The 53423-nt window shown below is 55.4% G+C and carries 59 protein-coding genes and 1 pseudogene (1 of these 60 only partly in view); 33 read left to right on the top strand and 27 right to left on the bottom strand.

What is annotated here, in order from left to right; genetic code table 11:
* On the top strand, positions 1-527 hold a 527-nt coding region (locus tag COMA2_RS06555; RefSeq protein ID WP_217490649.1), incomplete at its 5' end, for a methane monooxygenase/ammonia monooxygenase subunit C.
* A 239-nt stretch (positions 528-766) separates the two neighbouring features.
* Positions 767-2581 carry an ATP-dependent zinc metalloprotease FtsH gene (gene ftsH, locus COMA2_RS06550; protein ID WP_090895726.1) on the top strand — a complete coding sequence of 605 codons (1815 nt, stop codon included), beginning with the start codon at positions 767-769 and terminating at the stop codon, positions 2579-2581.
* A gap of 97 nt (positions 2582-2678) precedes the next feature.
* Here the strand turns inward: ftsH and tadA are convergent, their stop codons facing one another.
* The 10 genes from tadA to COMA2_RS06500 all read right to left on the bottom strand — a co-directional run bounded on the left by tadA (position 2679) and on the right by COMA2_RS06500 (position 9528).
* Positions 2679-3179, bottom strand: coding sequence for a tRNA adenosine(34) deaminase TadA (tadA, locus tag COMA2_RS06545; protein ID WP_090895724.1), 501 nt, complete (start codon positions 3177-3179; stop codon positions 2679-2681).
* Between the two features lie 182 nt (positions 3180-3361).
* The gene (locus COMA2_RS06540; RefSeq protein WP_090895723.1) at positions 3362-4015 is read right to left on the bottom strand and encodes a coiled-coil domain-containing protein; all 654 of its coding nucleotides are present in this window, start codon (positions 4013-4015) and stop codon (positions 3362-3364) included.
* On the bottom strand, positions 4012-4620 hold the full coding sequence (locus COMA2_RS06535; protein WP_090895721.1) for a sigma-70 family RNA polymerase sigma factor: 609 nt from the start codon (positions 4618-4620) through the stop codon (positions 4012-4014). Before COMA2_RS06535 ends, COMA2_RS06540 begins: the two co-directional genes overlap by 4 nt.
* Before the next feature lie 337 nt (positions 4621-4957).
* On the bottom strand, positions 4958-6055 hold the full coding sequence (locus COMA2_RS06530) for a hypothetical protein (RefSeq protein WP_090895719.1): 1098 nt from the start codon (positions 6053-6055) through the stop codon (positions 4958-4960).
* A gap of 56 nt (positions 6056-6111) precedes the next feature.
* Positions 6112-6312: a hypothetical protein gene (locus tag COMA2_RS06525; protein WP_090895718.1), complete on the bottom strand. Its 201-nt coding sequence runs from the start codon at positions 6310-6312 to the stop codon at positions 6112-6114.
* Positions 6313-6344: 32 nt separating this feature from the next.
* A complete protein-coding gene (locus COMA2_RS06520; protein ID WP_090895716.1) occupies positions 6345-6659 on the bottom strand; it encodes a tetratricopeptide repeat protein in 315 nt (104 codons plus the stop codon).
* 76 nt (positions 6660-6735) lie between these two features.
* Positions 6736-7479 (bottom strand): hypothetical protein, encoded by a 744-nt coding sequence (locus tag COMA2_RS06515; RefSeq protein WP_090895714.1) that lies wholly within the window; start codon positions 7477-7479, stop codon positions 6736-6738.
* A 13-nt stretch (positions 7480-7492) separates the two neighbouring features.
* Positions 7493-8095 (bottom strand): acyloxyacyl hydrolase, encoded by a 603-nt coding sequence (locus tag COMA2_RS06510; protein WP_090895712.1) that lies wholly within the window; start codon positions 8093-8095, stop codon positions 7493-7495.
* 150 nt (positions 8096-8245) lie between these two features.
* Positions 8246-9010 carry a tetratricopeptide repeat protein gene (locus COMA2_RS06505; protein WP_090895711.1) on the bottom strand — a complete coding sequence of 255 codons (765 nt, stop codon included), beginning with the start codon at positions 9008-9010 and terminating at the stop codon, positions 8246-8248.
* A gap of 95 nt (positions 9011-9105) precedes the next feature.
* Positions 9106-9528, bottom strand: coding sequence for a hypothetical protein (locus COMA2_RS06500; RefSeq protein WP_090895709.1), 423 nt, complete (start codon positions 9526-9528; stop codon positions 9106-9108).
* Positions 9529-9839: 311 nt separating this feature from the next.
* Here COMA2_RS06500 and COMA2_RS06495 point away from each other — a divergent pair, with 311 nt between their 5' ends.
* Positions 9840-11687, top strand: coding sequence for a SagB/ThcOx family dehydrogenase (locus COMA2_RS06495; RefSeq protein ID WP_090895707.1), 1848 nt, complete (start codon positions 9840-9842; stop codon positions 11685-11687).
* Positions 11688-11801: 114 nt separating this feature from the next.
* Positions 11802-12656 (top strand): hypothetical protein, encoded by an 855-nt coding sequence (locus COMA2_RS06490; RefSeq protein WP_090895706.1) that lies wholly within the window; start codon positions 11802-11804, stop codon positions 12654-12656.
* A gap of 52 nt (positions 12657-12708) precedes the next feature.
* On the opposite strand, the gene COMA2_RS06485 is transcribed toward COMA2_RS06490, so the two are convergent.
* Together COMA2_RS06485 and COMA2_RS06480 are read right to left on the bottom strand one after the other, a co-directional pair.
* Positions 12709-13185, bottom strand: coding sequence for a VanZ family protein (locus tag COMA2_RS06485; RefSeq protein ID WP_090895704.1), 477 nt, complete (start codon positions 13183-13185; stop codon positions 12709-12711).
* Between the two features lie 219 nt (positions 13186-13404).
* Complete coding sequence (locus tag COMA2_RS06480; protein WP_090895702.1) at positions 13405-13767, bottom strand: response regulator; 363 nt, start codon at positions 13765-13767, stop codon at positions 13405-13407.
* Positions 13768-14132: 365 nt separating this feature from the next.
* On the opposite strand from COMA2_RS06480, the gene COMA2_RS06475 reads away from it, so the two are divergent.
* Positions 14133-14705 (top strand): YcbK family protein, encoded by a 573-nt coding sequence (locus tag COMA2_RS06475; protein ID WP_217490648.1) that lies wholly within the window; start codon positions 14133-14135, stop codon positions 14703-14705.
* Positions 14706-14898: 193 nt separating this feature from the next.
* Here the strand turns inward: COMA2_RS06475 and glgB are convergent, their stop codons facing one another.
* From glgB to COMA2_RS06435, 6 genes are all read right to left on the bottom strand, one after another.
* On the bottom strand, positions 14899-17106 hold the full coding sequence (gene glgB, locus COMA2_RS06470; RefSeq protein WP_245630903.1) for a 1,4-alpha-glucan branching protein GlgB: 2208 nt from the start codon (positions 17104-17106) through the stop codon (positions 14899-14901).
* A gap of 330 nt (positions 17107-17436) precedes the next feature.
* Positions 17437-18924, bottom strand: coding sequence for a DUF4403 family protein (locus COMA2_RS06465; protein WP_090895698.1), 1488 nt, complete (start codon positions 18922-18924; stop codon positions 17437-17439).
* Positions 18925-19091: 167 nt separating this feature from the next.
* Entirely contained in the window at positions 19092-19394 is a 303-nt protein-coding gene (locus tag COMA2_RS06460; protein WP_090895696.1) for a cupin domain-containing protein, read from the bottom strand.
* A gap of 105 nt (positions 19395-19499) precedes the next feature.
* On the bottom strand, positions 19500-20018 hold the full coding sequence (locus COMA2_RS20705) for a type II toxin-antitoxin system prevent-host-death family antitoxin (protein ID WP_245630901.1): 519 nt from the start codon (positions 20016-20018) through the stop codon (positions 19500-19502).
* Between the two features lie 464 nt (positions 20019-20482).
* The gene (locus COMA2_RS06440) at positions 20483-20902 is read right to left on the bottom strand and encodes a putative toxin-antitoxin system toxin component, PIN family (protein WP_090895692.1); all 420 of its coding nucleotides are present in this window, start codon (positions 20900-20902) and stop codon (positions 20483-20485) included.
* Positions 20899-21186 (bottom strand): type II toxin-antitoxin system Phd/YefM family antitoxin, encoded by a 288-nt coding sequence (locus COMA2_RS06435; RefSeq protein WP_090895689.1) that lies wholly within the window; start codon positions 21184-21186, stop codon positions 20899-20901. The genes COMA2_RS06440 and COMA2_RS06435 overlap by 4 nt, the downstream gene beginning before the upstream one ends.
* Before the next feature lie 81 nt (positions 21187-21267).
* Between COMA2_RS06435 and COMA2_RS06430 the strand changes: the two genes are divergently transcribed.
* On the top strand, positions 21268-21504 hold the full coding sequence (locus COMA2_RS06430; protein WP_090895687.1) for a hypothetical protein: 237 nt from the start codon (positions 21268-21270) through the stop codon (positions 21502-21504).
* On the opposite strand, the gene COMA2_RS06425 is transcribed toward COMA2_RS06430, so the two are convergent.
* From COMA2_RS06425 to tmk, 7 genes are all read right to left on the bottom strand, one after another.
* A complete protein-coding gene (locus COMA2_RS06425; protein ID WP_090895685.1) occupies positions 21480-21854 on the bottom strand; it encodes an HI0074 family nucleotidyltransferase substrate-binding subunit in 375 nt (124 codons plus the stop codon). The genes COMA2_RS06430 and COMA2_RS06425 overlap by 25 nt on opposite strands.
* Positions 21851-22159 (bottom strand): nucleotidyltransferase domain-containing protein, encoded by a 309-nt coding sequence (locus COMA2_RS21270; RefSeq protein ID WP_175304431.1) that lies wholly within the window; start codon positions 22157-22159, stop codon positions 21851-21853. The genes COMA2_RS06425 and COMA2_RS21270 overlap by 4 nt, the downstream gene beginning before the upstream one ends.
* A 92-nt stretch (positions 22160-22251) precedes the next feature.
* Positions 22252-23190, bottom strand: a complete 939-nt coding sequence (locus COMA2_RS06415; RefSeq protein ID WP_090895682.1) for a cation diffusion facilitator family transporter — start codon at positions 23188-23190, stop codon at positions 22252-22254.
* A gap of 75 nt (positions 23191-23265) precedes the next feature.
* The gene (locus tag COMA2_RS06410; protein ID WP_090895680.1) at positions 23266-24123 is read right to left on the bottom strand and encodes a hypothetical protein; all 858 of its coding nucleotides are present in this window, start codon (positions 24121-24123) and stop codon (positions 23266-23268) included.
* The gene (gene metG, locus COMA2_RS06405) at positions 24120-26090 is read right to left on the bottom strand and encodes a methionine--tRNA ligase (protein ID WP_090895678.1); all 1971 of its coding nucleotides are present in this window, start codon (positions 26088-26090) and stop codon (positions 24120-24122) included. The genes COMA2_RS06410 and metG overlap by 4 nt, the downstream gene beginning before the upstream one ends.
* Positions 26091-26126: 36 nt before the next feature.
* Positions 26127-27155: a DNA polymerase III subunit delta' gene (holB, locus tag COMA2_RS06400; RefSeq protein ID WP_090895677.1), complete on the bottom strand. Its 1029-nt coding sequence runs from the start codon at positions 27153-27155 to the stop codon at positions 26127-26129.
* A 3-nt stretch (positions 27156-27158) separates the two neighbouring features.
* Complete coding sequence (gene tmk / locus COMA2_RS06395; RefSeq protein ID WP_090895675.1) at positions 27159-27833, bottom strand: dTMP kinase; 675 nt, start codon at positions 27831-27833, stop codon at positions 27159-27161.
* Between the two features lie 202 nt (positions 27834-28035).
* Here tmk and COMA2_RS06390 point away from each other — a divergent pair, with 202 nt between their 5' ends.
* From COMA2_RS06390 to glgA, 20 genes and pseudogenes are all read left to right on the top strand, one after another.
* Positions 28036-28704: a DUF502 domain-containing protein gene (locus tag COMA2_RS06390; RefSeq protein WP_090895673.1), complete on the top strand. Its 669-nt coding sequence runs from the start codon at positions 28036-28038 to the stop codon at positions 28702-28704.
* An 88-nt stretch (positions 28705-28792) separates the two neighbouring features.
* Positions 28793-30202 (top strand): annotated as a pseudogene (gene glmU / locus COMA2_RS06385) (bifunctional UDP-N-acetylglucosamine diphosphorylase/glucosamine-1-phosphate N-acetyltransferase GlmU); the annotation flags it as partial.
* A 181-nt stretch (positions 30203-30383) separates the two neighbouring features.
* Positions 30384-32213 (top strand): glutamine--fructose-6-phosphate transaminase (isomerizing), encoded by a 1830-nt coding sequence (gene glmS, locus COMA2_RS06380; protein WP_090895671.1) that lies wholly within the window; start codon positions 30384-30386, stop codon positions 32211-32213.
* Positions 32214-32401: 188 nt separating this feature from the next.
* A complete protein-coding gene (gene gatC / locus COMA2_RS06375; RefSeq protein WP_090895670.1) occupies positions 32402-32695 on the top strand; it encodes an Asp-tRNA(Asn)/Glu-tRNA(Gln) amidotransferase subunit GatC in 294 nt (97 codons plus the stop codon).
* Positions 32696-32767: 72 nt separating this feature from the next.
* Positions 32768-33124: an aspartate 1-decarboxylase gene (panD, locus tag COMA2_RS06370; protein ID WP_090895668.1), complete on the top strand. Its 357-nt coding sequence runs from the start codon at positions 32768-32770 to the stop codon at positions 33122-33124.
* Positions 33125-33199: 75 nt separating this feature from the next.
* The gene (gatA, locus tag COMA2_RS06365) at positions 33200-34666 is read left to right on the top strand and encodes an Asp-tRNA(Asn)/Glu-tRNA(Gln) amidotransferase subunit GatA (RefSeq protein WP_090895667.1); all 1467 of its coding nucleotides are present in this window, start codon (positions 33200-33202) and stop codon (positions 34664-34666) included.
* A gap of 114 nt (positions 34667-34780) precedes the next feature.
* Positions 34781-35188, top strand: coding sequence for a DUF948 domain-containing protein (locus COMA2_RS06360; RefSeq protein WP_090895665.1), 408 nt, complete (start codon positions 34781-34783; stop codon positions 35186-35188).
* The gene (locus COMA2_RS06355) at positions 35178-35501 is read left to right on the top strand and encodes a YtxH domain-containing protein (RefSeq protein WP_175304430.1); all 324 of its coding nucleotides are present in this window, start codon (positions 35178-35180) and stop codon (positions 35499-35501) included. Before COMA2_RS06360 ends, COMA2_RS06355 begins: the two co-directional genes overlap by 11 nt.
* On the top strand, positions 35498-36934 hold the full coding sequence (gene gatB, locus COMA2_RS06350; protein ID WP_090895661.1) for an Asp-tRNA(Asn)/Glu-tRNA(Gln) amidotransferase subunit GatB: 1437 nt from the start codon (positions 35498-35500) through the stop codon (positions 36932-36934). The genes COMA2_RS06355 and gatB overlap by 4 nt, the downstream gene beginning before the upstream one ends.
* Before the next feature lie 60 nt (positions 36935-36994).
* The gene (locus COMA2_RS06345; protein ID WP_090895660.1) at positions 36995-37600 is read left to right on the top strand and encodes a hypothetical protein; all 606 of its coding nucleotides are present in this window, start codon (positions 36995-36997) and stop codon (positions 37598-37600) included.
* Between the two features lie 69 nt (positions 37601-37669).
* A complete protein-coding gene (locus tag COMA2_RS06340) occupies positions 37670-37888 on the top strand; it encodes a hypothetical protein (protein ID WP_090895658.1) in 219 nt (72 codons plus the stop codon).
* 4 nt (positions 37889-37892) lie between these two features.
* Positions 37893-38156 (top strand): type II toxin-antitoxin system RelE family toxin, encoded by a 264-nt coding sequence (locus COMA2_RS06335; protein WP_090895656.1) that lies wholly within the window; start codon positions 37893-37895, stop codon positions 38154-38156.
* 28 nt (positions 38157-38184) lie between these two features.
* A complete protein-coding gene (eno, locus tag COMA2_RS06330; RefSeq protein WP_090895655.1) occupies positions 38185-39471 on the top strand; it encodes a phosphopyruvate hydratase in 1287 nt (428 codons plus the stop codon).
* A 26-nt stretch (positions 39472-39497) separates the two neighbouring features.
* Positions 39498-39857, top strand: coding sequence for an FtsB family cell division protein (locus COMA2_RS06325; protein WP_090895653.1), 360 nt, complete (start codon positions 39498-39500; stop codon positions 39855-39857).
* On the top strand, positions 39854-40738 hold the full coding sequence (gene era / locus COMA2_RS06320; protein ID WP_090895651.1) for a GTPase Era: 885 nt from the start codon (positions 39854-39856) through the stop codon (positions 40736-40738). Before COMA2_RS06325 ends, era begins: the two co-directional genes overlap by 4 nt.
* 15 nt (positions 40739-40753) lie before the next feature.
* On the top strand, positions 40754-42205 hold the full coding sequence (gene mgtE / locus COMA2_RS06315; RefSeq protein WP_245630899.1) for a magnesium transporter: 1452 nt from the start codon (positions 40754-40756) through the stop codon (positions 42203-42205).
* 52 nt (positions 42206-42257) lie between these two features.
* The gene (recO, locus tag COMA2_RS06310; RefSeq protein ID WP_175304429.1) at positions 42258-43016 is read left to right on the top strand and encodes a DNA repair protein RecO; all 759 of its coding nucleotides are present in this window, start codon (positions 42258-42260) and stop codon (positions 43014-43016) included.
* Positions 43017-43041: 25 nt separating this feature from the next.
* Positions 43042-43398: a gamma-butyrobetaine hydroxylase-like domain-containing protein gene (locus COMA2_RS06305; RefSeq protein WP_090895648.1), complete on the top strand. Its 357-nt coding sequence runs from the start codon at positions 43042-43044 to the stop codon at positions 43396-43398.
* Positions 43399-43412: 14 nt separating this feature from the next.
* Complete coding sequence (locus COMA2_RS06300; protein WP_090895646.1) at positions 43413-43883, top strand: hypothetical protein; 471 nt, start codon at positions 43413-43415, stop codon at positions 43881-43883.
* Positions 43884-43940: 57 nt separating this feature from the next.
* Complete coding sequence (glgA, locus tag COMA2_RS06295) at positions 43941-45413, top strand: glycogen synthase GlgA (protein WP_175304428.1); 1473 nt, start codon at positions 43941-43943, stop codon at positions 45411-45413.
* Here the strand turns inward: glgA and COMA2_RS06290 are convergent.
* A complete protein-coding gene (locus tag COMA2_RS06290) occupies positions 45410-45910 on the bottom strand; it encodes a hypothetical protein (protein WP_090895643.1) in 501 nt (166 codons plus the stop codon). The two genes, glgA and COMA2_RS06290, sit on opposite strands and share 4 nt — an antisense overlap.
* A gap of 188 nt (positions 45911-46098) precedes the next feature.
* Complete coding sequence (locus COMA2_RS06285; protein WP_090895642.1) at positions 46099-46707, bottom strand: response regulator transcription factor; 609 nt, start codon at positions 46705-46707, stop codon at positions 46099-46101.
* Between the two features lie 342 nt (positions 46708-47049).
* Here COMA2_RS06285 and COMA2_RS06280 point away from each other — a divergent pair, with 342 nt between their 5' ends.
* From COMA2_RS06280 to COMA2_RS06250, 7 genes are all read left to right on the top strand, one after another.
* Positions 47050-47394 carry a PilZ domain-containing protein gene (locus tag COMA2_RS06280; protein WP_090895640.1) on the top strand — a complete coding sequence of 115 codons (345 nt, stop codon included), beginning with the start codon at positions 47050-47052 and terminating at the stop codon, positions 47392-47394.
* A gap of 508 nt (positions 47395-47902) precedes the next feature.
* Positions 47903-48682, top strand: coding sequence for a glucose-1-phosphate cytidylyltransferase (gene rfbF / locus COMA2_RS06275; RefSeq protein ID WP_281176433.1), 780 nt, complete (start codon positions 47903-47905; stop codon positions 48680-48682).
* Positions 48683-48893: 211 nt separating this feature from the next.
* Positions 48894-49952 (top strand): NAD-dependent epimerase/dehydratase family protein, encoded by a 1059-nt coding sequence (locus COMA2_RS06270; protein WP_090895639.1) that lies wholly within the window; start codon positions 48894-48896, stop codon positions 49950-49952.
* A 72-nt stretch (positions 49953-50024) separates the two neighbouring features.
* Positions 50025-51260 carry a class I SAM-dependent methyltransferase gene (locus COMA2_RS06265; RefSeq protein WP_090895637.1) on the top strand — a complete coding sequence of 412 codons (1236 nt, stop codon included), beginning with the start codon at positions 50025-50027 and terminating at the stop codon, positions 51258-51260.
* Positions 51257-51799, top strand: a complete 543-nt coding sequence (gene rfbC / locus COMA2_RS06260; protein WP_090895635.1) for a dTDP-4-dehydrorhamnose 3,5-epimerase — start codon at positions 51257-51259, stop codon at positions 51797-51799. The genes COMA2_RS06265 and rfbC overlap by 4 nt, the downstream gene beginning before the upstream one ends.
* Positions 51796-53142 carry a DUF4910 domain-containing protein gene (locus COMA2_RS06255; RefSeq protein WP_090895633.1) on the top strand — a complete coding sequence of 449 codons (1347 nt, stop codon included), beginning with the start codon at positions 51796-51798 and terminating at the stop codon, positions 53140-53142. The genes rfbC and COMA2_RS06255 overlap by 4 nt, the downstream gene beginning before the upstream one ends.
* On the top strand, positions 53139-53423 hold the beginning of the coding sequence (locus tag COMA2_RS06250) for a phytanoyl-CoA dioxygenase family protein (protein WP_090895632.1). The gene runs 648 nt beyond the window's last position; 285 of the gene's 933 nt are visible here — the first part of the coding sequence; the start codon lies at positions 53139-53141; the stop codon falls past the right edge of the window. The genes COMA2_RS06255 and COMA2_RS06250 overlap by 4 nt, the downstream gene beginning before the upstream one ends.

Below are 53423 nucleotides of genomic sequence, written 5' to 3'. Positions count from 1 at the left end.
TGAAGCGGTACTTTTACTGGATGGGGTGGTTGGTGTGCTACATCTGGGGCGTGTACTACGCGGGCAGCTACACGTTGGAGCAGGATGCGGCGTGGCACCAAGTGATCATCCGGGACACGAGCTTCACGGCGAGCCCCATTGTGGCGTTCTACGGGACGTTCCCGTTGTACATCACGTGCGGTGTGTCGAGCTATCTGTATGCGCAGACGCGGTTGCCGCTGTACAGCCAAGCGACGTCGTTCCCGTTGGTGGCGGCGGTGGTGGGGCCGATGTTCATTCTGCCGAACGTGGGGTTGAACGAGTGGGGCCATGCGTTCTGGTTTGTGGATGAGCTGTTTGCGGCGCCGTTGCACTGGGGCTTCGTGACGTTGGGCTGGTGCGGGTTGTTCGGGGCGGCGGGCGGGGTCGCGGCGCAGATCGTGAGCCGGATGTCGAATCTGGCGGACGTGATCTGGAACAATGCGCCGAAGACGATTCTGGATCCGTTCCCCAGTCAGTTGAACCCCAACGCCAAGGCCGGATACTGACACGATCTGGTACGGAGAGGAACAATTACAGAGAGTGCAGATCGAGGCGTAGGTCGGCGTAGGTCGGAAGGAGCGACGAACCCGGACGTGTAGGTCCGTCGCTCCGTTCGGCTGAACCGGCGGAGGATGTCAGGTGCAGAGAAAACTAATAGAGATACCCCACATGTCGTTACACTGAGGGTGAGAGCATCACAGCAACCAGGTAGTCGACGTGACCAACTATTCGTGAGAGGCTGCCCTTGAATACCAAGACCCAAAAACTGATGTTGTGGACGGTATTAGGCCTGTTCCTTCTCTTGCTGCTCAACCTATGGAACATGCCGACGCGCGCAGGAGTAGAGGAACAGGTGATTTTCAGCGACTTCATGGCGAAACTCGACAAGGGCGACGTCGCCAAGGTCATCATCAGGGGCCATCATATCAGCGGCGTTTTACAAGATAACACCCGACTTCGCACCTACTCGGCGGACTATCCTGATTTTGTCCAGGCGCTGCGGGAGAAAGCTGTTCAGATTGAGGTCAAACCCCCGGAGGAAAGCCCTTGGTATATCAATGTGCTCATGACGTGGGGGCCGTTCGTGCTCTTCCTCGGCCTGTGGGTGTTCTTCATGCGCCGGATGCAGCCGGGGAACCAGGCCCTGTCCCTCGTGAAGAGCAGGGCCCGCATGCTGACCGATGATCGGAAAAAGGTGACCTTTTCCGATGTGGCGGGAATCGATGAGGCGAAAGAAGAAGTGCAGGAAACGGTCGAATTTCTGAAGGACCCGCGAAAGTTCCAGAAACTCGGCGGGCGCATTCCCAAGGGGGTCTTGGTGGTGGGCCCGCCCGGCACCGGCAAGACCTTATTGGCCAAGGCGATCGCCGGCGAGGCGGGCGTGCCCTTCTTCAGCATCAGCGGGTCGGATTTTGTGGAAATGTTCGTGGGCGTCGGGGCCTCTCGCGTGCGGGATATGTTCGAGCAAGCGAAAAAGCAGGCTCCCTGCATCATTTTCATCGATGAGATCGACGCCGTCGGACGGTCACGGGGAGCGGGGCTCGGCGGCGGAAACGATGAACGCGAGCAAACGCTCAATCAGTTGCTGGTCGAAATGGACGGATTTGATACGACGGAGGGCGTCATCCTGGTCGCCGCGACCAATCGGCCGGATGTGCTCGACCCGGCGCTGCTGAGGCCGGGCCGATTCGACCGGCAAGTGGTGGTGAATCCGCCGGACCTCCGGGGCCGCGCGGAGATTCTGAAGGTCCATACGAAAAAAGTGCCGGTGGCCGCAAACGTGGACCTGGAGAAGATCGCGCGCGGGACGCCCGGGTTCTCGGGCGCCGACTTGGAAAACTTGGTCAACGAGGCCGCGCTCTGGGCCGCTCGACAGAACAAAACCGAAGTCGGGGTCGTGGATTTCGACATGGCGAAGGACAAGATCGTGATGGGCCCTGAGCGCAAAAGCATGGTGCTCACGGACGAGGAAAAACGGGTCACGGCCTATCACGAGGCGGGCCATGCCTTGATGGCCAAACTGCTGCCGGGCACCGATCCCGTGCACAAAGTGTCGATCGTTCCGCGAGGCCGCGCGCTGGGTGTGACCATGCAATTGCCGACCGACGACCGCCACAATTATTCCAAAGAGTTTGTGTACAACACGCTCGCGATTCTCATGGGCGGCAGAGTCGCGGAAGAACTGGTGTTCAACCAGATCACGACCGGCGCCGGCAACGATTTGGAGCGCGCGACGGCCCTGGCGCGCCAAATGGTCTGCGAATGGGGCATGAGTGAAACGCTGGGGCCGCTCGTGTTTGGGCGGAAAGAGGAATCGATGTTTCTCGGCCGCTCCTTGGGGACCACGCGCGAGGTCAGTCAGGACATGGCGCGGGAGATCGATCGAGAAATCACCCGCCTCGTCACGGAAAACTACGAGCGGGCCAAACGGGTCCTGACCGAACAGATGCCGAGTTTGCAGGCATTGGCCGAAGCGCTTCTGGAAAAAGAAGTGCTGGATGCATCGGAAATCGATGAGCTTCTAGTTGGACAGCCATCCTCTCCGATGGTGCCTGCCTGATTCGATCGTGATACGCGCCGGCTCCCATTCCAGGAATGCGAGCCGGCGTCATGCGAATCAACCCCATGCGCAAAGGTTCACTGTTTGCGTTTCGGTGCTAGGAGGTTCGTTTTTGGGGACTGTTCCGCTCCGAAAGAGTATCTCGCCTGGCCCGAAAAAACTCCTGCAAGAGTACGCAGCTCTCCTGTTCGAGCAATCCCCCCCTCACGTGTACTCGATGGTTGAGCCGGCGTTCGGTTGGAATATCGAAGATCGATCCGCACGCGCCGGCTTTGGGGTCCCACGCTCCGAAGACAAGCCGCGCAATGCGAGATTGCACGATCGCGCCGGCACACATGGCGCAAGGTTCCAGGGTGACGTACAGGATCGTGTCTGAAAGCCGCCACGTCCGTAATCGCTCCGCGGCTTTGCGGATCACGATCATTTCCGCATGCGCTGTCGGGTCCTGCGAAATCTCCCGATAGTTGTGACCAGCCGCGATCACTTCGTGGTTGCGCACGAGCACTGCGCCGATGGGGACTTCTCCTATGCGAGGGGCCTGAGCGGCCTGCTGGAGCGCCAGCTCCATGTAGTGGGAATCGCGTGGTTCTTGCTGCATCGGGGGAAATGTCGTGGAGTCCTTGATGCTCACAGCGCATGCTAGCATAGGAGCTGAAATGAGGGATAGGAGCGGAAAGGAGGCGAGCGCGGACCGGCTTCCTGAGCAGGTAAGAAGTTGCGTGCGCTGCGAAACCGCTTCGGCAAGGCGGGGAACGCCGCCGGCGACCTTTTCAGCTTCCGCTAGGGGATTCGCGGCGGTCGCCCGCTTCCCTCGGCCAACAGTGTTCTCAGTTCTTCCAGCTCGGCTTCTCGCTGAATCAACTGATCTTTGACCTCTCCCAGTTCAGCCATGCGGCGCTGCAGTTCCTCTCGGGTTTGAGCGAGTAGTTCCGCTCCTTCATCAAGCTGCTGTCGGAGAGCCGCCAGCTGAGAGCCGGTTTCCTCCGATTGAGATTGCAGCTGAGCCAACTTTTCCCTGTCTTCGGTCATGTGAGTGGAGGAGTTCCAACCGACACATACCAGGATGATCAGAACCACACAGACGACGATACCCAACACCCACCCGAATGATGTGGCCGGCGGGGATGACGGCGGAAAAAGATGGTTCATCCACTCACCCGGCTGAAGACTTGGTTGAGAGGATGATGGGGGCTCAGACTCAGCGGCAAGGGGCGATACACAGGACGACAGAATCTTGTCTTTCAAGGCTCGAGGCGGAGGCGTGATGCGGAGTCCGAACGGCAACGTCACCGCCACCGATTGATACTCTTTCAGCGTGCTGTGACAGGAGATGCATCCTGAAAGCAGATGGGTCTCCAGCGCCCGTCGCTCAATCCGCTCGAGCGCTCCGGCGGCGTAGAGGGGGACCGCGGCTTCTAGCTGGTCATGGGTCATACCGCTTCATCCTGTGCCCAAGATGAATGCAATGCGTCGCGTAGGTGTGACATGCCGAGCGCGATGCAGCTCTTCGCCTCCTCTACAGGCTGATTGAGCCGCGCCGCGATCTCTGCATCGGGCGTGCCTTCATAGTAAGCCCATTCAATCGCTTGCTGTTGTCGCTGCGGCAAGTTCGCCCACGCCTCTCTGATCAGATGCCGTAGTTCTTGGTCGGTCTGTGAATCAAAAAAAAGTCCGGTAGGCCGGTCGTCGATTTGGCTCGTCCTGGTGTCATCATTGGACGGGCCGATCTGGCGGAGCGTGCGAGGACCGCGTGTCCGCAATCGGTCGAGAGCCCGGCTGCGCGTCAGAGTGATGAGCCAGGCAATGGGGGTGCCTCGGCTGACATCATAGCGGACGACCTTTCTCCACACGTCGAGGTAGATTTCTTGGAGGATATCCGCTGCCTCTTCGCGGTTGCCGAGGATGCGCAAGGCCAGAGTGAATAGGACGGTGCTGGATTGATCGTAGAGCTGGCCCAGGGCATGGTGCTCGCCTTTGGTCACTCGGGCCACGAGTTTCGGATCAATCGTCGAGGCGGGGAGCTGAGAAGTTGTATTCATAGAACGTGGGTTGTCAAGACCGAGATGATGATCCGCTAACCGGTTCCCACTATAACATCCTCGATTTGCTCTACGAAGAAATCGCGCAAAAAGATGCGTGGGACGCTCGACGACAGAAAATGGAAATACTATTGCTTTCCGATTGTGGTTGAGACCTGGGAGGCATGAAGTGATGGGTGGGGCCGTGCGAATACATCAACCTCTCAGAGAGGACTGCCGTGGTGGGACGTTCGGAGCAGCGCGTGCAGGAAGAGGTCTCAGGTTCCCAGATAGAGAGGTTCTGCACGGACGACGAGCAGGATGCCGTTACGATTCAGATGACGCGTAAGCGCGCGCGTCAAATTCGTGGGGCGCCAAAATATTGAGCAAGGAGCGCTGCGGCCTCACCGGCCCCTGTGGCAGGACGAGCGGGCTCGGAGGGCGTTGATAGCGAACACACATGATGCAACGACTCCTTCCAACGGCCGTGGGTGAAATCATCGAGCGATAGTTCAACGCCCCGTCCGTACTGGTGCAGATAATCTACCAGAGACTGTTCGTCGGCGAAGTTGTACCGTCGGACATACATCAGGGGAGTGTGTGCGGCGACGGCTTCGACCACGGTCCCGTAGCCTGGTTTTGTCATGATGATATCGACTGAGGCCAGCAACGTCTTGAAAGAGAAAGGGAGTGATTTGACGGAGACGAATCGTGTGCTTCCCGATGGAACCGTGCCGTCGAAGAGGAATCGATAGCCGGTGAGTGATTCCAGCTTGTCGAAGGGGAGCGAATCCAGGGGAATTCCTCCGAATCCAACAAGCACGGTACGTTCTCCGTCGCCGAGCTTCAGCAGTCGGGCGAGTTGTTCGCGAACGGAAGTCCCCGGTTCGGCAATGGGGCCGATCTTGATCAGTCGCGAGAAGCCTTCCATCCGAGGCCCTGGTGTGATTTGCAGAGCAAGATCGGCCTGAGCGTAGGCCTGTCGAATCGACCGGAGAATGCTTTGGGCGTCGATGGATGGGGGAGCCGTATACTCGGAGAGCACGAGGTCCCAGGTAAAACTGACGAGCGCAACGGATGGAATTGCGGCCGCCTTGCCGGCTGCCAGAGCCACGTAGGGAGTATCGGCCAGCACCACGTCAGGCCCCGCAGACCTCATCGCCGCGACCTCTGTCTGAAGGCGTTCCTCCCAAGAACTTTGGAACCAGTGGTGCCGGCGCCACGTTGCTTCAACATCGATCGTCAATGGCCCCTTCTGAACACACCCAATGTCCTGCAGAACAGAACTGATGTCCCAGGGAGGAAGGAGTCGCTCCGTGAAGAACGCGGGAGTCACGGTTGTTCGGAGGAGCACGCGAAGGTCGGGAATGAGGCGGCTCAATGCGTTGAGCACCGGCACGACTTGCGCGGCGTGCCCCAATCCATGTCCTGAGATAGCAGCCCAGATTAGCGGCATAGGCAGGAGTGTATGGGAATCATCGCGAGTGAACGATGGAACGGGAGGAATCTCTTTCAGCTAGTGGAATGATCCGATTCCATCGGAGCGATGTTGTAGGTCAGCTCAAGATCAAACTCTTCAACCAATTCATTGAATGCGCTCGCTCCCATATCGGAGCGTACTTCTGCCATGACCAGGTCGATCGCGGGGGCGGCATGGTGGCCATATTGCGTGACGGCTGATTCAATTCGCTTTCTGGCATCGTCGAGGTTCACGGAGAAACTCCTTTATGGTAGAGGCGCAAGCATCACAGCGAGCGCAGCAACTCCTGCATCTCGGGCACGAGGTCCTTGCCGCCATTCGATCGGCCAGAAAGCACCGCGTCGATCCCTGCCGTCAGAACAGGTGTGGCCTCGGCATTCCTACCCAGTCGGATTAACGCACGGCCTAAGGCCAAGTGAGAGGCTACATGGGTCGGGTCCAATTGTGTGGCGACCGTCAGATGCTCGACCGCTTCTTCGCTGCTGCCGTTTTCCTGAAGAATCTTATTGCCGAGCCCATAGCGGCCGAGAAATCCCCTGGGATTCTTGGTCACCATCCGGCGAAACGCGTCAATATCCATTGGCTGACACTATAGCACTAGAACAGGAGGATCGGCTAGATGAGAACGTTGGGTGGAGAGGCCGATCCGGTTCTTGCTAGGGTGTCGTGACCGGAAGAAGAGAACGGGTGGGATGTGTGGTTGAGGGTCTTTTGGCTTTCACTGTCACCGTGCGAATGCCGGTGTCCAGGAGCGGGGCGCTGCTGGCCATATAGAGATTGGTGTCTCGAACGAGCTGTTGAGTCAGGTCTGCGAGGCAGGCTTCCGTCACGTGTCCCTTGAGCTCATCGATCATGACCGGTGTGGCGCCGAACAGTTTGTAATGGGCTGTGCCGGATGAGCGGCCCTCATAGCGTTTGACGTGGCCATCCCACCGTTCGAGCTCCAGGGCGACTGTTGCGGCATACCCATATTCCAGGTCGATGAAGGGCGAGAGGAGAAACATGGATCCTCCGATGACGATGCCTTTGAACGCCGAGAGCCAGGAGTGAGGCTCGATGGTTTCCTCGACGGTAATGCGCGCCGAGACAGCCTTGTCTCCGAGTGAGTCGGACTTTTCGCCCAGCGGGATCAATGCCGAAAACAGACTGGTTTCTTGGATGCTGCTTAAGATCCGCCGCTCGAGGTCGACGGAGGGATATTGCGAGGACCCGTTTCGTGAGAGGTGAAACAAGTTGGTCACGAAGGGGACCCGTTCATCATTGGGGAGTGAGTGCGTCATGGCCTCTTTGGGATCGGCAGAGGGTGATTTGACGTCGATCCATCTGGCGCATCCCGTCATGCCGCACAGCGCGAATCCGGCAAGACTCAGGACCGACCATCGAAATATGTTCATTGTCATGATCGCCGTCTCCTCAGAAAAAGAATGAAAATCCCGCAAAGGGGAGGCTCGCGTTCAGACCAAGATTTGGAAAGGCGGTGCCGGCATTGGAAATGTGATGGAAGCGATACCCGGCGTTGAAAGCGAGTTGTGGTGTGATGAACCATGACACACCTACGCCACCCGACAGGATAAAATTGAACTCGTTGGCTTGTTCCCGAATCCGGCCCCCCAGATCGGTCCAGAACGGTCCGCCGGTGAATTCCACATAGGGCCGCAGCCGACCCAAGGCGACGAATGTATATTTGATCCGCGGCGTGAACCCGATGCCGTGCGTCAGTAACGGTTCTCGGAACTCCAGGTAGACCATCTCCGCGCCGAGCGAGACTTGTCCGCGGTACCAGCCGTCGCCCACCGGATCGGTCAGCGTGATCATCCAGGAGGGCATCAGCGCCGGTCCGTGTTGTTGGGTCTTGTGCAGATGGGTCAGGCGATGCGAGAATATGTAGCCGGCGGTGAGTCCGACCTCTTGCGTGCCGACCGTGATGGTGGGCGAGACATCTCCGGCTTGGGCGAAGGACGCCGTCATCATCGTTCCGAATGCCAGGGCCGTGAACTGTCGAACGAGCGAAGTCATACGATCTCCAGGTCACTATCTTGTCGGCTTATGTGAGGTGAAACTTGATTGCCGGCGTCCGGGCGTGACGCTTCAAAGCTAGCAGAGGATTGAATTCTGTCCAGAAGTTCTTGCAGGTCGAGTTGATGGAATCGCGAGGGGCGGAAAGGGTTATCCGGATGGACCGAGCCCGGCAAGGTGGGAGGAGTCGGCTCGAAATTCAGGCAACGCATAGCGTGCATCGAGCGCCACCACACGCGTGAGGCATCGCCGAGCGGAGGCCGTATCCCGGCGGGTCTCGTACACCTTTGCGAGGAGACGGAGCACCGCGGCCTCAGCCGGTTCGTTCCCGAGTTTGATGTAATGCTCCGAGGCGTTGTTCAGGCAACGCTCGGCCCTCAGGAGATCGTCGTGATCGAGATAGCATTTGCCGAGCTGGCTATAGGTGACGGCGAGCCCTTCTTCGTTGCCGACCGTTCGGTGATGATCGAGCGCTTGCTTAAATGAGGCCACGGCTTGATCCCATTGGCCGTCACGGGCCTCTTGCAATGCGAGGTTGTTGAAGAGAATGCCGAGTCCTCGGTGGTCTTGTAATTGGCGTAAGAGATCCATCGCTTCAAGATAGTAGGGGCGCGCTTTTTCCGGATGGTCGGATGCGATAAGCAGGTTGCCGAGGTTGACCAAGGTATGGGCGACGGCGGTGAGATTGCGCTCGGTCCGTTGAATCTGGAGCACCTCCCGATAGCACTGTTCCGCGCGTGGAAAATCGTTCATGAGGGCGCAGGTGTTGCCAAGGTTCCCAAGAGAATCCGACAGCGCTTGCCGATCGCCGGCCATTCGGTCATCGGCCACCGCCGCTTCCCAGGCCGCGTGAGCCTGGACCAGATCGCCGCGATGAAGAAAGATGCGAGCGCGATGTTTATGGTTTTCAGCCATGGGATCGTGAAGCGTTATTCGTGAAGCGTGAAGCGCAGGATCGAAACCACCTCCGAAGCGCAATACGAATGACGCTTCACGAGATACGGCTCGAGTCAGTCTCCGCCCTTTGGCGTGTCTTTCTTATATTCGGCCTGAATTTCGTCCTCTTCCTCCAGACCCAATCCAGCCCGGAATGATCCGTACAGCTCCTCGATTTGTTCACCATCCAGTCCCGTTCTCGCTTCACGCTTCACGAGATAGGCTTCACACAACTTCACGCCCGTCTCGAAGTGCCGCGCGATCGTCTCCTCTGTGACTTGCTGCCAAGTGATATAGATGCAGAAGGCTTGGAAGGAATGAGCCTGGGGGTACTGCCGGGCCAGGGCAAGCAAGCCTTCGTAGGCTTCGCGCGCGGTCGAACCGGCATTGGAGGAAAACGTTTCCTCTAGCTCCACAGCCATATCCCAATCGATGCCGAGTTCGACCTCGGCTTGATGAAAAGCTTCTTGTGCAGCAAGGGCCGGATCAAAGCGCATAAGGGGACTCAATATCGGTCACGTATCTTGTCGTAGTCGGCATGGGTCAGATTCGGATCCACTGTATTCCATCTGGGGCTTCCAAGCCAAGTGACCCGATAGTGGTCGCCGACTCGCACCGACCACCATTCGCCGATGCGTTTTAGGTGTAAAGAAAAATGCCGGAAATCTGCTTTCAGGAGCGTGCGGATAGGGATTTTAGGAACACACCGTCTTTCTTTATTGCATCACCGAGAAGCATTGCAACAGTTGCCCGATGCACCGCATTTACTTTCCTTCTCCTCGCTCTGTAGACTGCTTAAATCACTGTTATGATCGATAAAGACTCATCTCATGCTTCAGCAGCTGAACCTGTCTCGGTTGATCCTATCGATCGAGTCATCCACTATCACATTAGGACCAAGCACCATTTCAATCGTTATGCCCGCTCGTTGGGGTATCTTGATTGGGCGAATCAACCTGATCCCTTCCGGCGGTTTGAGGGGGCCCGATTAATCTCCCTTCCCTTGCTTAGGCCTGACGAAGAGCCGCTTTCGCCGGCGTATGAAGCGATTTACGAACAGGGGACTGTGCCCAGTCAGTCTGTCAGCTTGAGCACCTTGTCCCGTTTCTTCGAATTTGCCTTGGCCTTGTCCGCTTGGAAAAAGGCGGGGGAATCGGAATGGGCGCTGCGAAGCAATCCGTCGTCCGGTAATTTACATCCTACGGAAGGCTATGTCGTTCTACCGAAAATCGACGGACTCGACTTGGCGCCGGGATTGTACCATTACGCGCCGAAGGAGCATGGGCTGGAATGGCGCGCTGAGTTCCCTGCGGATCCGGTTGGTCGGTTGTTGGCGCTGTTCCCTTCTGGTGCCTTCCTCCTCGGACTTACCTCCGTTCATTGGCGTGAGGCTTGGAAATACGGCGAGCGGGCGTTTCGATATTGCAATCATGATGTCGGCCATGCGATCGGAAGCGCGCGGATTGCCGCGGCCACGCTCGGTTGGAACATGACCCTGCTGGATGGTGTGGACCAAGACACGGTGGCGATGGCGCTCGGGACTGATCGCAAGGAAGACTTTGCAGAGGCTGAGCTGGAACATCCTGACTGTCTGGCGGTGATCTGGCCATCCGAAAACGTGAAGCCCGCGTCGCCCGCTCAGCCCGCGTCGTTCGTGAAGCGCGAGCATCCGGAGATGCCGTTGTTCCTCGATAGGGCGATTGTGAAGGAGTTGGCCGGTGCGACCTGGCACGGGAAGGCGAATCGATTGAGCCAAGAGCATGGGGTCCACTGGGACATTATCGACGAAGTGGCCGAGGCTTCGTGGAAAACACAGGCTGACAACCTGACGGTTTCGGTTCGCGCCGGTTCACCACCTTCATCCGATGCGCTTCACGCTCGCTCGCCTCGCGGCGAAGCCGAGGGTCTCGCTGAGCGGGCGACGCGGGCTTCACGAATGACGAACGACGCCGGCACATCGGCCGGCCAAATCATTCGCCAGCGCCGCAGCGCCATGTCGTTTGACGGCAAGACGTCGATATCCGCTTCGTCATTCTTTCGGATGATGCAGCAGGTCATGCCGTCGGCTGAATGTTCGCAGTTGGAACGGCCGATGCCGTGGGATGCCTGGCCCTATGATCCGGTCATTCATCTGTTGATATTCGTCCATCGTGTGGATGGGCTCGCGCCCGGGCTGTATTGTCTTGTGCGGGACAGCAGAAAGGTATCGTTCGTTCAACAAGCCATGAATCCCGAACTGACATGGTCCAGCGTACCAGATTGTCCCGAGGGGCTGCCTTTCTATCGGTTGCTCGAAGGCGATGCCAGAAAAATAGCCGCGCAGGTGAGTTGCCACCAGGACATTGCCGGCGACAGTGCGTTCTCGTTCGGGATGTTGGCCGAGTTTGAGGGGAGCTTGCGGGAACGGGGCGCCTGGTGGTATCCACGCATGTTTTGGGAGGCGGGCTTGCTCGGGCAGGTTTTGTATTTGGAAGCGGAAGCGGGAGGAGTGCGGGCGACGGGGATCGGCTGCTTCTTCGATGATCCGGTTCACGAGATCGTCGGCATTCAGAGTGAGGCGCTTCAATCTCTCTACCATTTTACGATCGGTGGGCCGGTGGAGGATCGACGCTTGCAGACCTTGCCGCCGTATGCGAACGTGAAGCGTATCTCGTGAAGCGCATCTCGTGCCGAAGTTTCCGGTTTCGAGTTTCATGTTGTAGGTCGGTCCAGAAATTCGAAATCCGGAACTCGCCACCTGAGACATTTTGAAACGTAGGACGAACTGAGAGTGTTCAAGATAAAACGGAAAGCAGACAAGCCGAAGCGGACGGTGCTTTATAACATCGTCGAGGATTATTCTGAGTTTGACGCCCCGGGGAATGTGACTGTCTGCGCGATGACGGAGGCCGAGGATCTCCCGGCCCACGCCAAGATTCTTTCGGAGAGCTATGACGTGCCGCTTGAGACGATGACGATCTTACTGACTGAAGGCGGAACGTACGTGTATCCCGAGGTCGGTGGCGTGCTCACGCGAGGCTTGTTTGCCTGCTGGATCGACCCGTCCGCCCGAGCGCCGAAACAAACATGGACCTTGGATCTCATGCAATTTGCCGAGGTTGAGCAAATGGTTCGAACCAGAGCGCGGTCGCTCTTGGATGCCGCGCTGGAGGTCTTTCGCAAAACGTTGCCCACCGAGCTGAAAGCCAAGCTTGAAGAGAAGAATTTGGGGTTGGACTATCGAACGTTGGATCGCGCCGTCGCCAAGGGCGGCGACATCAAGTATATCGATTTCCGCAAGGACTGGTCGCCGCATTTCAAACGGCTTTGCATCATGCCGGATGGCCGGCTTGTCGAGACCGGGGGAGTGCAAGATTTTGCCGGACTTCACGGTATCACCGAGGCTCAGGCCAAAATGCTGATCGAACAGGGTGGGACGCTCGAAGTGAACGGCGAGCTGTTGGCCTGCCAGATCGTGAACGGTCAGCCGGCGGTTGCGCGGTTCAGCGCGAAGAACTATGCGAAGGCAAAGGAATTGGTCTCTTCGAAGGGGCTGCATCTGATGGATGCGTTGAGTGAAGTGGGGTATGCCGATTCCGCCATGATGCGAGGGCTAGCGCGGAAAACACTCAGCACGCGACCGTGATCAAAGGGTTGCTCGGGTCCAGCGGGAGGTTCAGCCTGTAAAGCGTGGGCATCTATCGAATCGTTTTTGACCCTTCACCTTCCATAGCCACGTTGCTGGTCATCGTCCTGTAGCTGTCGGCACGCTGTTTCTCAGCAAGGTACCCACCGAGACCGGCGCCGAGCACATTGCATATCACGTCCGTTATCGAAGCGATGCGGTTGTGGCAGAAGACTTGGAAGAATTCAATCGACAGCGAGATGCCGCCTGCGATGGCGGTGATCGTGGCAATGGTCCGGAGAGCGCGTGAATCCTTATTCAGTCGGTAGTGAAGCAGATAGCCGAGCATCATAAACCAGAGCGTGTTACCGACGATGTCCTTCAGCATGTTCCGCGAAAGAGCAAAATCTTGAAAAGGGATCCAACGAATGTGGTCCCAGTGCGGATGTCCGACAAAATTGCTCAATGGGAGCAGGGGAGCGATAGAGAGGACGGCCAGTAAGAACCACAGCACTCGGCTCTTCGGCTTCAATTCCGTGCAACGCCTCATCGTACGATCATCTCAAAAGCGCAATGATTGTCTCGATGCATCCGATGTCGTCAGTATACATGATGCGTCACGGTCTTGACCGTGGACGAAGAGCAAGCATAATGCATTGGCATTGTTACGGTTGTACGTTCGGCGCTTGTCTGTCTGTGTCGTGCGAGGGAGTTCGGCTGTGAGGCAATCGGATGGAAGAGCGAGGGTGGAAGGAGTCTTCTTCGTGATTTAGGCTGCGAGTTCTTCTTTCACCGCATCAAGCAACCTGTTGATGTCGAATGGCTTCTCAAAGGCTCGCCGTGCGCCGAAGAGTTTCGCAACATCGAGGAAGTTGTGGTCGCCTTGCGCTCCCGTGATCGCGATCACTTTGGCATCGACATATTCGCGGGTGAGTTGAAGCGTGGCTTCAAGGCCGTCCGTTTCCGGCATCAACAAGTCCATGATCACGAGATCGATCGGCTCCTTCTGATAGAGCATAAGCCCTTTGCGTCCATCCTCGGCTTCAAGCACGCGGTGCCCTGCCTTGACCAGGACTTCTTTCAGCAGTCCTCGGATGGATTGTTCGTCGTCAATGACTAGGATAGTGGCCATACATACTCTACGTACTCGACTGAGTATTTTTGATCTTACTCGGCACCCAGGATACAGTCTAGAAAGAAATTGATTTTTAGCATAGGTGCAAGAGGTGAAACGAAAATGAGTCCGATTGGCCTCATCCTGTAAACCATCACCGCAAGGCATCCTGATGGATGACCACAGCACCTCATTTTCGATATTGGATGAAAATTCATACAGTAATTAATGTTAATATGAATGTAATTGCATACGATTATCGGGCGTGATGAGGTTATTTAAGGCCTCTGGGGACAAATTATTTGACCCCAATTTGGATTTTTGTTACAAGCCAAACGTTCTTTGAATGATTTACCGTCCATATCTTTGTAGGAGCTCTTTCAGTGAACACTACAGATCAGTCCAAATGGATCTGGACCAGGCGAGCGTTTCTTCAGATTTCCTTGGTGGGCACTCTCTTACTGAGTGACCGGTTAGTCGGCCCGCAGCCGGTACAGGCTCGTGAGCTTCCAGAAGGCAGGCTGACGTTGGTGAACGTGTGGACCAATGAGCGGTTGGATGTCACCTACCGAGACGAAGATGGGAACTATGATCTCCCGGCGCTCGATGATGTGAATTACCTCTTGCGCTGCCATTACACGGGTGAGGTCGGCGCTATTGATGTGCGTGTACTGGAGCATGTGAATTTGGTGCAAGCGAAACTCGGTAGTCGGCAAGAGATTCATGTGATTTCAGGGTTTCGGTCTCCCGAGTACAACGCCATGTTGGTTCGGACGGATCGACATGTCGCCAAGAACAGCTTACACATGCAGGGACAAGCGATTGATCTTTTGATCCCCGGTGTTCCCACCACGAAGCTTCGCCAAGCCGCGCTTGAACTGCAGTACGGAGGGATCGGCTCCTACAAACGTTCGAGCTACGTGCATTTGGATTCAGGCCCCTTCCGGCATTGGTAGCTCTCTCCTCAATCACCAAACGAACACCCTCCTTACTTGACAGGATCCGGAAAAGCCCGCCGGCGGCGAGCCACATCCCTCGGAGGCTCAACCTACGGCCTGGGCAAACGCCCGTTCGTACAGGCGATGGATAGGCTTGGTGAATATCTTCGATTTTCCTCTCCACTGGCGCGGCCTACCGCTCGTCGGCAGGCTATCGCTTCAATAAGAGGATGGACAGGGGTGGGAGAGTGATCGTCAGTGAGTACGGGAAGCTATGGCTCGGGGTTTCGGTCGTGTGAACACCGCCGCCGTTACCCATATTGCTGCCGCCGTACGCGATCCCGTCCGTGTTGATCAGCTCCCGATACCAACCGGCTTCGGGGACACCGATGCGGTAATGGTGGCGAGGCACCGGCGTGAAATTGCACAGGCAGATGATGGCCGCTTGCGTGCTTTTCGCCTTTCGAAGGAACGCGATGACGGAGTTGTCGGCGTCGCTGAAATCAATCCACTGAAATCCGCTCCAGTCAAAGTCGGCTTCGTGCAGCGCCGGTTCCTCGCGATAGACTCGGTTCAGGTCGCGGATCAAACGTTGCAGTCCACGATGCGGTTCATCCTCGCAGAGATGCCAATCCAAGCTGGAGTCATGGTTCCATTCGCGCCACTGGCCGAACTCTCCGCCCATGAACAGCATTTTCTTGCCGGGGTGGCTGTACATATAGCCGTAGAGCAGCCGGAGGTTTGCAAACCGCTGCCAGACATCGCCGGGCATTTTGTCGAGCAACGTCCGTTTGCCGTGCACCACTTCGTCATGGGAGAGGGCGAGGACAAAATTCTCACTGAAGGCGTAGAGCAGACCGAACGTCAGTTGGTTCTGATGGAACCGGCGGTAGATCGGGTCGTGCTGGAAAAAGGTCAGCATATCGTGCATCCACCCCATGTTCCACTTGAACGTAAAGCCAAGCCCTCCCGTATAGGTCGGCCGAGAGACACCGGGCCATGAGGTGGATTCTTCCGCGATCGTGACGGCTCCGGGGAATTCTCGATGGACGAGGACGTTGAGTTCTTTCAGGAGCGAGACGGCTCCAAGATTCTCCTTGCCCCCAAATTCATTGGGAATCCATTCACCGGACTGTCTGCCGTAGTCGAGGTAGAGCATGGACGCCACGGCGTCGACGCGCAATCCGTCGATGTGGTACTTGTCCAACCAGAAGAGGGCGCTGTTCAGGAGAAAGGTGCGCACCTCGACTCGATCGTAATTGAAAATGCGGCTGTGCCAATCGGGGTGATAGCCGAGGCGCGGATCGGCATGGTCATAGAGGTGTGTGCCGTCGAATTGGGCCAATCCATGGGGATCGTCAGGAAAGTGCGCCGGCGCCCAGTCCATGATCACGCCGAGGCCGGCTTGATGCGCGGCATCGACAAACGCCATGAACCTTGTGGGATTTCCGTATCGGCTGGTGGCGGCAAAGTAGCCGGTGGCTTGATATCCCCATGACCCATCGAACGGATGTTCCGTTACCGGCATGAGTTCCAGGTGTGTGTAGCCCAGATCCCTTGCGTAGGGGATCAATTTCGCGGCGAGTTCTTCATAGGTCAGCCAGCGATTGTTTTCCTCCGGTACCCGCATCCATGACCCGAGATGGACTTCATAGATGGAGAGGGGAGCCGTCAGCGGATCCCATTCGGATCGGGACGCCATCCATGTGCCGTCATGCCAGGCATAGGTGGACAAGTCACGCACGACTGAGGCAGTCCGCGGCCGGAGCTCGCTCGCGACGGCGTAGGGATCGGCTTTCCTCAACAGATCGCCGCATGCTCGTGAGCGGATCTCAAATTTATAGAGAGTGCCATCCGGTAGATCGGGCATGAAAAGTTCCCAGAGCCCGGTTGGTCCTCGACTCGCCATGGGATGACAGAGCCCATTCCATCCATTGAAATCGCCGACGATGCTCACGCGGGCAGCATTGGGAGCCCACACTACAAAGTGAACTCCACAGACGCCCTCAACAGTGCGGAGGTGGGCGCCGAAACTGTTATAGGCCTTGTACAGGGTTCCTTCTGTAAAGAGATGTAGTTCAAAATCCGTCAACAGCGGAGGAAAGGCATAGGGATCATGAATGTCGGCGACGGTGCCGTTATGGTATGTGACGCGAAGCTTGTAGGATGGCGCGAGTGTTGTATTATCTGGAAGCAGCGCCTCATACAGTCCCTCTTCACGAATGCGAGTCATAGGTCTGGGGATGGAGTCGGATACGACCGCCACGTCGTTGATCTGAGGAAGCCAGGCTCGGATCGCAAAGCCGGGGCGACCGTCGATCGCCGTGGGATGTGGGCCTAGGACCGTGTGAGGGGCCCAGTGAGTGCCGGCAATGAGACGATCAAGATCATCTTGCTGAATGGGCAGATCCATAGACATGGAACTATCCTAATGGCTGCTGCCGTGATTAGGAAGGGGAAAATGCTCTCCGTGATGGCGTCGAATGAAACAGCCGAAGAGAACTCTGTGCGTTGTCGCAGCCGGCCCAGGATAATGTGTGGGCTCGTACGATGATCCGCTTAACTCAGCTCGGAGGACTTACAGGTCATCGCTGACGCTCTTCTTATCTTCGGCATGTGCTGCGCCTCATGGCGACTGAACGGTTCCACAAGGCGATTGTGGTTTGTTCGGCGCGGCGAGTGCTAACGTCGTGATCGTGGATTAAGAAAGGCCGGCTACCGGATTGCCTTTTGGCGGTGATAACGGGAATCACGGCCTGCCGTCGACCTTCAGATTGAGCGATCCGTCGCTCATCATTCGAACGTACAGCGCATTCACGTCGGCGAACACCCCGATACCTTGCACCGACTCTACCTTTCCCTGTAGGGAGAGCGTCTGACTGACAGTTCGATTCAGCGCCGTTCGAAGCAGGTCTCGCATGCGATCGCTTGCCGGAGAGACGCCGAGCACGGCCTCGCTCATGACGAGTTCTCTGAGCGAAGAGCGGGCAAGCCAATCGGGGCCGCTTTTCTCCAGGAGCTGTTCGGAGTCGTGGTCCAAGCGGAGGCCGCCGATCTGGATGGATTGTGTCAACGTGTTCATTTCAGGTTTCCCCACGAAATACAGGTGGCCGATCGCATCTCCCCCAAACCCAATCCGCAGAACCACTTGATTGCCGCCACGGCCCAAAATTGCCGCATCAGTGATGACAATGAAGTCTCCCTTCACGGCGACCCGCTTTCCCTTCAACCGCGACGCAAGTGATTGGGACAGCGAGGGATAGTCCAGCGGCAAGTCAGCGACGACGTGGAATCCGGGAGAAGCCGGTTGTATATCGAGTTGGGGAAGCGCGGTGGCGGCCGCAGGTGGCTCGGAACCGAAGACGATCACAGGTGTGGCAATGATGTGCAGAGTGTCGTGAAGACTCTGTCTCGCGATCGAGAACTCATCGTGTTTGATCTTTTCGATGTTGAAGTGGAGCCACGAGTTCGGCTCCAATCGGATGGGGGTACGCAACCCGTTCCATACTTCTTCCACTTGAGGGCGAACCGTGTTCGCATTAAGACGCGCAACCGCGTGATGGAGGCCTCCTCGTACGGTGTCCGTCAATCTGTTCCTGAGGTCTTGGGGAAGGTCGGTCGTGGTGATGCGAGAGGTACACGTATCAACGGTGTTGACTGCGACATCAGCGACGGACGCGGACAGACCGTAGTTCGGAGTCATGCCGATTGCAACACCACCATGCAACGTCGTTTTTCGCAGCCGCTCCTGGCCGGCGCCGCAGTCGGCTGGTGCCTTGACGGCGGGAGTGGGCGCATGCGCGCCGAGGTGAGAACGAAGTTCAGCGGTGAGGGGGAGATGAGTCCCCGGAAGGTCGATTCCCTTCCACCAATCGCGGAGCGCGACACCTTGGTCCTGGCTCATGGGCTGGTAGGAGTCGGAACGTTCGGTCGTAAAATCATCCCGCTCTATATAATACTTGTGTTCAAGGCCTTTCGAGTGCTTGATGGGATTGCCTGATTGATCGAACGCTTTGGGAATGACGCTCTCATCGTTGACGGTAGCCAGAAACGGCGCGAGGTTCATCTGGACAGGAAAGCTGATGGCGGACTCTATGGCGGGCGCGAGGGGGGGCTGGGTCGGCGGCAGCAGCGTCGGTGCCGGTGGGCGAATGACATACTGCTTGGCGAAACAACCCGTCAAGGACAGCAATAAGGACACGACGACGAGAGAGTTGCGTATGGATTTGGGAAACATCTGTTTTCCCCCTTTAGAGAGTCACAGGTAGTGAGTTCAGGTAGTGAAGAAGCGAGCGTAGGATACCAGAAATGTATGATTGTTTGTCAGGCCGAAATTAGAGGTGCGCCGGTCAAGATTCGCAGCAGAATCAACCCGGCAAGAGATACTTCGTAACCCTTTCTCCCCTAATCATACCCATACAACCAACGGGTCGTGAAAGAGGAGACATTCTTGACGGAATGGCGGACTCCTTGAGGAATAAACACTTCGTCGCCCGGCTCCGCGATGATCTCTTCTCCGTCGATGATGAGCCTGAGCCTCCCATCCATCACGGTCACCAGCTCGTTCGTCATATGGACGAAATCATTCCACTCTCTGCCGGGTGGATCGGTAAACATATCGCAGGCGTAGCCGCGCCGGCGCCAGTCGTGGGCGACCAGATCACGGTCGAGGGGAACCGCAAATTTCTGGCGGGTGAGGTAGGACATGAAGTCAAGTACGGTGTTTGATCTCTTTTCGGCCGCCTCGTGCACTCATCAATCGAGCATTGATCATTATACCGAGGTGAGTGCGGAAAGACTGTTTTCGCTGGCTCACCGATACACTTCTTTCCGATCGCCGGTCTTCACGACAAGCACGATCAGTTCTTTATCTTGAATCGTGTAAATGACCCGGTAGCTGCCGTCTCGGATAGGGTAAAGATTGCTTTCTCCCGCGAGTTTCGTAAGGCCCTGGGGACACGGATTACATTGGAGGGTTTTTAGGCGCGTGATGATTCGCTTTTGAGTCGCTTGGGCGGACGCTTTGAGCTGACGCTCGGCAGGGGGAGCCAGAAGGATCGAGTAGGCCATGGAAACCCAGAAACCGAAATCCTTAAGAATCACGTCGAGCGGCCTTGCTCCTTTCTTTTTCGTTTCGGCGAGTGCTGCCCAGGCATCGGTGAGATCGATCCGATCCTCTAACTCTTCCAAGAGGCGCAAGTCGTCAATCGGTACCACGGCGGCAATTTCTTTCCCGCGCCACCGCACGACGACCCGTTCCTTTCCATACCCCGCGCGATTGATCGTATCTGCAAAACCTTGTCGTGCCTTACTCGCGGCAAGATGTGCCATTGGTTTCTCCTTCGAAATGTCGCACATGTATTCCTGACGAGTGCGCCGCTTCCGTGTGCGTTTTTTGTTTCAACATGATTCACACTGATGATTCTTTGGATGCTAGTAGTTGCGCGACCTTCAGGTGTAAGGACGGTAAGTCTCGAAGCCAAGTAGTGACCGAAGCATTGCGGTATGAACTGCTTCGGCGAAAACGCCGTCACGCCACGGATGTTGTGTAGTAGCTGAAAAACGCAGTGCTACGTTGAGCGGGAAAGAGATTGTGCAGGCCGTGAGGCGGGATCGTGCGAGAACTGAGTTGCAAAGACCATGAATGCTTAACGACGGTGCGCGAAGGTTGTGTTTCGGGGTGATGGCCGGTCAGCTTTCGAAGGTCGCAGTGGATGTCGTCCGGATCGCGGCATTCGGTTTCCAGTGGAATGGTCATATGCTTAACGCCGAAGTTCATTTCTCTATGCCGGCTTCTATCTTGTCTTTTGTCCATCACGGTAGCGATCGAGAAATTCCCGAGGCGAAAGCACGGCTATCCCTTGACGTTTGCCAAATGGAAAATGTTTGGCATTTCCTGTAATCAGGCAGTCGGCCTTTCCAGCGAGAGCAGTTTCTAGAAAGGGTTCATCGGTGGGATCAGGAAGTCTGGTTGGCAATGGATGCCCTGCGACGCTCAATCCCTCTGCTTTTATCTGGTCGAGCAATGCCTGAACGTGCCCGGGATGAAATCTGAACCTTGGTCTGGCAAGAACCTCGTCATACTCTGTGAGTATTCTGGCATCGTAGCACACACGTAAAGTACCCGTGGCGATCATTCTGATAATTTCACCGGGTGGTCCAAACGGAGACAGTAGCCCTGCAATAAGCACATTCGTGTCGACCACTACGTTCACCGGCGGTGAGTCTTTCGAGTTGCTCTGATCTCGGCGGCGATTTCTCTCAAAGGAATTTTGTCCGTCCCGAATTGGATGGACTGCCGTTGCATCTTCTCCACAGCAGCTACGGCTCTCGCGCGTCTGACGGCTGTCAGTGACTCTTCAAGGGTATCTTCCGAGACGGCGGAGAGAATAGCGATCGGCTTGCCGTTTGATGTGAGAATGACCTCTCGTTCACGAGCGAGCTTGGTCCATACTTGCCCAGAACGACCGCGCAAGTCCCGTACGGTGATGAATTTCATGGTTGGCTCCTATATGTGAGTGACAATAGGGTACCGCATTGAAAGCCGACCGTCAAACGATTGGTCCTGGATCTTTTCACGATGATCTTTCTTGAAGATCAGATCGGCGATGGACTATTTGGGATGATACGTCGTTCCATGGATGCGTTAGCAAGCCAAAGCTGCGTGGCGGCCTTGACTGAATGGTCAATGCTGATGCGCGAAGGTCTATGTTTCGTGGTGATGGCCGGTCATGTATTTGATGCCGAAGTCTATGGCAATCCGGTTTTGAATCAACTACGGCAACTCAATCCCTATGTCTGTGCGCCTCGTAGGTAGGTGTTCAATGCCAGCAGCAGCGGCAGATGCGCAGGAAGTCGGCGATACACATCTTTGGCGAGCGTTTCGTCATAGGTGTGGGCGGTGCGGTTCCGATCTTCAAGCATGGCCAGCCATCCGGCTTCGTCGTTGATCCAGCTGTTCTTGTAAGCCAGCTTGAGGCAGCCTTTTGGAGATTGGCAGTCGAGTCCTTCCGTCCGTGCTCGTTCTTGAATCACTTTCCAGGCCAACTCGAAGCAAAACTCAAACCGTTGAATGGCGGCGTCTCGTGTGAGATCGGTTGCGGGAGCGTTGAGGGCTTCGCTGAACCGTGTAATGGCTGTGGCGAAGCTGTCGAGTCTTGTGGTCATAAGCGAATTCCATGACGAAGAATTTCTTGCTGGAATCGCTTGCCGACGGTGTGCAGATCAACGAGGTCGATTTCGTGCAGTGTTGCCATATCCTCTATTCCGATACGGAGTTCAGCGAGTCGTTCAGGGGGAAATTTCGCACATCCGGAAACGGCGATATCAATGTCGGCATGGGAGTGAGCCATACCTTTCGGCCACGAACCGAACCAAATGACCTCAATGTCAGAGCCCAGCACGCATCGAGCAAGTGTGGCGACCTCTCGAGCGATTTGTCGGGGTCGGGCGAGAAACTCTTCAGAAATCATAGGCTCAGTGTATCGGTTCTGGTGATGATGTCAACTGGGTTCACCGGCGCGTCGAATGAAACGGGATGTGACGTTTAGAAGAAGTGGGACGGTCAATGATGATGCGCGAAGGTCTGTGGTTCGTGGTGGTGTCCGGTCAGCTTCCGAAGATCACAGTGGATGTCGTCGGGATCGCAGCATTCGGTTTCCAATTGAATGGTCATGTGTTTGATGCCGAAGTCCGTCGTGATCCGGTTCTGGATCAACTGCAGTAACTCCAAAGGGATTCGATGAGGATCGATCATCACGTGGCTGGTCAACATGATCAGCCGAGGTTCGACGGCCCAGATGTGAAGATCGTGCACGTTCGTGACGCCGGGGACGGCCTCCATAGTCGCGGCCACCTGAGACGCGCTGATGCCGGGGGGGGTTGATTCCAGCAGCACCTCCATCGATTCTTTAAAGATCGGCCAAGCTCCTCGGAGAATGACTCCGACGATCAGGAGACTCACGAGCGGATCGAGGACGGTCCATCCTGTCAGGAGAATGGCGCCGCCGCTCACAATCACGCCGAGCGAGACCCAGGCGTCTCCTAACATGTGCCAGAATGCGCTCCGAATGTTCAGGTCGTCTTTCGCCCCATGCTGGAGCAACAGGGCGATGCCGAGATTGGCCAGGAAGCTGACGGCCGCGACGGCCATCACCCATCCCCCATCGACGGGAACCGGTTGCAGGAGTCGCTTCACGCCGACCAGGGCGATGCCGAATGCGGTCAGCAGAAGGATGAAACTATTGAGAAATGCCGCGATGATGCCGGCTCGATGGTAGCCGAAGGTCCGGCTCTCGGAGGCTGGACGCGCGGTAAGGAGATGGGCATAGAGGGCCAGGAAAAGCGACCCTTGATCGACCAGGTTGTGGCCTGCGTCGCTCATGAGTCCGATGCTGTTGAGGAGCCAGCCGCCGACGAACTCAGCCGAGATGATCACGGCATTGATGGCCAATGACAGGCGGAGCCGTGATCGAAGATGCGCGTATGAGGCGAGCGTCGTCATGAATGACAGTTTCGCACGGGAAAGACGACGCGGCAAGTCTTGCCCCAGGTTTGTATGAAGGAGTTGGTCGCTGAACTAGCGGACGGGTTTCGGCGGGAGGCGCTCGCTTAGCACTGGATAGGTGGCCTGATCCATTCCTGAATTGCCGGTCGAAAGATCAGTCGCAATGACCCGCAGCCTGATTCCGTCGGGGACCTCCTTCGACGGCGGCACAAAGAACGGCGCTTCAAACGTGCGGCTTCCTTCGTCGTAAAACAATTGCAGCTGCTCAATGATTCGGTCTCCGATCAAGACCTCTCCATAAATACGGATCTTCCGCGAATCCCAATCTCCATGGGGGCGGACCAAGGAGCCTGACAGGGTTCGAATGGAGGCGCGGAGTTTGACGTCGTCCTTCGCGATGAGCGCCTCGCGTGGCGTGGGTCGTTCGATTTGCACCAGGTAGCCGGAGAGGTGCAGAACGATGCCGTCGTGCGTCAGGTCCTGCCCAGGAATGAGGAGAAGAGTCTTGCTGGTCTTCTGTAAGGCAGCGGGATAAGCGAGTGGCCCTTCCGCGGAGATTTCCACTAACGTCGGTTTCTGCAGTTCCAACGTCGTGGTGAAGGTTGCGGAAGGGCGAGAACTGTAGATCGGCTCTTCCATCAGGTGGGGAGTGCGCATGATCTGATTCTGGTCGCCGGCCTCGCCTTGCTGCAGGCCGGTCGCCAGAATGTGGCCGCTCGCGACATCGGTAATCGTCACGCGCGCTCCCCCGACTTCGCGACCCAACACCATCGCTCCATGGGCGACGACGCGGACCAGCACCGTCGTCGGTTGCGGTCCGTTGAGGGGCGACTCAGGACGTGTCTGGCCTTGAGCCGGAGGCGTTTCGCAAGGGAGCAGGATAAGCAAGAAAATCAGTGCAAACGGGAGAAGGGGAAACCGCCGCGTCATTTCACCTTGGTGCCGGGATCGACTTCTTCCTGAACGGTGATCAGCCCTCGCACGTCGGCATCGCCAGCCGCGAGGACCATGCCCTGCGATTCAATACCCATCAGCTTGGCCGGCTTCAAGTTGGCCACGATCACGATGGTTTTGCCGACCAGCGCGTCCGGCTCGTACTTCTTCCCGATGCCGGCCACGATTTGGCGCTGTTCCGCGCCAAGGGAGACTTGGAGCTTGATCAGCTTTTCCGATTTCGGCACGCGCTCGGCGGAGAGCACCTTCGCCGCTTTGAGCTGGATCTTCATGAATTCGTCGATGGTGATCTGCGGAGAGGCCGGAGGCGCCGGCGTGCTCGTGGGTGTCGGTGCCGCGGGGGGTGGTTGTGAAGGGACGGATGATTCGGTCACGGGTCTTGCTCCTGGTTTTGATTCGATGCGCGGGAACAGCGACGGTCCTTTATGGATGAGAGTGCCGGGCTTGAGGCCGCCCCATTCGATCTTGTTTCTCAGCAAAGAACTTGTGAATGCAGCCGGGATGCCAAGCTGAGCGCGGATCAACTCCGCACTCGTTGGGATCACAGAATACGTGGCCAGGCTCAGGCAGCGAAGCGTCTCCGCCATCGTGTAGAGGACCGTTCTCAATTGTTCCGCGTCGCTTTCATGCTTGGCCAATGTCCAAGGCGCAGTCTTGTCGACATACCGGTTGGCAAGTTGGACGACATGCCAAATGGCCTCCAAGGCTCGATTGAACTCTAATTGCTCCAGATGGTCCGACAGCGCTTCGTTCAAGAGTGTCACGGCGGCTTGCTGCAGTGTTCGCTCAGCCGTTCCGATCGCTCCGGGAGCCGGCACCGTCCCTCCTTGCGTCCGCTCGATGAGGGTGAGCGTGCGGCTCAACAGATTGCCGAGGCCATTGGCTAGATCGCTGTTGACCCGCGTCACCATGGCCGACCGGGAAAAATCACCATCTTGCCCAAACGGCACCTCGCGCAGCAAGAAATAGCGAAACGCATCCGCGCCGAAATGTTCGACCATCTGGTTCGGGTCGACGACGTTGCCGCGGCTCTTCGACATCTTTTCGCCGTCGACGGTCCACCAGCCATGGGCGAAGATGGTCTCGGGCAATGGAAGGTTCAATGCCATGAGCATCGTGGACCAGTAGACGGCATGTGTCGTCAAGATATCCTTCCCGACGAGGTGGACAGTGGCCGGCCAGAATCGATGGCCGGCCGGTTTTTCGCGAGGGAGATATTCCAACGCGGACATGTAATTGACCAGGGCATCGAACCAGACATAGGTGACATAGTTGTCATCGAACGGCAGTTCGATTCCCCACGACAGCCGTGACTTGGGCCGCGAGATCGAGAGGTCGCCGAGCTTCTGGGTTTGTAAAAATCCGAGGACTTCATTGCGTCGCGACTCCGGGCGAATGAAACCCGGATGCGTCTTGATGTGCTCGATCAAGCGGTCCTGATATTGCCCCATCTTGAAGAAGTAGTTGTGCTCGCTGAGCTGTTCGACGGGGCGCTTGCAGTCCGGACAGAGCCCGGACTCCACATCTTTCTCGGTCCAGAACCGTTCATCGAACGTGCAATACCATCCCGTGTATGAATCCTTGTAAATCAGCTGCTTGTCGTAGAGCTGTTGAAGATATCGCCGGACGATGGATGCGTGCTCGGGATCCGTCGTTCTGATGAAGGCGTTATTCGAGATGTTCAGTTTGTTCCAGAGTTGCTCGAATTGCGGCGCGAGTTTGTCGCAGTGGGCTTGCGGGGCGATGCCGGCCTTGGCGGCCGCCTGTTGCACTTTCTGGCCATGTTCATCGAGACCGGTGAGGAAAAACACCTCGCGTCCGCGCAGCCGCCAATAGCGCGCCAGCACGTCCGCCGCGACGGTGGTATAGGCATGACCGATATGCGGGACGTCGTTGACGTAGTAAATCGGAGTGGTGATGTAAAACGTGGTATCCGTTGCCATAACGAAGGCAAGATATCAGGTTGGCGCGGCTTTTGGCTAGGTCGCGGCTCCGGCGGGGACAAGCCCGAGCGCTTCGCGCAGGCGAAGCAGAATGGTTTCCAGCGCCATCTGCACGTTGAGGTGCCGCGTGGCTTGCTGCTCGGTTCGCTCGATGTCGTTCAACAGAGTCAGCAGAGCATCGATGTCCGCCCGCTGGGCGTAGCGTCGCAGGTCGTCGAGTTGGCCGAAGTGAAGGATTTGATCCGGATCTCCCTCCACGATGACGATGATCAGATCACGAATCCATCGCGTCAGCCATGCCAGCGTTTCTTCTCCACGGTCCGTCTTCGCCAAGCTTTCCGCTGCCGAGAGGATCGTCGCGCTTGACGTCAAACCTTCCGGCTTCACCAATGCCAAGCATTCCTGTTGTCGCGCGCGAACGTCCGCCACATTCACCGTGAGGGCTTCTCCGATGCGGCCATCGGCGAAGACCGCCAGGAAGCGGGCATCGGCAGGAGGAAGTTCCCGCTTGAGGATCAATGCCGCCTCAACTTGCGTGCGGGCAGGCGTGGTGAAACGGAGCGCTTGGCAGCGTGATCGAATGGTGATGGGAAGCGCATGGAGCCGGCTGGTCACGAGGATAAAGAGACTATCACCGGGAGGCTCCTCTAAGGTCTTGAGGAGCGCGTTGGCTGCGCCGATCGTCAAGCGGTCCGCGTCGTCGATCAGGCAAATCTTTCGTTCCCCGATGAGTGGGCGATAGACGAACTGTTGTTCGATCTCCCGTACTTGCTCGATTTTGATTTGCGGCGTCGAGGCTTTCGGATCCGGCTCGATGACGAAGTAATCCGGGTGCGTTCGAGCGGCTATTTGCAGGCAAGATCGGCACCGGCCGCAGCTGTCCTGCGCCTCTGTCTGAGAGGGTTGCTCGCAGTCGAGGGCTTGGGCCAGCCTCACGGCGGTCATCAACTTGCCGATGTTGGTTTCGCCGTGGAACAGATACGCATGGGCCAAGCGTCCATTGCCCAAGGCCGCCTGAAGGAGGGAGATGGGTTGCTCGTGGCCTGTGATATCGGCGAAAGGCATGGATTATCGGCGTCTCGATGTCCGTGTGCGATAAGTCTTGAGCCAGTTCATGACCAGTTTTTCCACGGTTTGCGCCACAGACTCCAGAGATTGAGTGGAATCGATGACCATGATGCGTCGCGGTTCTCGTCGTGCCAACGCCTGAAATCCCGCGCGGATTTTCCTGTGAAATCGTTCGGCTTCTCGATCGAGTCGATTTTGAGGGGCGGCGTGGCCGCGGCGGCGACCAAGTCCGACGGCGACGGGGACGTCGAAGAGCAACGTGAGCTGGGGAGCCAACTTTCCGGTCGCCCAGTCGTTCATCGTGCGTAACACTCGGAGATCCAATCCCCGTCCATATCCTTGATAGGCCATCGTCGAGTCTGAAAATCGATCGCAGACGACGGTCTTGCCTTGCGCGAGCGCGGGTTTGATGACGTGATCGACATGCTGGCGTCTCGCAGCCAGAATGAGGCAGGCTTCCGTTTCGGGGGCGATGGTTTCCGCCGACTGGTCGAGCAGGATGCTTCGCAGACGTTCAGCGAGAAGCGTCCCTCCCGGTTCTCTGGTGCGCAACACGTCCAGGCCTTGCGTGGTCAGCCGCTCACACAGCCTTCGAGCATGTGTCGTTTTTCCGCTTCCTTCACCGCCTTCCAGCGTGATGAAGATGCCCGTCGATTTTTTGGATGTTCTACTCATCGGCGATTTTCATCAGCAGTCGCAATCGGGGAGCGATCCTATGTCAGGTCGAAGCGAATAGCAAGAGCGGTACCTTTTATGAATTGTTCCAGTCAAGTCACATAACCTGTTGAAATTTACAATAAAATACTTGCGGGGTTTGTCCGGAACTCTGTAAGATGAACCACTGAATATTCTCCCTGTGATTGGGTGCCGGTGATTCATGCTCAAGACCGCGCTAAGACGGTATTTTCTGACGGGACTCTTGCTGGTCACTCCTATCTGGGGCACCATTCTTGTCCTGAAGACCCTGTTTGTCGCGGTGGACGGCATCTTAGGCGATGCCGTCGCGGAATTGGTGCCGGATCACTACATCCCTGGCCTCGGGATCGTAACACTGATCCTGCTCATCTTTTTAGTCGGATTGTTCGCGGCGAACTTCATCGGGCGTCAGATCGTGGGTCACTGGGAGGATTGGCTCAACCGGCTTCCTCTTGTCCGGGGGATATATTCCACATTGAAATCGATGATGGATATTCTGTCGTTTTCGGAGCGAGGGTCCTATCGGCGTGTGGTCTTGATTCAATTCCCGAAGAACGGCCATTATTGTTTTGCATTCGTGACCGGCATGACGAAAGGCGAAACCACGGCATTGGGCCAGGAGGCGTTGATTCATGTCTACGTGCCCACCTCGCCCAACCCGACGTCGGGCTATTTTCTCTTAGTGCCGGAACGGGAAGTGATCTCTGTTGATATCAGTATTGAAGAAGCGATGAAACTGATCGTATCGGGCGGTCTCTATACGCCGTCCGGCGCCATGGCATCAGCGCTGAAGGGGGAGTCGAAGTGGAACCAGGTCAAACAGCCGGATGCCGGTGTGCCGATCGGATAGATAGGGTGTCTGATACGCAATGGCGACCTTCTCATTTTCGGAGTCCTCGATGAAACAATCAGTCGATCCATGCATGACGGTCTCGCGCATTCCCGGCTTAGGCGTGATCGTGATGGCGGCCGGGTTGGGCAAACGGATGAAGTCCGACCAAGTCAAAGTGCTGCATCATGTCGCGGGGAAACCGATGGTTCTCTACGCCGTTGATGTGGCGCTCCGACTCGCGGGCCATCGCATCGCGGTTGTGGTCGGGCATCAATCCGACAGGGTTCGGCACGTGATCGACTCAGGTATCGCGGGTCGGCCGGGGTCAAAGTCTGTGAACATCGTCGAGCAAGCCGAGCAACTCGGAACCGGCCATGCCGTGATGCAAAGCCGCCCCGCATTTTATGGGGGTGATGAGGCGCATCCGACGAATTATCTTATCTTGAACGGCGACACTCCGTTGTTGAAGGAAGAGACGGCGCGCGAACTGTTGAGAATCCATCAGTCCGAGGGCGCCACTGTGACGATTTTGACGGCGACGCTCGATGATCCCAGCGGCTATGGCCGGGTCATCCGCCGGCAGTCCGCTTCGTCCGACGTGCTGAAGATCGTCGAAGATCGTGATGCCACTCCGGTAGAACGGGCCACGAAAGAAATCAACGTGGGCACGTATGTCGTGTCCGGAGCCTTTCTCTTTGACGCCCTCGATAAGCTGGAGCCTCGCAACGCTCAGCATGAATACTATCTGACGGATATTGTTCAGATGGCGGTCGCCCAAGGGCGGCTGGTTGCGGCAGTGACTCTTCAAGATCCCGAAGAGGGGCTGGGAGTCAATACCAGGCAACAGCTGGCGGCCGCGGAACAGGTTGTCCGTCAGCAGATTCGCGAGCGCTGGCTTGAAGCCGGAGTCACGATGCGGGATCCTGGTTCTGTGTGGATTGACGCCGGAGTCACCATTGGACGAGATACAGTGCTTTATCCACACGTAAGTCTCGAAGGCACAACCAGTATCGGTGAAGGGACGACAATCCGCTCCGGGACCCGCATCACCGATTGCGTGATCGGTAATCATGTCGAGATTTTGGACTCCTGTGTGCTCGCTGCGTCGGAAGTGGATGATGACGCGCATCTGGGACCGTTCGTCCATCTTCGCCCGGGCGTGGTGATCAGGCGGAAAGCGAAAGTCGGAAATTTCGTCGAGATGAAGAAAACCGAATTGGGCGAAGGATCCAAGGCCAATCACCTCAGTTATTTGGGTGATGCCACGATTGCCGAAGGGGTCAACATCGGTGCCGGCACTATCACCTGTAACTACGACGGCGTGCGCAAACATCAAACCGTGATCGGCAAGAACGTATTTCTCGGGAGTGACACGCAGCTGATTGCGCCGGTCACCATAGGAGAGGGATCGGTGGTGGCGGCGGGGACGACCGTGACGCAGAATGTGCCGGCCGATTCGTTGGCGATCGCCCGGGTGTTGCAGGTCAATCGAGTCGGCTGGGCAGCGAAACGTCGGATGTTGCTGAGCGCCGGTACGCCGGGCGAAGATTCAACGAAGGTCATCAGCAAGTCGAAGAAACAGAAGACCGGAACAACTTCGAGTACGATGAAGCGGGGGCGCGCAAAGTCATCGAGAGGATGATCGCGGCGGATTGTTCGTTCGTCCGTCAGTCAACTCAGGCCTGGGAGCAACGGCTATGTGTGGGATCGTCGGATATGTCGGCAATCAAGATGCGGTTCCGATCCTCATCGGGGGATTGGCCAAGCTGGAGTATCGAGGCTACGACTCATCGGGTGTGGCCATCATGCAGGGGGAGAAAATCGTCGTCAAACGGAGCGTGGGAAAGCTGGTCAATCTCCAAAATTCGCTCAAAACGAACGAGCTCAAGGGGACGGTCGGAATCGGCCATACTCGATGGGCGACCCATGGGAAACCCTCGGAACAGAATGCCCATCCGCACCGGTCGAAAGGCTGTGTGTTGGTGCACAACGGGATTATCGAAAATTACCAAGAGCTGAAGCAACAGTTGCAAAAAGACGGCTACAAATTCGCATCGGAAACCGATACGGAAGTGGTCGCCCATTTGATCGACAAGTACCTTCAGAAGGAAAATAAGCTGGCCGACGCGGTGCGGCTCGCGACGAAGGACGTACGGGGCAGTTATGCGCTGGCGGTCATCTCGGAACGGGAACCCGGAACCTTGATTGCCGCTCGGGCGGGCTGTCCGCTCGTCGTCGGTCGGACGAAACACGCCTCGTATGTCGCCTCCGATGTGATGGCGATGCTGGCGCATACGCGAGATGTGACCTATCTCGAAGAGGGGGACGTGGCGGTGGTCACTCAGCACCAGGTGGATCTCACCGACGTCGACGGCCATGCCGTCGTGCGCAAATCGTCGACGATTACCTGGGATGCATCGGCGGCGGAGAAAAGCGGCTATCCCCACTTCATGCTGAAAGAAATTCACGAACAGCCGCAGACTATTCTTGATACCATGCGCGGACGGTATTCCTATGAAACCGGGGAAGCGGATCTGCCCGATATCGGTTTGACGGCGAAGGAATTCGCCGCGGTTGAGCGGATCTGGATCGTCGCCTGCGGCACGTCCTGGCATGCGGGGCAAGTCGGAAAGTATCTATTTGAAGAAATGGTTCGCACTCCGGTTCAGGTGGATATTGCCAGCGAGTTTCGCTATCGCGATCCGCTCGTCGGCAAGAACGACTTGTTCATTACGATTTCTCAATCCGGCGAGACGGCCGATACGCTGGCTGCCGCGCGAGAGGCGAAGCGGAAAGGCGCGCGCGTGGTCTCGATCGTCAATGTGGTCGGGAGTACCCTGGCGCGCGAGTCGGACGGGGTCCTGTACACGCACTGCGGGCCGGAGATCGGTGTCGCCTCGACAAAAGCCTTTACGGCGCAACTCACCGCGCTGTATCTCCTGGCCTTGCATTTGGCGCGAGTTCGTAATGTGATGAAGGTGGTAGATGGGAAAGCCTGGCTTGACCGATTGGTGCAGTTGCCGGTGTTGGTCGAGCGTGTGCTGCAGCGAGAAGCCGAAATCGTGGCGATCGCCAAGCGGTATTACAAGAAGCGGAACTTTTTGTTTTTGGGGCGAGGCATCAACTATCCGATCGCGCTGGAGGGCTCGCTGAAGCTCAAGGAAATTTCTTATATCCATGCCGAAGGCTATGCGGCGGGCGAGATGAAGCATGGCCCGATCGCGCTGATCGATAAAGACATGCCGGTGGTGGTCTTGGCGCCGCGGGACCGATTGTACGACAAGACGGTGAGCAATCTTATGGAAGTGAAGGCCCGACACGCGCCGGTGATTGCCTTCGTGGCCGAAGGAGAGCGGGAGCTCGGCAAGATCGCGGATGCGGTGTTTACCGTTCCTGATACCCATCCGCTGATTTCGCCGATTTTGTTTACCATCCCGCTTCAACTCCTCGCCTATCATATTGCGGTATTGCGCGGGGCGGATGTGGATCAGCCGAGGAATCTCGCCAAGAGCGTGACGGTGGAATAGGCCGTGAATGAGGTGCGCAGGTACGTCCCTATGCTCGCTCAACGCGCGGCCTCAGGGATGAAGGCGGCGTCTTGGCGCCGCCAGGGCGGCGAGGGTAAGAACAGTTGAAAGCCCTCGTTGAATGTGCGCAGTAAGGGACCCACCTGCGCACCTCATTGGGAAGGGAAGAAAAAGAAGGAAGAACGAAAGTGGAAATTACGCAGCAGGATGTGGAAAAGGCGGCGCGGTTGGCGAGATTGGCGGTGACGGCCGCTGAAACGGAGACGTTTGCCAAGCAGTTGACCCAGATTCTCGCGCATGTCGATACGCTGAACCGGTACGACACGACGGGAGTCGAACCGACCGCCACGGTTATGGGGCACGTGAATGTGTTTCGTGAGGATTTTGCGCGTCCATCACTGTCTTCAGAGAAGGCGTTGGCCAATGCGCCGGAGCGTGAAGCGGACGGGTTTGTTGTCCCTAAAATTCTAGAGGAGCGTTGATCATCAGGGAGCCGACTCGCGCGTTGACAACAACGAAGCTACGCAGCGATTGACGATTTAACGGGGAAATACATGTTTCGACAAATGCTACGTTCGAAAATTCATCGTGCCACCGTGACAGGGGCCCATCTCGAGTATGAAGGCAGTCTGACGATCGATGAAGACTTGATGGAGGCGGCCGGGATCCTTCCCTACGAGGCGATTGTCTGTTCGAACTTGAATAACGGCGAGCGGTTCATGACGTACGCGATCAACGGTACGCGAGGGAAAGGAGAGATCATTTTAAATGGGCCCACCGCGCGAAAGGCGGCGGTCGGAGATCAGATCATCATCTTTTGTTATGAGTATTACGGCGAAGAAGAGATCAAAAAACACACCCCCAAGATCGTCCGGGTGAATGAAAAAAATCGAATTGTGGCGGTGAGCTGATACGCCACGGACAGGCTGACCGATGAGGCGTCGTGTCGGTTCGTGCGCAGATCACCAGTCGGGAACGAGAGGTCCATGTCTCTTCATAAACTCACCCTCTGCGAACTTCAGAAACAATTCCGGGCAGGGGAAGTAACGGCCACGGAAATCGTGCGCGCCTACTTCTTGCGCATCGGCCATGTCGAGCCAAAAGTGAAGGCCTTCGTCACGCAGGCGAAAGAATCGGCGTTCATGGAGGCGGAGGTCTTGGATCAAAAGCTCAAGGGATGGCGGAAGACCAAGCCGCTCACCGGAATGCCGCTTGCCGTCAAGGATAATATCTGTACGGACGGCGTCTCTACGACCTGTAGCTCTCGGATGTTGCAGAACTTCGTCCCGCCGTACGATGCGACGGTGATCGCCAAGTTGCGCGCGCAGGAGTACCTCTTGTTGGGCAAGACGAATTTAGATGAATTCGCGATGGGGTCATCAACGGAAAATTCCGCGTTCGGTCCCAGCCGAAACCCTTGGAACCTGCACTGCGTGCCGGGAGGATCAAGCGGAGGGTCTGCGGCGGCGGTGGCGGCAGAGGAATGTGTGGCGGCGCTTGGCTCAGACACCGGCGGGTCCATCAGGCAGCCGGCCGCCTTCTGTGGCGTGGTGGGGCTGAAGCCGACGTATGGAAGGGTCTCGCGGTATGGGTTGGTCGCGTTTGCTTCCTCGTTGGACCAAATCGGGCCGGTCGCGAGAAGTGTATCCGATGCGGCGTTTCTTCTGCAGGCTATCGCAGGTCATGATCCGATGGACTCCACGTCGGTCGATCGTCCTGTTCCGGATTACATGAAAGCGCTGCAAAAGCGGGATCTCAAAACGCTGAAGATCGGCGTGCCGGTTGAGTTTTTTACCGAAGGGCTCGATCCGGAGGTCGAACAGTCGGTGAGGGCGGCGATCGGGGAACTGAAGCATCTTGGAGCCGAGATCAAGGAAATTCATCTGCCGAGGACCGACGCGGCTGTGGCTGTGTACTATGTGATCGCCACGGCGGAAGCCAGCTCGAATCTTGCTCGGTTCGACGGGGTGAAGTTCGGTTTTCGCGCCAAGGACACCAAGGATCTTCTCGATCTCTATATGAAAACGCGACAGGAAGGGTTTGGCCCGGAGGTGAAGCGTCGAATCATGCTGGGGACCTACGTGCTCAGCGCCGGGTACTATGATGCGTACTATGAGAAAGCCCAAGCGGTACGAACGTTGATCTGCCAGGATTTCGACGCCGCGTTCAAAGAGGTGGATTTGATCGTGACCCCGGCGACGCCGACTCCGGCCTTCAAGCTCGGTGAAAAGAGCGAAGATCCGCTGCAGATGTACCTCTCCGATATTTTCACGATCTCGGTCAATCTAGCCGGCTTGCCGGCGATTGCTCTGCCCTGCGGCTTCAGCAAAGAGGGACTTCCGATCGGACTGCAACTGATCGGGCGAGTGTTCGAAGAAGAGACGATACTTCGAGCGGCTCATGCCTATGAGCAATCGACACACTGGCATCTGAAGAAGCCGAATATACGGTGAATTGATGAAGGCAGCGGTAAGCAACATGCCGAACGATCTTTTACGACGCTTCACGTTTCACGCTCGCCTCGTTGAGTCGGCGAAGCGGGCTTCACCCTTCACGGAGATTGCCCTATGACCATCGTAGAAATAGCCGCCCTTCTTGTAGCCGTGGCATTCGCCGTGCTGGTTGGGTATCTCGTACCGTTATTGATGCAGGTCCGCAAAACGGTGGCCGAGTCCGAACAACTCCTCTCGAAGATGAACGCCGAGGTGCCGGCTCTCGTGGCGGAACTGCGGGCCATGAGCCAGAACTTGAACGATGTGACGAATCAGGTGCGCGAGGGCACGGAGCATGCGGCCGTCTTGCTGCATGCAATGGGTGAAGTCGGCGAATCGGTGCAGCATGTCCATAATATCGTTCGTGGGTCAAGCGGGACGCTGTTGAACAATGTGGCGAGCATGGTCGCAGGTTTCAAGGCAGCCACTCACGTCGTGCGGGAGCGCATGAAACATGAAGGAGGGACGCACAATGGCGGATGATCGAGGAACATCAGCGGCGGTCTTGTTGGCGTTTCTGAGCGGGGCAGCGATGGGTGCGGTCGCGGCGCTGTTGTTGGCGCCACAATCGGGGAGCGAATCGCGTGATCGACTCCGGGGGTATGCCCGTCGCGCGGAGCACGATCTGCGAGATCTTGCCGGGCGCGCCGGTGAGGTATTTGAAGAAGTCGTTGATCAGGGCAAGGAGTTTGTCGAGACGAAGCAGTCGGTCCTGCGGGAGGCATTCGATGCCGGACGAGAAGCCATGAGGCGCGAACGCGGTCGCATGCCCGATGAAGGAGCCGATCGAGGATGATCTTCGAGACGGTCATCGGAGTGGAGGTCCACGCCCAACTGCGGACCAACTCCAAGATGTTCTGCGGGTGCGGCACGACCTTCGGTCTGTCCGCCAACAGTCAGACCTGTCCGGTCTGTCTCGGTCTGCCGGGCAGCTTGCCCGTCATCAACCGAGCGGCGGTCGAAATGGCGGTCCGCGCCGGTTTGGCCCTGAACTGTACGATCGCGGCGAACAATCGATTCGCGAGAAAGAACTATTTTTACCCGGATCTGCCCAAGGGATATCAGATTTCCCAATATGAATCCCCGATTTGCGAGCATGGGTGGATTGAGGTTCGTGAGAGCGGCGGAGGGACAAAACGCGTCCGTATTCGTCGCGCGCATTTGGAAGAAGATGCCGGGAAAAACATCCATGAGACCGGCACCAAGGGGAGCCGGGTCGATCTGAACCGCGCCGGCACACCGCTGCTGGAAATCGTGACGGAACCGGACATGCATTCGGCCGACGAGGTGGTGGCCTATCTCAAAGGACTGCGGGAAATCTTGATGTACCTTGGCGTCTGTGACGGCAACATGGAGGAGGGAAGCTTTCGGTGTGAGCCGAACTTATCGCTGCGCCCCTCGGGACAGAAGGAGTTTGGGACGAAAGTCGAGCTGAAGAACATCAACTCCTTCAAGTATGTGAAGGATGCGGTCGAGTATGAGATCAAACGGCAGACCAACGTGTTGAAGGAGGGGGGCAAGATTCGCCAGGAAACGAGGCTCTGGAATATCGAACGCGGCGAAACGGCGGTCATGCGTTCCAAAGAGGAAGCGCATGACTATCGGTATTTCCCCGACCCTGATCTGGTGCCGTTGAAGTTGGACGAGGCCTGGATCGAAGGATTCCGTGCCGGCCAGCCGGAACTGCCGGCCGTGCGGACGAAGCGATTCGTGTCGGACTATGGATTGCCTGAGTATGACGCCACCATCCTGACGGCGTCAAAAGGCATGGCGGATTATTTTGAAGTGTCCGTCAAGCAGTTCAACCAGCCGAAGACGGTGAGCAACTGGGTGATGGGGGAGTTGATGAGAGAGTTGAACAACTCCGGGACGGATATTTCAGCGTCGCCTGTCACGCCTGAACGGCTCGTCGGTCTTTTGCAAATGGTGGACAAAGGGACTATCAGCTTGAAAGTCGCCCGTGAAATCTTTCCGGAACTCTATACCAGCGGGAAGGCCCCCGAACAGATTGTGCAAGAAAAAGGGTTGACGCAGGTCTCCGACGAAGGGGCGCTGGAGCAGATCATTACCGAGGTATTGAGCAGCAATCCAGCCCAGGTTGCGCAGTTTAAGGAAGGCAAACAACAAGTATTGGGTTTTCTCGTCGGACAGGTCATGAAGGCGAGCGGCGGAAAGGCGAATCCGGGGAAGGTGAATGAGTTGCTGAGAAAAAAATTGGGGGGAGGATAGGAAACGACCAGGTAGATTCCTGTGCTTGCGCAATGCGTACGCTCAAGGAAGGATTGAAGTATGAGAGTTATTGTTCCGTTCACTACTCTTTTTCTTATTGCAGCATCAATCACTGGGTGTGCGCGATCTGTAACTCGAACTCCTATCGAAGATCTGGCCAAAAGAATAGAGTTTGAACGTTTTTCTATTCTTCCACCGCAAGGAGAAAAGTGGTACATCGTGTCTCCGTCAGGGCCATATAATTTGGCATTTCAAAAACAGCTCGATGTCACGATGGTTCCTAAACCATCGGTAGCGGCCACGGTTTTTTCTACAAGGATTGATGGTGTAGCTCAAGCGGAAAAGCAGAGCTTCCTTGAAGCTCTCATGCACCGTACTGAGCAGGATGCTAAGACCGGGCGGCTTCGTTTAATCGAATTCAAATCTTCATCCGACGAAACTTTAGGGTTCAGTTGCAAGAAGTATGATGTATCAAGCGAAGATAGAGGTAATCCCAATTGCCCATCCTGCGTTTATATCCTACAAGTGCACGGGCTTGCCTGTCTCCACCCCAGTTCGCCGGTTCTGGTGAAACTCGAGTACAGCCCAAGGGTGCCACAGGGAGATTCTATTCTTTCTGTTGAGAAAGAGGGAGAGGCCTTTTTGAGGAGTCTTATTTTTAAGTAATACGCAGGTGCTGGTTAAAAACTTCTGTGAGGAAAGCATGAGCGCGGTTAGAGCAATCAAGGGTGGCACATGGCGGCGACTGTAGCCAAGATGACAAAACATGAGTTACAGAAAATCATCGAGTCGACTGTCGAAAGGAAATTGCTGCAGCTCTTAGGCGATCCAGATCAAGGTCTTGTACTGAAGAAGACTGTCAAGGATCGGTTACTTCGTCAACGAAAGGCCGTGGCGGGAGGCGAACGAGGGGAATCATTGACCGCGATTGTAAAACGGCTAGGACTCAACTGAGCGCATGTACCGTGTTCGCCTTCTAGACGCCGCCTCAAAGGGCCTTGCAAAAGTGGACAAGCCTGTCGCGCGACGAATCGTTGATCGAATGGAATGGCTGGCAGAGAATCTTACAGATACAAATCTTGAAGCGCTCACAGGAGAGTTTGAAGGATTGTTCAAATTGCGTGTCGGCGACTATCGCGTAGTCTATGAGCTTATCCACGAGGAAAAGTTGATCATGATTCATGCGATCAGTCATCGAAGAGACATTTATCGCAAAGGCTAACTGAGATCGTTCAACAACAGGAGAAACAATGAGCGCGATTAGAGAAATCAGAGGTCGGCAGATCATCGATTCACGGGGCAATCCGACGATTGAGGCTGAAGTGACGCTTGAAAGCGGCGCGAAGGGGCGGGCGGCCGTTCCCTCTGGGGCATCGACGGGGGAAAAGGAAGCGATCGAACTGCGAGACGGCGACAAAAAACGGTGGATGGGAAAGGGCGTCTCAAAGGCGGCCTCGAATATCAGCAAGGTCATTGCCCCGGAATTGCTCGGTAAGGAGGCCTTCGATCAGGCCGGTATCGATCGGGCCATGATTGCGTTGGATGGGACGAAGACGAAAAGTAAGCTAGGGGCCAACGCGATCTTGGGCGTGTCGCTGGCCGTGGCCAAGGCATCGGCGAATGAAACAGGGCAGCCGCTCTATCGGTATCTCGGCGGGGCGAATGCTCGTGTGCTTCCCGTGCCGCTCATGAACATCATCAACGGCGGAGCCCATGCCGACAATCGGTTGGACCTCCAAGAGTTCATGATCATGCCGGTCGGTGCCGGCCGATTCAGCGAAGCCCTCCGCATGGCCACCGAGGTTTTTCATTCGTTGAAGGCCCTCTTGAAGAAGAAGGGGCTCAACACGGCCGTGGGGGATGAAGGCGGGTTCGCCCCGGATCTGCAATCGAACGAAGAGGCGCTGAGCCTGATCTCGCAATCGATAGAAGACGCCGGCTATAAGGTTGGTCGGGATATCGCCTTGGCGCTGGACTGCGCCGCGAGCGAGTTCTACGAGAAGGGTCGGTATGTTCTCGAAGCGGAGAAGAACCCGGAACGTTCGTCGGACGACATGATCAGCTATTACGCCAAACTGCTGGATCGTTATCCGATTCTCTCGATCGAAGACGGGTTGAGCGAGCTGGATTGGAAGGGATGGAAGATCCTCACGGAGAAATTGGGCAAACGAGTGCAGCTCGTCGGGGATGACATCTTCGTGACCAATGTCGAAATCTTTTCGAAAGGCATCAAGGAAGGAATCGGGAATTCGATTCTGATCAAGCTCAATCAGATCGGGACCCTGACGGAGACCTTGGATGCGATCGAACTGGCGAAGCGATCGGGCTATACGGCGATCATCTCACATCGGTCCGGCGAGACTGAAGACACCACGATTGCGGACGTGGCGGTCGCGACGAACAGTGGACTGATCAAGACAGGATCCTTGTCCCGAACGGATCGTGTAGCGAAATATAACCAACTGCTCCGAATCGAAGAGGAGCTGGGAGCCGTGGCGCTTTATCGTGGGCGAGAGGCCGTGCAGGCCAGAGCCTAATTGGTCAGGGGTCGGCGGATACATCGATGATTATTAAACAGAATCGTGGACGGCAGTGGCTGGAATGGCGACAGCGCGTCCTTATTCTCCTGCAAGTGATCGGCGCCGGCGGCTGTGGATGGCTATTCGTCGCATTGTTTTCCGGAGAAATGGGCCTGACTCGCTATCTCTCCATGCGTGATCAGGCATGGAATCTGGACCAAGAACTCTCAGCCTTACGCCGAGAAAATATCATGCTGCAACACGATATTACTCGCCTCCAGCATGATCCGGCAAAAATCGAGCAGTTGGCTAGAGAACAGTTGGGGTACGTGCGCAAGGGAGAGACGGTGTATCAGTTGGCGCCAGACCCTGACAAAAAACCGGAGTCTTTGTTGAAGCCATGAAGTTCGGAACGGTAGCGATCATCGGACGGTCCAACGTCGGCAAATCGACCTTGCTCAATTGCCTGCTGGGTGAAAAAATCTCGATTGTGTCGAGTAAGCCTCAGACCACCAGAACCCGCATTATGGGCGTTGTGCACGCAGACGGAGCGCAAATCGCCTTTCTCGATACGCCGGGGCTTCATAAACCTGAGCATTTGCTCAATCGGCGAATGCTGCGGACTGCCGTGGAGACCTTGGAAGATGCGGATCTGTTGTACATGCTGATGGATGCGACAAGTCTGCCGGGTCCTGGAGATCTGACAGCGGTCAAGTATATGAAGGAAGCGTTGGCCAAACGGCCGCGTCCGGTCATCCTGGTCGTCACGAAAATCGATCTTGTCAACAAGCAGAAGTTGCTCCCGACGCTTGATCGGTACGGTAAACTCTTCCCCTGGACGGAGGTCGTGCCGGTTTCTGCCAAGGGCGAGGACAATGTTGATCGGTTGCTGGCTGTAACGGTTCCCTATCTTCCATCTGCAGAAGGAGCCTACGACGATGACGTGGTGACCGATCAAACCATGAGAACGCTGGCGGCTGAGATGATTCGTGAGAAGGTCCTGCAAGAGACGGAGGAGGAAGTACCGTATGCGGTTGCAGTCGAGATCGATGAATTCGTCGAACAGGGCAAACTGGCGAAGATTCGGGCGTCGATTTTGGTGGAGCGAGAGACGCAGAAGGGCATCCTCATAGGCAAACAAGGAGAGCGTTTGAAAGTGATAGGCACACAGGCCAGGCTGGACATGGAACGGCTGTTCGGCATGAAAGTATTTCTGGAGCTGTGGGTGAAGGTCAGAAAAGCTTGGCGTGAGGATGAGCAGACCTTGGTAGAGTTGGGTTACTAAGGAATGATGCACCCGATGGAACGACCGCTAGAGCCGCAGGCACCGGACCAGCGACCTCACCAGTCCGAACGCGATATGCTGCGTGAAGTCTTGCGTGATCAGACCGAACGCGGGCAGACAAAATCGGACATTGTGATTCAGTCCGTGCAGAAGCTGCTGCGACGCGGAGCCATCACGAACCTTTCCAAGATGTTGGGGCGCATGCATCCCGCCGACATCGCCAAAGTCGTGACCCATCTCTCCTCTCCGAAGGAAAAACGGGAAATCTTCGAACTGGTCCGTGGCGAAGGCAAGCGTGGGCAAGCGCTCAGTGAACTCGACGGCGAAAGCATTCAACAAGTACTCGCGGATCTGTTGCATTCCGACATCGCGTGGCTCTTGAAAGACCTCGGCCCCGACGACGTGGCGTACATTCTTGGATTTCTTCCCGAAGAGCGGAGCAAAGAAATTCTCGCTCTGATGAAGGTCGAGGATTCGACCGAGGTTGCCGACATCCTTAAATATCCCAAGGATACGGCCGGCGCGATCATGACCACAGAGTTCTTTTCCTTGCCGGAGGATGCCACGGCCCAGGAAGCGATCCGTCGGTTACAGCAAGCCACCGACGCGGAAATGGTGTTCTATATTTATGTGACGGACAAGAATGAATGTCTGGTTGGTGTCCTCTCGCTCCGACAGCTGATCACCGTTCCTCCGACGACTCCACTAAAAAATATCATGACTCGAGAAGTGATGAGTGTGGCGATCGACATGGATCAAGAGGAGGTCGCGCGCCAGGTGGCCAGCTATAACTTGCTGGCGATTCCGGTGGTGGAACGGGACGGCAAACTTGTGGGGATCATCACGGTCGACGATGTGGTCGATGTGATCCGAGAAGAAGCGACCGAGGACATGTTGAAAATGGCCGGAGCGATTGAAGAGGACACGGGCTTGAAGTCTTCGAGCTTCGGCTCGGCGAAACTGCGGTTGCCCTGGCTCTTTACCAATCTCGTCGGCAGTCTCCTGTCCGGCGCCATCCTCTGGTATTTCCGCTATACGATCCAGGAAGTTGTGGCGATCGTGAGTTTTATTCCCGTGATTGCGGCGATGGGTGGGAATGTGGGGCTACAGTCCTCGACGCTGATTATTCGCGGGTTGGCCACCGGCTCCGTGGAGCTCACCCATGTATGGCCTGTCTTCTTTCGTGAAGCGAAGATCGGCTTGGTCATGGGGTTGGCCTGCGGTGTGACCCTGACACTGGTCGCCTGGGTGTTGCATCAAGGGTTTTTGGGCATGGTCCTCGGCGCTTCGCTGATCATTGCATTTCTGGTCTCGACCAGCATGGCGACGATTATGCCGATTCTGCTCAAACGCGTGGGAGTCGATCCGGCCGTTGCCGCCGGTCCTTTCGTCACGACGGCGAACGACATCACCGGCATTACAATTTATCTGACTTTATCCACTCTGTTCTTGGAGTATCTCCGATGACAGGGACCGGCGCATCCTCGGGCCTCTGTCGAGGTCTGGACTGGAGAGAGCCGTGCCTCTGATAAAAACGACGGCGATCATTTTGCGGAGTCGCAAGTGGGGTGATGCCGATCGAATCGTCACCGTCTATTCCAAGGATCTGGGTAAAATCAGAGGGGTGGCTCGCGGCGCCCGCCGCCAGAAAAGCCGATTCGGAGCCGCGATCGAACCATTTAGCGTGTGTCGTCTGAATCTGTTTGAGAAAACCGGGGACTCTCTGTTTCGGATTTCACAGGTAGATTTAGTACGGTCTTCTCAGGTGTTGCGGGAAGATCTTCGCTTGATGGCCTCGGCGGCGCGAATGGTCAATGTCGTCGCCGCGATCACTCCGGATGGAGATCCGGACCCGCTTTTGTTTGACAGCCTGGAGCGGGGCCTGGCCTTGCTCCACGAAAGTGACGACCCGACCTTTACGGCGCTCCTGTTTCAGATCAGATTGCTGGGATTGACGGGGTTTCGCCCGCAGACCGATCATTGCGCCGCTTGTGGGAAGACGCATTTCGTCGGGGAGCCTCAATTTTCTCCGATCGCCGGAGGCCTCGTGTGTCTGACCTGTGCCGCCCGTCAACGAGTTCGATGCGTCGCATTTTCACGAGGCAGCCTGTTGTTTCTTCAACAAGCCATTCGGCTGGCGCCTACGGTGCTTACGCGGTTGCGAGCGGCGGGACAAGTGCGGAATGAGGTGGAGGAAGCGATTGAAGGGTATGTCACGGTTGTTGCCGGGAAACGGCTACCACCGGTTGACTTCCTATCGTCCGTATCGCCAGGATGAGTAGGATACAATGAGAGGTGAACGCATGACAGCCGCTGCTCTGGAGCCTCGAGATATGGAGTGGCTTGACAAGGGAGTGTTGGGAATCCAGTGGAGCGATGGCCACAAGGGGATTTATGCGGTTCGTTATCTCCGACAGCACTGTCCCTGCGCGGCCTGTGTCGATGAGTGGACAGGCGAGCGGCGTCTTAAGTCAGAGGATGTTCCGGTCTTGATCATGCTTCAGGACATCGAGTCGGTAGGACGCTACGCCTTTCAGTTCAAATGGAGCGACGGCCACGATACCGGCATTTATTCTTATGCCTTACTAAGGGAATTGTGTCAGTGCGACGTCTGTCAGCCGGTAAAACCAGTTGAGCCAAAATCCAGACGGCTCATGTGAGGTGAGGAGACAACGTGACCAACATGCTGACCCTGACGACCGCGATACGGTGCCTAGGTGGAGTGTTGGCGCTCGGATTGATCGTGGGTTGCAAGAGCCTGCCGACGCTGGAGCAGCAGGAGCGGCTGGTGCAAGCCAATAATCTGGTGCTGGATCAAATTACCACGAGGGCGGTCGTAAACGTTTGGGGAAAACCGCCGCTTTATCACAGTGAGTTCAGCCATTTTTTTGTCATGCCGGACTTCAGCGTGATTCCTCGATCGCGCGTGGCGACAGGAGAGGCGCCGAGGGAGTGGAAGGCCGGCGTGCATGCGGGCGAAGGAGTGTATTTCGCATACCCCGATCGCGGTTGGCTTCTGGTATTTCTCGATGATCGGCTTGTCTACAAGGAAGAACTCAAAGAAGAGGCGTTGCATGCTCTCGCCAAAACCTGGGCCTATGAAGATCGATTCAAGACCAGGCTTGACGAAGGTTCTCGACCCTAGGCCTTCCACTTAATACCTCGCATGATACCGGCATCAGCAGATGGTTTGAACATCGTAATGGCAGCCTCCGAGGCCGTTCCGTATGCCAAGACGGGTGGATTGGCCGACGTGGTCGGGGCGTTGGCGCTTGAGCTGACGAAGTTGGGGCATCACGTCACATTGGTGATGCCGGATTATCGAGGTCAAGCAATCGGAGAGTCTCGTCAACTGGCCATGCGACTCTCCATTCCAGTGGATGGAAAATCTGTCGACGTCACGGTGGACGAAGCGGACGTGCCGGTAACAGGCGCTTCACATCGGCTGAAAGTGCTGTTTGTGCGGTACGATCCCTTCTTTGATCGCCCAGGGCTCTACCAGCTGGATCATCACGACTATCCGGACAACCTAGAACGGTTTATCCTGTTCTGTCGCGCGGTCCTCGAAGTCGTACGTGGTTTGATCGTGGCTCGAGGGGAGCGGGTTGACGTGTTGCACTTGCACGATTGGCAGGCAGCCCTATGCGCGGTGTATCTGAAAGCGCTTCCTCACGAATATAAGGGACTTGATCAGCTGAAAGTGCTTTTGACTCTGCACAATATGGGATATCAAGGGATCTTCCCTGGGCAGCAGTTTGTGAAGACAGGGCTTCCTCCGTCGTTGTTTTCCCCGAGCGGGATCGAGTTCTACGGATCGATCAATTGTCTGAAAGGTGGCATCATTTTTTCAGATGTTGTTTCCACCGTGAGCCCTACCTATGCGAAGGAGATCATGACCGCAGAGTATGGGTGTGGTCTTGAAGGTGTCCTGGCCAGCCGCGCGGATGGTGTCAAAGGGATTATAAATGGCATCGATGTCGCTCTCTGGAATCCCGAGAGCGACCCCTACCTGCCGGCGCAGTATACGGTTGCTGATTTGTCGGGAAAGCAAGCGTGTAAGCGGGCGCTACAGCTGGAGCTTGGACTGCCGACTCGTGATGTTCCTTTATTGGCTGTGATCGGCCGGCTGACTTTTCAGAAGGGGTTCGATCTCTTGATGGATGTGATTCCTGAGCTCATGTCTTTAGACCTACACATCGTCGTGCTTGGTACAGGGGATCACCATTTGGAACAGCAATTTAGTGCGGTCAAATCCAGATATCCCGAGCGGATCGGCTTACATCTTGGTTTTAATGAAGGGATGGCGCATCGCATTGAAGCTGGCTCGGATATGTTGATCATGCCGTCTCGCTATGAGCCCTGTGGCTTAAGTCAACTCTATAGTCTGCGATATGGCACGATACCTATAGTGCGTCGTACCGGAGGCTTGGCGGATACCGTTGTTCCCTTTCGACCCTCAACGGTCAAAGCTGGATGTGCAACCGGCTTCCACTTTACTGACGCTTCGACGGACTCTCTCCTTTCGGCGCTCCTACTCTCGCTTCATGTGTACAAAGAACGGCAGACATGGCAATCCTTGATCCATACGGGGATGAAGGTCGATCTGTCGTGGGAACGATCGGCGAAACTATATGTAGATTTATATCGAGCGCTGCGGAGAGGAAAAGGGAATTAGCGAGCGTTAAAGGAAACGTTGACTCCATGCCCGAGTTTTGCCAGCAACGTCTTTGCCTTTAGGACGTAATAAGAGCTTTCTTCCTTATGGAACTTGATAACCGAAACCAGGAGATCATGAGCGATATCAGTCTGCCCTTGATTAAGGGCGAGCTCTCCGGTGTGTAGGGCGCACGCAGCTGCCATCGCTTCTACATCAACTGCTACCCGACTCGCTGGATTAGCGACTAGACGCTCAAGATGAGTCGGCAGCGGCAAGATGAATCCTTCGTTTGCATTTTCGATTTGGCTAGCTGAACGCAGTTGTGTCAGATCTGAAGTTGCCTGGGCTAAGTCAGAGGTTGATTTACAATCGGCATAGGTATTCCACAGTGACATGAAACCGCTATTTTTCAGTTCGATTAATGGGGATGAAGGACCGGTCGTACAACCGGAAGCAAGGACGACTGCCCCTAAAACCCCTACCATCAATCCCTTTGTGAGCATATCGCAGTTCATGTCTTTTATCCTCCGTACATGATAAACGATAATGCAAATGGTAGGCCATTCAGATGCCTCATGTAACTGTAATTAAAGTAAAGAGTATTTTCATTACCCATATCGTAGGAACGTGTCAATCTCGACTCACTGTTGTGCTATTAACACAGCTGGCAAGCTTGAAAATCGAGAAAGTTTTAGGGAGAGCGTCAAGAATTGAAGATGTGGACAAGAATTCCAGTGCGGGTGGTCGCGTTGGTCTTTCGCATGATGTGCTTAATGTGTTCTTTGACGGTCTGTTCAGTGATCAGGAGGGCATTAGCGATTTCTTTGTTGGTCCACCCCTTTGCCAGATGTTCAACAACTGACTGCTCGCGGTTGGTCAACTGAAAACGCTCTCGAGCATGTTCTGTATTGAGGTTTTGTTTTCGTCCCAACTCTTCCATGGTGACCACTAATCTGGCGTTTTGGACACCGCCTCGATCCGGTAAACCGAAGCCTCTCAGAAGAATCGGCTGATTTGGATCGCCGGTCACACGCTTGAGTTCGAATTGTTCCCAATCCTTGGCTTCTGTGCGTATGTGAAGAGCCTTGATAATTTCCGCACAAAGCTCCGTGAGGGCTGTTGGGAGCACACCATGCGCTGAAATCATGGTGGTTCTTCCATGCTCGACGGCGTTGATCTTCTTGGCGAGCTCTGTAGCTTGTCGATTCATATGGAGAAGTTGCATAGATGCCGACAGCACCACTATCCCAGACCCTGCCCTCTGATCAGCAAGAGCATCTGTTTGATCAATACCTTTAACTGCTTCTGGCATAGACGTTAGGACATCACAAGATTATCGGAAAGTTACTGCAGTATAGAGCCTCGACAACAAATAGCTCAGCTTGACCGCAAACAAGCTCAGGTTTGTACAGGAATAGTACCTAACCCTTTCGGGGGAGTCAATATATACCTTTGAGAATGCAGCCTACGTCATCGGTATTGTTGATTGTGTGAGCGATACATATATTCCACAAAGAATTTGATGTCAGGTTAGGGAGGAACTAGTTTGAGCACAGTCTTGCTGATGTCGGAATAGCGTATATGCGGCTTAAGACCATGAACCAAATGGAAAAAGTCGTGCAATGATTTCTTACGAGGGGAGGATGTGGACGTGATGCCAATGGAATGGGAGTGGCCGATAAGAGATAGCTATGAAAACCATAGTGAGCGGGCGGCACTGCTGAGGCCAATTCTTTATGAGATGACCTCGCCAGAGACAGGGAATGGCAATCTTGCTAAAGGGGGGAAAGCGTTATCGCTGAATATTAGTAGTGGAGGCATGTTAGTTCTTATGGATCAAGCCCCTAATATTGAGCAAGTATTGAAGGTCTACGTGCCGACACCCATAACGATCGCTGACACGCCAACGCTTGCTGAAGTGCGCTGGACAAGAAAGCTTCCGATTGGGAATTCAAGCAGCCATGTCACCTATTTCGTAGGACTTAAATTCATGTTCTAGCTTTCTTGTATACACTGGCTGGATGTATCGATACGAGATCGACAAGACGATCCATTTCATAGTGGATTCTTGCTTAAGGTTTGAAGGGTTTTTGTGAACTAAAGAGTTTTTGTAGTGAGTTGACACGCGGTTCGTAGTTCATTAGAAGATTAAGAGCCGGTTGATACCGGGACTGCGGTAGCTTTGCTGAAGCCTTAGATCGCGCAAGGATAGGCATGATCTAAAAGGGCGACTTTTTTCAGATGGATTGAGATGCCATGAGATACAATGGTATGTACTTAGTACGAAGTCAAACCATGACAGGTAAGCCGAGCAAAATATCCGCCGCCGCTGGGGAGTGAAGTGTTTCTTGCTACTGTTGCAAGAACAGAGGGGTATTCGACTCAAGGTAAGAACTGCAAATGCCCTGTTCTTGTTGCGGTACCTATTTCTTTCGGATCAATCCACTCGAACGAGCTTTCGACGAATAGTTCCCTTCCAAGTGTTGGAGCCTGACGCAAGGAGGATCATGAATATGAAGGCAGTGATTCTTGCCGGAGGATGGGGGACTCGACTTTCCGAAGAGACCACCCTGCGACCGAAACCTATGGTGGAAATCGGTGGGAAGCCGATCTTGTGGCATATTATGAAGATTTATGCCGCTCACGGGATAAAGGAGTTTGTGATCGGTCTTGGCTACAAGGGAGAGATGATCAAAGACTACTTCCTCAATTTCTATGCGTTCAATAAAGATATTTCAGTCGATCTTGAGAGTGGAAAGACGACGATTCATGACGGAAAGCGGCACGAAGACTGGAAAGTGCATCTCATCGATACTGGCTTGCATACTCAGACGGGAGGTCGGCTTAAACAACTGAAAAAATGGATCGGCGAGAATGAAACGTTTCTGTTCACATATGGAGATGGAGTTTCAGATGTCGACGTTCAAGCCACCATTAAGTTCCACAAGTCTCACGGAAAGTTAGCCACAGTCACGTCTGTCCTGCCTCCTTCTAGGTTCGGTCGGCTTGTATTCGATCATGATCACATTGTCGACTTCAGGGAGAAACCTCATGGCGAGGAAGGTTGGATCAATGGTGGTTTCTATGTCCTCGAGTCTAAAGCCATTGATTACATTAAAGATGATGAGACCGTGTGGGAAAAGGATCCTATCCAACAGCTCACGAAAGATAATCAATTGATGGGCTTTCGGCATGATCGGTTCTGGTCTTGTATGGATACACTGAAGGAGAAGAATTACTTGGAGGAGCTTTGGCAGTCATCAAAGGCTCCCTGGAAGGTATGGTAAGATCATAAGCTTTTAGACCGGTTCCAAATCATTTCGCATCCCTATCATTGTTCAAAATTGGTGAGTAATTCCGGTGGCCTTCCTGCTGCAGTCATATCAAACAGCGAAAGGTTAGAGTCGATTTAGTCTTGAGAGTGTCTGGTATTCCGATAATTCCGTACGTGCTCAGATTGTGTCTTTGGTAAACAGGGCGGCCAAATTGGGGGGAAGTATGAAAATTCTAGTGACAGGCAACATGGGCTATGTCGGCCCACTGGTGCTGCGTCGGTTGCGAGAGTCCCATCCGCAAGCAACACTCATCGGTTACGATATGGGTTACTTTGCGCATTGTTTAACGGGTGCCTCGCGACTCCCCGAAAGTCGAGCCGATCTACAATATTTTGGGGATATACGACAGGTTTCTGAGCAGATCCTGCAAGGAATCGACGCCATCGTACATCTCTGTGCCATCTCGAACGATCCTATGGGCGCCTCGTTTGAAAAGGTTACCCTAGATATAAACCATCGGGCCAGTGTCGATCTTGCCGGGAAGGCAAAGCGAGCAGGCGTGAAGAAGTTTATATTCGCATCGAGCTGCAGTGTGTACGGATTTGCCGAAGGTGGCCCTCGCCGCGAAGAGGATGCACTGAATCCTCTTACGGCCTATGCGAAATCGAAAGTTCAGACTGAACATGACTTGGCATCACTTGCATCAGAAAATTTCACGGCGACCTGCCTCCGGTTTGCTACAGCGTGCGGCATGAGCGATCGGTTGCGATTGGATCTTGTGTTGAATGATTTTGTGGCCGGCGCGCTTGCTTCAAAGCGCATCAATATCTTAAGCGATGGGACACCATGGCGCCCACTGATTCACGTCAAAGATATGGCGAGAGCAATCGATTGGGCTGTGCAGCGAGACCGTCGAGACGGCGGATCCTTTCTCACGATCAACGTGGGAAGCGACGCTTGGAATTATCAGGTAAAGGATTTGGCGGCCGCTGTGGCCCATCTCATTCCGAACGTAGAGGTGTCGATCAACAAAGACGCGCAACCGGATAAGCGCTCATATCGAGTGAATTTTGACAAGTTCACCAAGCTTGGGCAAGGCTTTCTCCCTATGGTCGACCTTCACGGTGCTGTGGAGGATCTCCGTGATGGACTCATGGGCATGCAGTTTCGTGACCACGAGTTCCGGACGGGTGAGTTGATACGACTCGTCACATTAAAGCGACTGCGGGAGAGTGGACAGCTAACAGACAACCTGGTGTGGAAAGAGCAAAGTAATGTGTGAGGGCACGGTTGGTTGTCACACCCCCTGTCGAGTACCGCGCATCATCCTTTGCCGGTAGGAGGACATATCAGCATGGGGCAATCAGGGTGTCGGTCTTGCAGTGCGACGCTTGAGCGTACGTTCGTTGATCTTGGCATGTCTCCGTTGGCCAATTCCTACATTAAGCCTGACCAATTGGACCAGATGGAGCCCTTCTATCCATTGCATGTCTACGTGTGCGAGAAATGTTTGTTGGTTCAGTTGAAGCAATTCTCAACGCCGCACGATATTTTTTCCGACTACGCGTATTTTTCGTCATTTTCAGATTCCTGGCTTGCACACGCGAAGGCCTATGTCGACATGATCGTGGGCCGATTCGGATTGGATCGCAGCTCCAAAGTAGTGGAGATCGCCAGCAACGACGGATATCTTTTACGGAACTTCGTGTCACGGGGGATCTCCGTGCTGGGAGTCGAACCTGCTTCCAATATCGCTGAGGTGGCGAAGCAGAAGGGGATCCCTACGAAGGTGGCCTTCTTCGGAGAGAGCACGGCCCGGGATGTAGCGGCCGACGGATGGGCTGCCGATCTGATCATCGGGAACAATGTGCTGGCCCATGTTCCGGATCTGAATGATTTCGTGAGGGGCCTCAAGGTGCTGCTGAAACCCACGGGCCTGATTACCATGGAATTTCCTCATTTGCTGCAGCTGATGCAACAGAACCAGTTTGATACCATTTATCATGAACACTTTTCCTATTTTTCTTTCTTGGCGGTCGAACAGGTGTTTGCTCGTCATGGAATGACGCTGTTCGATGTAGAAGAACTCTCAACTCATGGTGGGTCTTTGCGAATCTATGCATGCCACCATGACGATACGTCCAAGCCTGTGCAGGCGCGAGCAAAGGAACTGAAGTCGCGAGAAGAAACCGCCGGATTTGGCCAACTGTCTCACTATCTGTCGTTCGGTCCGCGAGTTGAGGCGACGAAGAGGAAGTTGCTGTCCTTTCTCATTTCTGCGAAACAGGAGGGCAAGCACGTTGTAGGGTATGGGGCTCCTGCAAAGGGGAACACGCTGCTCAACTATTGCGGGGTTCGGACGGACCTCATTGACTATACGGTAGACCGGAGCCCACATAAGCAAGGGCATTTTCTCCCCGGCGTCCATGTCCCGATCTATAAGCCGGAACGAGTGCGTGACACACGTCCTGACTATCTTCTGATCCTGCCCTGGAACATTCGAGAAGAAGTCATGGAACAGATGAGCTATGTTCGGGAGTGGGGAGGAAAGTTTGTCGTTCCGATTCCTGAAGTGCAAGTGTACTCATGATTTTCACAGAAACCACCCTTAAAGGGGTATTTTTGATCGATTCTGAGCCGGTGCGAGATGAACGGGGAATGTTCATGAGAACCTGGTGCCAACGGGAGTTTGAGGCGCATGGGATCTCGACCAGGTGGGTGCAGTCAAGTGTTTCAGTGAACAGCCAGAAAGGCACCATGCGAGGGCTTCACTATAAAACAAATGAGGAAGTGAGGTTGGTTCGTTGCACGGCCGGAGCCATCTACGATGTCATCGTCGACTTACGACCTGCATCACCGACGTACTGTCAGTATGTCGGAGTAACACTCTCGGCGGACAATCACAGGGCTGTCTATGTTCCGGAACATTGTGCCCATGGGTTTCTCACCCTCGAACACGATAGCCAAGTGCTGTACTACATGTCGGAGTTCTATATGCTTGCGAAGGAGGGAGGATTTCGCTGGGATGATCCTGTCTTCAAGATTGTCTGGCCTGCACCCATTTTGATCATGTCGGAGAAAGATCGAACGTGGCCACCATTTCACAAGGATCATGCACTGCCATCATGACCGCTGCCGGCCCCAAAGAAGCATCAAGCGGTGAAGAGTTAGGTAAAGAGTTGCATGCCTTCATGGCGGAGCTTTATCCAATATGTCGAAGTATTACCGGTGAGGGGGTCAGAGAAACACTTCGAGCGATCCAGAAGCGTGTTTCGCTTGAAATGAATGAGGTTCCTAGCGGAACCAAAGTGTTTGATTGGACGGTTCCGTTGGAGTGGAACGTCGCCGATGCCTATGTTATGAGCCGTGAGGGGAAGCGAGTCATTGATTTCAAAGCGCACAATTTGCATCTGATGAGCTACAGTTCGCCCATCAGGAAGAAGATGCCGTTGGCGGACCTCAGACCCCATTTATTCACGCTGCCGGATCATCCCGAATGGATTCCTTACCGAACATCCTATTACAAGGAAAACTGGGGCTTTTGCCTTCGGCAGGCAGATCTCGAACGACTGTCCGATGATGACTATGAGGTTGTCATCGACTCGAATCTTCAGTCTGGTTCTCTCACATATGGCGAGGCCTATTTGCCGGGCGAAACTTCGGATGAGATTCTCGTGTCATGTCATGTCTGTCATCCGGCTATGTGCAACGATAATTTGTCGGGCATTACGGTGGCTGTGAAGTTGGCGGAAACGATGGCGACGCGCCCAAGACGATATTCGTACCGTTTTCTCTTTATTCCTGGAACCATTGGGTCGATTACCTGGTTGGCTCAGAATGAACAGACGGTGTCTCGCATCAAGCACGGGCTCGTCTTGACGGGGGTAGGTGATGCGGGGAACATCACTTACAAGAAGAGTCGTCAGGGCAATGCGGAGATCGATCGGGCGATGGCGCATGTGCTGAGACATTCAGGAGAGGACCATACCATCATCGATTTTTTCCCCTATGGGTATGATGAACGGCAGTATTGTTCTCCGGGGTTTGATCTGCCTGTCGGATGTTTTATGAGAACCGTACATGGCCAATATCCGGAGTATCACTCCTCTGCGGATGATCTGGACTTTGTGAAGCCGGACTCCCTTGCACGGTCGTATGCCAGATGTCTAGAGGTGTTCGATCTCCTGGAAGGAAATCGAACCTATCTCAATCAAAATCCGAAATGCGAACCCCAGTTAGGTCGACGAGGGCTGTATCGTGCTGTTGCCGGTCAACAAGAAAAACAATGGACTGAATTGGCTCTCTTCTGGGTGTTGAACGCATCCGATGGGCGCCATGCTCTGCTCGATATCGCCGAGCGCGCAGACCTTTCGTTCGGCAAGATTGTATCTGCAGCTGAAGCGCTCTTAGAAGTTGGTCTCTTGAAGGAATGTCGGAGGCCGGGAAACACGGAAGTGGAGAAGCGATTATGAACACTGTGTATTATGACCCTCCATTCTCGGACGAACGACGCCGCGAAGAGTTATATCGAGGCCAGTTGCTTGTATATTCTCCGAAGAAGAGTACGCTCGCGTTTATCGAATTTGCCAGGAAATTGATCGAGGAAGCCTTTGCCCCATACGACCCGGAGACCGCTCAACGACACCTTCCCGTTGAGCAGTATGCCGATCTCCTCGGGAAGCTGAAACCCACTTTCATCCATCATTCCGAATCAAAAGCGCTCATGCGCGACATTTTTGACGAGATGGGCTGT

It is taken from the genome of Candidatus Nitrospira nitrificans (assembly GCF_001458775.1).
Classification (GTDB): Bacteria; Nitrospirota; Nitrospiria; order Nitrospirales; family Nitrospiraceae; genus Nitrospira_D; species Nitrospira_D nitrificans.
Note: the sequence above shows the minus strand (reverse complement) of the source record. Positions and strands in the feature narration are given on the sequence as shown.

Bases quoted from the DNA above. Each gene is read 5' to 3' on its own strand.
- COMA2_RS06290 (WP_090895643.1), bottom strand. From the start codon at position 45,910: ATGAACTGCGATATGCTCACAAAGGGATTGATGGTAGGGGTTTTAGGG.
- glgA (WP_175304428.1), top strand. From the start codon at position 43,941: ATGGCAGCCTCCGAGGCCGTTCCGTATGCCAAGACGGGTGGATTGGCC.
- COMA2_RS06285 (WP_090895642.1), bottom strand. From the start codon at position 46,707: ATGCCAGAAGCAGTTAAAGGTATTGATCAAACAGATGCTCTTGCTGAT.
- COMA2_RS06390 (WP_090895673.1), top strand. From the start codon at position 28,036: ATGCTCAAGACCGCGCTAAGACGGTATTTTCTGACGGGACTCTTGCTG.
- COMA2_RS06305 (WP_090895648.1), top strand. From the start codon at position 43,042: ATGACAGCCGCTGCTCTGGAGCCTCGAGATATGGAGTGGCTTGACAAG.
- mgtE (WP_245630899.1), top strand. From the start codon at position 40,754: ATGGAACGACCGCTAGAGCCGCAGGCACCGGACCAGCGACCTCACCAG.
- gatA (WP_090895667.1), top strand. From the start codon at position 33,200: ATGTCTCTTCATAAACTCACCCTCTGCGAACTTCAGAAACAATTCCGG.
- COMA2_RS06540 (WP_090895723.1), bottom strand. From the start codon at position 4,015: ATGACCCATGACCAGCTAGAAGCCGCGGTCCCCCTCTACGCCGCCGGA.
- glmS (WP_090895671.1), top strand. From the start codon at position 30,384: ATGTGTGGGATCGTCGGATATGTCGGCAATCAAGATGCGGTTCCGATC.
- tadA (WP_090895724.1), bottom strand. From the start codon at position 3,179: ATGCAGCAAGAACCACGCGATTCCCACTACATGGAGCTGGCGCTCCAG.
- metG (WP_090895678.1), bottom strand. From the start codon at position 26,090: ATGGCAACGGATACCACGTTTTACATCACCACTCCGATTTACTACGTC.
- era (WP_090895651.1), top strand. From the start codon at position 39,854: ATGAAGTTCGGAACGGTAGCGATCATCGGACGGTCCAACGTCGGCAAA.
- COMA2_RS06495 (WP_090895707.1), top strand. From the start codon at position 9,840: ATGATCGATAAAGACTCATCTCATGCTTCAGCAGCTGAACCTGTCTCG.
- COMA2_RS06505 (WP_090895711.1), bottom strand. From the start codon at position 9,010: ATGGCTGAAAACCATAAACATCGCGCTCGCATCTTTCTTCATCGCGGC.
- COMA2_RS06270 (WP_090895639.1), top strand. From the start codon at position 48,894: ATGAAAATTCTAGTGACAGGCAACATGGGCTATGTCGGCCCACTGGTG.
- COMA2_RS06415 (WP_090895682.1), bottom strand. From the start codon at position 23,190: ATGACGACGCTCGCCTCATACGCGCATCTTCGATCACGGCTCCGCCTG.
- rfbF (WP_281176433.1), top strand. From the start codon at position 47,903: ATGAATATGAAGGCAGTGATTCTTGCCGGAGGATGGGGGACTCGACTT.
- COMA2_RS06535 (WP_090895721.1), bottom strand. From the start codon at position 4,620: ATGAATACAACTTCTCAGCTCCCCGCCTCGACGATTGATCCGAAACTC.
- COMA2_RS06485 (WP_090895704.1), bottom strand. From the start codon at position 13,185: ATGAGGCGTTGCACGGAATTGAAGCCGAAGAGCCGAGTGCTGTGGTTC.
- COMA2_RS06465 (WP_090895698.1), bottom strand. From the start codon at position 18,924: ATGTTTCCCAAATCCATACGCAACTCTCTCGTCGTCGTGTCCTTATTG.
- COMA2_RS06335 (WP_090895656.1), top strand. From the start codon at position 37,893: ATGTACCGTGTTCGCCTTCTAGACGCCGCCTCAAAGGGCCTTGCAAAA.
- COMA2_RS06410 (WP_090895680.1), bottom strand. From the start codon at position 24,123: ATGACGCGGCGGTTTCCCCTTCTCCCGTTTGCACTGATTTTCTTGCTT.
- panD (WP_090895668.1), top strand. From the start codon at position 32,768: ATGTTTCGACAAATGCTACGTTCGAAAATTCATCGTGCCACCGTGACA.
- COMA2_RS06345 (WP_090895660.1), top strand. From the start codon at position 36,995: ATGAGAGTTATTGTTCCGTTCACTACTCTTTTTCTTATTGCAGCATCA.
- COMA2_RS06530 (WP_090895719.1), bottom strand. From the start codon at position 6,055: ATGCCGCTAATCTGGGCTGCTATCTCAGGACATGGATTGGGGCACGCC.
- eno (WP_090895655.1), top strand. From the start codon at position 38,185: ATGAGCGCGATTAGAGAAATCAGAGGTCGGCAGATCATCGATTCACGG.
- COMA2_RS06325 (WP_090895653.1), top strand. From the start codon at position 39,498: ATGATTATTAAACAGAATCGTGGACGGCAGTGGCTGGAATGGCGACAG.
- COMA2_RS06355 (WP_175304430.1), top strand. From the start codon at position 35,178: ATGGCGGATGATCGAGGAACATCAGCGGCGGTCTTGTTGGCGTTTCTG.
- COMA2_RS06430 (WP_090895687.1), top strand. From the start codon at position 21,268: ATGATCTTTCTTGAAGATCAGATCGGCGATGGACTATTTGGGATGATA.
- COMA2_RS06265 (WP_090895637.1), top strand. From the start codon at position 50,025: ATGGGGCAATCAGGGTGTCGGTCTTGCAGTGCGACGCTTGAGCGTACG.
- COMA2_RS06425 (WP_090895685.1), bottom strand. From the start codon at position 21,854: ATGACCACAAGACTCGACAGCTTCGCCACAGCCATTACACGGTTCAGC.
- COMA2_RS06520 (WP_090895716.1), bottom strand. From the start codon at position 6,659: ATGGATATTGACGCGTTTCGCCGGATGGTGACCAAGAATCCCAGGGGA.
- glgB (WP_245630903.1), bottom strand. From the start codon at position 17,106: ATGTCTATGGATCTGCCCATTCAGCAAGATGATCTTGATCGTCTCATT.
- COMA2_RS21270 (WP_175304431.1), bottom strand. From the start codon at position 22,159: ATGATTTCTGAAGAGTTTCTCGCCCGACCCCGACAAATCGCTCGAGAG.
- COMA2_RS06500 (WP_090895709.1), bottom strand. From the start codon at position 9,528: ATGCGCTTTGATCCGGCCCTTGCTGCACAAGAAGCTTTTCATCAAGCC.
- COMA2_RS06340 (WP_090895658.1), top strand. From the start codon at position 37,670: ATGGCGGCGACTGTAGCCAAGATGACAAAACATGAGTTACAGAAAATC.
- COMA2_RS06515 (WP_090895714.1), bottom strand. From the start codon at position 7,479: ATGACAATGAACATATTTCGATGGTCGGTCCTGAGTCTTGCCGGATTC.
- COMA2_RS06280 (WP_090895640.1), top strand. From the start codon at position 47,050: ATGCCAATGGAATGGGAGTGGCCGATAAGAGATAGCTATGAAAACCAT.
- tmk (WP_090895675.1), bottom strand. From the start codon at position 27,833: ATGAGTAGAACATCCAAAAAATCGACGGGCATCTTCATCACGCTGGAA.
- COMA2_RS06435 (WP_090895689.1), bottom strand. From the start codon at position 21,186: ATGAAATTCATCACCGTACGGGACTTGCGCGGTCGTTCTGGGCAAGTA.
- COMA2_RS06460 (WP_090895696.1), bottom strand. From the start codon at position 19,394: ATGTCCTACCTCACCCGCCAGAAATTTGCGGTTCCCCTCGACCGTGAT.
- COMA2_RS20705 (WP_245630901.1), bottom strand. From the start codon at position 20,018: ATGGCACATCTTGCCGCGAGTAAGGCACGACAAGGTTTTGCAGATACG.
- COMA2_RS06480 (WP_090895702.1), bottom strand. From the start codon at position 13,767: ATGGCCACTATCCTAGTCATTGACGACGAACAATCCATCCGAGGACTG.
- COMA2_RS06510 (WP_090895712.1), bottom strand. From the start codon at position 8,095: ATGACTTCGCTCGTTCGACAGTTCACGGCCCTGGCATTCGGAACGATG.
- COMA2_RS06255 (WP_090895633.1), top strand. From the start codon at position 51,796: ATGACCGCTGCCGGCCCCAAAGAAGCATCAAGCGGTGAAGAGTTAGGT.
- holB (WP_090895677.1), bottom strand. From the start codon at position 27,155: ATGCCTTTCGCCGATATCACAGGCCACGAGCAACCCATCTCCCTCCTT.
- rfbC (WP_090895635.1), top strand. From the start codon at position 51,257: ATGATTTTCACAGAAACCACCCTTAAAGGGGTATTTTTGATCGATTCT.
- COMA2_RS06360 (WP_090895665.1), top strand. From the start codon at position 34,781: ATGACCATCGTAGAAATAGCCGCCCTTCTTGTAGCCGTGGCATTCGCC.
- gatB (WP_090895661.1), top strand. From the start codon at position 35,498: ATGATCTTCGAGACGGTCATCGGAGTGGAGGTCCACGCCCAACTGCGG.